At 58.8% G+C, this 57,671-nt stretch carries 41 protein-coding genes, 2 tRNA genes, 1 rRNA gene and 1 pseudogene; 22 read left to right on the forward strand and 23 right to left on the reverse strand.

The window, feature by feature from the left end; genetic code table 11:
• Positions 1–916 precede the first annotated feature (916 nt).
• From LEPTO7104_RS0106545 to LEPTO7104_RS0106565, 5 genes are all read right to left on the reverse strand, one after another.
• Positions 917–992: transfer RNA gene (locus tag LEPTO7104_RS0106545), tRNA-Ala, on the reverse strand.
• Positions 993–998: 6 nt separating this feature from the next.
• Positions 999–1,072, reverse strand: a tRNA-Ile gene (locus LEPTO7104_RS0106550).
• A gap of 177 nt (positions 1,073–1,249) precedes the next feature.
• A 16S ribosomal RNA gene (locus LEPTO7104_RS0106555) occupies positions 1,250–2,737 on the reverse strand.
• Positions 2,738–3,573: 836 nt separating this feature from the next.
• Positions 3,574–4,881, reverse strand: a complete 1,308-nt coding sequence (locus tag LEPTO7104_RS0106560; RefSeq protein WP_017297756.1) for a tetratricopeptide repeat protein — start codon at positions 4,879–4,881, stop codon at positions 3,574–3,576.
• A 143-nt stretch (positions 4,882–5,024) separates the two neighbouring features.
• Positions 5,025–6,182 carry a cysteine desulfurase family protein gene (locus LEPTO7104_RS0106565; RefSeq protein WP_017297757.1) on the reverse strand — a complete coding sequence of 386 codons (1,158 nt, stop codon included), beginning with the start codon at positions 6,180–6,182 and terminating at the stop codon, positions 5,025–5,027.
• Positions 6,183–6,188: 6 nt separating this feature from the next.
• Here LEPTO7104_RS0106565 and LEPTO7104_RS0106570 point away from each other — a divergent pair, with 6 nt between their 5' ends.
• Entirely contained in the window at positions 6,189–6,752 is a 564-nt protein-coding gene (locus tag LEPTO7104_RS0106570) for a hypothetical protein (RefSeq protein ID WP_017297758.1), read from the forward strand.
• A gap of 65 nt (positions 6,753–6,817) precedes the next feature.
• Here the strand turns inward: LEPTO7104_RS0106570 and LEPTO7104_RS0106575 are convergent, their stop codons facing one another.
• The gene (locus tag LEPTO7104_RS0106575) at positions 6,818–8,893 is read right to left on the reverse strand and encodes a diguanylate cyclase domain-containing protein (protein WP_017297759.1); all 2,076 of its coding nucleotides are present in this window, start codon (positions 8,891–8,893) and stop codon (positions 6,818–6,820) included.
• A gap of 594 nt (positions 8,894–9,487) precedes the next feature.
• On the opposite strand from LEPTO7104_RS0106575, the gene LEPTO7104_RS0106585 reads away from it, so the two are divergent.
• The gene (locus LEPTO7104_RS0106585; RefSeq protein WP_017297760.1) at positions 9,488–10,906 is read left to right on the forward strand and encodes an aromatic ring-hydroxylating dioxygenase subunit alpha; all 1,419 of its coding nucleotides are present in this window, start codon (positions 9,488–9,490) and stop codon (positions 10,904–10,906) included.
• Here the strand turns inward: LEPTO7104_RS0106585 and LEPTO7104_RS0106590 are convergent.
• Positions 10,903–11,673, reverse strand: a complete 771-nt coding sequence (locus LEPTO7104_RS0106590) for an LmeA family phospholipid-binding protein (protein WP_017297761.1) — start codon at positions 11,671–11,673, stop codon at positions 10,903–10,905. The two genes, LEPTO7104_RS0106585 and LEPTO7104_RS0106590, sit on opposite strands and share 4 nt — an antisense overlap.
• 506 nt (positions 11,674–12,179) lie before the next feature.
• On the opposite strand from LEPTO7104_RS0106590, the gene LEPTO7104_RS0106595 reads away from it, so the two are divergent.
• The 3 genes from LEPTO7104_RS0106595 (at position 12,180) to LEPTO7104_RS0106605 (ending at position 16,033) form a co-directional block, all read left to right on the forward strand.
• Positions 12,180–13,469, forward strand: coding sequence for a DUF4912 domain-containing protein (locus LEPTO7104_RS0106595; protein WP_026072435.1), 1,290 nt, complete (start codon positions 12,180–12,182; stop codon positions 13,467–13,469).
• Between the two features lie 185 nt (positions 13,470–13,654).
• Positions 13,655–14,386, forward strand: a complete 732-nt coding sequence (locus tag LEPTO7104_RS0106600; RefSeq protein ID WP_026072436.1) for a 2-phosphosulfolactate phosphatase family protein — start codon at positions 13,655–13,657, stop codon at positions 14,384–14,386.
• A gap of 219 nt (positions 14,387–14,605) precedes the next feature.
• Positions 14,606–16,033: a dihydrolipoyl dehydrogenase family protein gene (locus LEPTO7104_RS0106605; RefSeq protein WP_017297764.1), complete on the forward strand. Its 1,428-nt coding sequence runs from the start codon at positions 14,606–14,608 to the stop codon at positions 16,031–16,033.
• Positions 16,034–16,120: 87 nt separating this feature from the next.
• Here LEPTO7104_RS0106605 and LEPTO7104_RS37990 read toward each other — a convergent pair.
• A pseudogene (locus LEPTO7104_RS37990) lies at positions 16,121–16,351 on the reverse strand (IS1 family transposase); the annotation flags it as partial.
• 132 nt (positions 16,352–16,483) lie between these two features.
• Positions 16,484–17,161 (reverse strand): serine hydrolase, encoded by a 678-nt coding sequence (locus LEPTO7104_RS33000; protein ID WP_017297765.1) that lies wholly within the window; start codon positions 17,159–17,161, stop codon positions 16,484–16,486.
• A 469-nt stretch (positions 17,162–17,630) separates the two neighbouring features.
• Here LEPTO7104_RS33000 and LEPTO7104_RS0106620 point away from each other — a divergent pair, with 469 nt between their 5' ends.
• The 3 genes from LEPTO7104_RS0106620 to LEPTO7104_RS0106630 all read left to right on the forward strand — a co-directional run bounded on the left by LEPTO7104_RS0106620 (position 17,631) and on the right by LEPTO7104_RS0106630 (position 20,473).
• Positions 17,631–18,737 carry a metal ABC transporter solute-binding protein, Zn/Mn family gene (locus LEPTO7104_RS0106620; RefSeq protein WP_026072437.1) on the forward strand — a complete coding sequence of 369 codons (1,107 nt, stop codon included), beginning with the start codon at positions 17,631–17,633 and terminating at the stop codon, positions 18,735–18,737.
• 9 nt (positions 18,738–18,746) lie between these two features.
• The gene (locus LEPTO7104_RS0106625) at positions 18,747–19,511 is read left to right on the forward strand and encodes a metal ABC transporter ATP-binding protein (protein ID WP_017297768.1); all 765 of its coding nucleotides are present in this window, start codon (positions 18,747–18,749) and stop codon (positions 19,509–19,511) included.
• Positions 19,512–19,642: 131 nt separating this feature from the next.
• Complete coding sequence (locus tag LEPTO7104_RS0106630; protein ID WP_026072438.1) at positions 19,643–20,473, forward strand: metal ABC transporter permease; 831 nt, start codon at positions 19,643–19,645, stop codon at positions 20,471–20,473.
• A gap of 222 nt (positions 20,474–20,695) precedes the next feature.
• On the opposite strand, the gene LEPTO7104_RS33005 is transcribed toward LEPTO7104_RS0106630, so the two are convergent.
• Positions 20,696–21,586 carry a polysaccharide deacetylase family protein gene (locus LEPTO7104_RS33005; RefSeq protein ID WP_225886936.1) on the reverse strand — a complete coding sequence of 297 codons (891 nt, stop codon included), beginning with the start codon at positions 21,584–21,586 and terminating at the stop codon, positions 20,696–20,698.
• 453 nt (positions 21,587–22,039) lie between these two features.
• Between LEPTO7104_RS33005 and LEPTO7104_RS33010 the strand changes: the two genes are divergently transcribed.
• Entirely contained in the window at positions 22,040–22,780 is a 741-nt protein-coding gene (locus LEPTO7104_RS33010) for a 16S rRNA (uracil(1498)-N(3))-methyltransferase (RefSeq protein WP_017297771.1), read from the forward strand.
• Between the two features lie 114 nt (positions 22,781–22,894).
• Positions 22,895–23,350 (forward strand): Fur family transcriptional regulator, encoded by a 456-nt coding sequence (locus tag LEPTO7104_RS0106645; protein ID WP_017297772.1) that lies wholly within the window; start codon positions 22,895–22,897, stop codon positions 23,348–23,350.
• A 133-nt stretch (positions 23,351–23,483) separates the two neighbouring features.
• On the opposite strand, the gene LEPTO7104_RS0106650 is transcribed toward LEPTO7104_RS0106645, so the two are convergent.
• The 5 genes from LEPTO7104_RS0106650 to LEPTO7104_RS0106670 form a co-directional block, all read right to left on the reverse strand.
• On the reverse strand, positions 23,484–23,939 hold the full coding sequence (locus LEPTO7104_RS0106650; protein ID WP_017297773.1) for a hypothetical protein: 456 nt from the start codon (positions 23,937–23,939) through the stop codon (positions 23,484–23,486).
• Between the two features lie 139 nt (positions 23,940–24,078).
• On the reverse strand, positions 24,079–25,575 hold the full coding sequence (locus tag LEPTO7104_RS0106655) for a cryptochrome/photolyase family protein (protein WP_017297774.1): 1,497 nt from the start codon (positions 25,573–25,575) through the stop codon (positions 24,079–24,081).
• Between the two features lie 80 nt (positions 25,576–25,655).
• Entirely contained in the window at positions 25,656–25,982 is a 327-nt protein-coding gene (locus LEPTO7104_RS0106660; protein ID WP_017297775.1) for a DUF3082 domain-containing protein, read from the reverse strand.
• Between the two features lie 47 nt (positions 25,983–26,029).
• Entirely contained in the window at positions 26,030–27,484 is a 1,455-nt protein-coding gene (locus LEPTO7104_RS0106665; RefSeq protein ID WP_017297776.1) for a protein adenylyltransferase SelO, read from the reverse strand.
• Between the two features lie 197 nt (positions 27,485–27,681).
• Entirely contained in the window at positions 27,682–28,602 is a 921-nt protein-coding gene (locus LEPTO7104_RS0106670) for an SUMF1/EgtB/PvdO family nonheme iron enzyme (protein WP_026072439.1), read from the reverse strand.
• Positions 28,603–28,835: 233 nt separating this feature from the next.
• Here LEPTO7104_RS0106670 and LEPTO7104_RS0106675 point away from each other — a divergent pair, with 233 nt between their 5' ends.
• Positions 28,836–29,726, forward strand: coding sequence for an alpha/beta fold hydrolase (locus LEPTO7104_RS0106675; RefSeq protein ID WP_017297778.1), 891 nt, complete (start codon positions 28,836–28,838; stop codon positions 29,724–29,726).
• A 51-nt stretch (positions 29,727–29,777) separates the two neighbouring features.
• Here the strand turns inward: LEPTO7104_RS0106675 and LEPTO7104_RS0106680 are convergent, their stop codons facing one another.
• From LEPTO7104_RS0106680 to LEPTO7104_RS0106690, 3 genes are all read right to left on the reverse strand, one after another.
• Entirely contained in the window at positions 29,778–30,863 is a 1,086-nt protein-coding gene (locus LEPTO7104_RS0106680) for a serine/threonine-protein kinase (RefSeq protein WP_017297779.1), read from the reverse strand.
• A gap of 325 nt (positions 30,864–31,188) precedes the next feature.
• Positions 31,189–32,913, reverse strand: a complete 1,725-nt coding sequence (locus tag LEPTO7104_RS0106685) for a helicase HerA domain-containing protein (protein ID WP_026072440.1) — start codon at positions 32,911–32,913, stop codon at positions 31,189–31,191.
• A 209-nt stretch (positions 32,914–33,122) separates the two neighbouring features.
• On the reverse strand, positions 33,123–33,665 hold the full coding sequence (locus tag LEPTO7104_RS0106690) for a hypothetical protein (RefSeq protein ID WP_155523543.1): 543 nt from the start codon (positions 33,663–33,665) through the stop codon (positions 33,123–33,125).
• Positions 33,666–33,903: 238 nt separating this feature from the next.
• On the opposite strand from LEPTO7104_RS0106690, the gene LEPTO7104_RS0106700 reads away from it, so the two are divergent.
• From LEPTO7104_RS0106700 to LEPTO7104_RS0106710, 3 genes are all read left to right on the forward strand, one after another.
• Positions 33,904–34,239: a nucleotidyltransferase family protein gene (locus LEPTO7104_RS0106700; protein ID WP_017297783.1), complete on the forward strand. Its 336-nt coding sequence runs from the start codon at positions 33,904–33,906 to the stop codon at positions 34,237–34,239.
• Between the two features lie 89 nt (positions 34,240–34,328).
• On the forward strand, positions 34,329–35,069 hold the full coding sequence (locus LEPTO7104_RS0106705) for a hypothetical protein (RefSeq protein ID WP_017297784.1): 741 nt from the start codon (positions 34,329–34,331) through the stop codon (positions 35,067–35,069).
• Positions 35,059–35,628 carry a hypothetical protein gene (locus tag LEPTO7104_RS0106710; protein ID WP_017297785.1) on the forward strand — a complete coding sequence of 190 codons (570 nt, stop codon included), beginning with the start codon at positions 35,059–35,061 and terminating at the stop codon, positions 35,626–35,628. The genes LEPTO7104_RS0106705 and LEPTO7104_RS0106710 overlap by 11 nt, the downstream gene beginning before the upstream one ends.
• Positions 35,629–35,641: 13 nt before the next feature.
• Here LEPTO7104_RS0106710 and ppc read toward each other — a convergent pair whose 3' ends face one another.
• Both ppc and LEPTO7104_RS0106720 read right to left on the reverse strand, forming a co-directional pair.
• Positions 35,642–38,761, reverse strand: a complete 3,120-nt coding sequence (gene ppc / locus LEPTO7104_RS0106715) for a phosphoenolpyruvate carboxylase (protein WP_026072442.1) — start codon at positions 38,759–38,761, stop codon at positions 35,642–35,644.
• A 242-nt stretch (positions 38,762–39,003) separates the two neighbouring features.
• A complete protein-coding gene (locus LEPTO7104_RS0106720; RefSeq protein WP_071527198.1) occupies positions 39,004–39,237 on the reverse strand; it encodes a hypothetical protein in 234 nt (77 codons plus the stop codon).
• Positions 39,238–39,655: 418 nt separating this feature from the next.
• Here LEPTO7104_RS0106720 and LEPTO7104_RS33015 point away from each other — a divergent pair, with 418 nt between their 5' ends.
• From LEPTO7104_RS33015 to LEPTO7104_RS0106740, 4 genes are all read left to right on the forward strand, one after another.
• The gene (locus tag LEPTO7104_RS33015; RefSeq protein WP_155523545.1) at positions 39,656–42,868 is read left to right on the forward strand and encodes a DUF1574 domain-containing protein; all 3,213 of its coding nucleotides are present in this window, start codon (positions 39,656–39,658) and stop codon (positions 42,866–42,868) included.
• Positions 42,865–44,346 carry an MBOAT family O-acyltransferase gene (locus LEPTO7104_RS0106730; RefSeq protein WP_017297789.1) on the forward strand — a complete coding sequence of 494 codons (1,482 nt, stop codon included), beginning with the start codon at positions 42,865–42,867 and terminating at the stop codon, positions 44,344–44,346. Before LEPTO7104_RS33015 ends, LEPTO7104_RS0106730 begins: the two co-directional genes overlap by 4 nt.
• A 310-nt stretch (positions 44,347–44,656) precedes the next feature.
• Entirely contained in the window at positions 44,657–44,980 is a 324-nt protein-coding gene (locus LEPTO7104_RS0106735) for a nucleotidyltransferase domain-containing protein (RefSeq protein WP_017297790.1), read from the forward strand.
• 65 nt (positions 44,981–45,045) lie between these two features.
• Positions 45,046–45,375 carry a HEPN domain-containing protein gene (locus LEPTO7104_RS0106740; protein ID WP_017297791.1) on the forward strand — a complete coding sequence of 110 codons (330 nt, stop codon included), beginning with the start codon at positions 45,046–45,048 and terminating at the stop codon, positions 45,373–45,375.
• Between the two features lie 174 nt (positions 45,376–45,549).
• Here LEPTO7104_RS0106740 and LEPTO7104_RS33020 read toward each other — a convergent pair whose 3' ends face one another.
• Both LEPTO7104_RS33020 and LEPTO7104_RS0106750 read right to left on the reverse strand, forming a co-directional pair.
• A complete protein-coding gene (locus LEPTO7104_RS33020; protein WP_017297792.1) occupies positions 45,550–48,000 on the reverse strand; it encodes a tetratricopeptide repeat protein in 2,451 nt (816 codons plus the stop codon).
• Between the two features lie 657 nt (positions 48,001–48,657).
• The gene (locus LEPTO7104_RS0106750) at positions 48,658–48,900 is read right to left on the reverse strand and encodes a helix-turn-helix domain-containing protein (protein WP_017297793.1); all 243 of its coding nucleotides are present in this window, start codon (positions 48,898–48,900) and stop codon (positions 48,658–48,660) included.
• A 283-nt stretch (positions 48,901–49,183) separates the two neighbouring features.
• Here LEPTO7104_RS0106750 and LEPTO7104_RS33025 point away from each other — a divergent pair, with 283 nt between their 5' ends.
• A complete protein-coding gene (locus LEPTO7104_RS33025; protein WP_017297794.1) occupies positions 49,184–49,465 on the forward strand; it encodes a hypothetical protein in 282 nt (93 codons plus the stop codon).
• 275 nt (positions 49,466–49,740) lie between these two features.
• On the opposite strand, the gene LEPTO7104_RS0106760 is transcribed toward LEPTO7104_RS33025, so the two are convergent.
• Positions 49,741–51,462, reverse strand: a complete 1,722-nt coding sequence (locus tag LEPTO7104_RS0106760; RefSeq protein ID WP_225886938.1) for an RluA family pseudouridine synthase — start codon at positions 51,460–51,462, stop codon at positions 49,741–49,743.
• 186 nt (positions 51,463–51,648) lie between these two features.
• On the opposite strand from LEPTO7104_RS0106760, the gene treZ reads away from it, so the two are divergent.
• The 3 genes from treZ (at position 51,649) to LEPTO7104_RS0106775 (ending at position 57,622) form a co-directional block, all read left to right on the forward strand.
• The gene (gene treZ / locus LEPTO7104_RS0106765; protein ID WP_017297796.1) at positions 51,649–53,487 is read left to right on the forward strand and encodes a malto-oligosyltrehalose trehalohydrolase; all 1,839 of its coding nucleotides are present in this window, start codon (positions 51,649–51,651) and stop codon (positions 53,485–53,487) included.
• Positions 53,488–53,550: 63 nt separating this feature from the next.
• A complete protein-coding gene (gene treY, locus LEPTO7104_RS0106770; protein ID WP_017297797.1) occupies positions 53,551–56,340 on the forward strand; it encodes a malto-oligosyltrehalose synthase in 2,790 nt (929 codons plus the stop codon).
• Positions 56,341–56,503: 163 nt separating this feature from the next.
• Positions 56,504–57,622, forward strand: a complete 1,119-nt coding sequence (locus LEPTO7104_RS0106775) for a nuclease-related domain-containing protein (protein ID WP_017297798.1) — start codon at positions 56,504–56,506, stop codon at positions 57,620–57,622.
• The last annotated feature ends 49 nt before the right edge of the window (positions 57,623–57,671 follow it).

The following is a 57,671-nucleotide window of genomic DNA, read 5'->3' on the forward strand; positions in this document are numbered from 1 at the left end:
CCCAAGCTTCATCCTGGCCATGGTTAGATCACCCGGGTTCGGGTCTATAAAATCTGACTATCGCCCTATTCAGACTCGCTTTCGCTTTGGCTTCAGCATTTCCGCTTTAACCTGCCAGACCCTATAAGTCGCCGGCTCATTCTTCAACAGGCACGCTATCACACGTTTAATCGTGCTCTAACTGCTTGTAGGCTCACGGTTTCATGTTCTATTTCACTCCCCTCCCGGGGTTCTTTTCACCTTTCCCTCGCGGTACTGGTTCACTATCGGTCACGCAGGAGTATTTAGCCTTACGAGGTGGTCCTCGCGGATTCACACGGGATTTCTCGTGCCCCGTGCTACTCGGGATTCAGCTAGTATCGTTAAGTTTTCGACTACAGGACTTTCACCTTCTCTGGTGCATCATTCCAATGCTTCGTCTAACCGCTCGAGTCCATATCGCTGTCCCACAACCCCAATGGTAAAAACCACTGGTTTAGGCTCTTCCCAGTTCGCTCGCCGCTACTACGGGAATCGAGTTTTCTTTCTCTTCCTCCGGCTACTAAGATGTTTCAGTTCGCCGGGTTCGCTCGCGCCACCCTATGGATTCAGGTGGCCGTATACAGGGTTGCCCCATTCGGAAATCTTCGGATCAATGCTTGCTTCCAGCTCCCCGAAGCGTATCGTCGGTAACCACGTCCTTCTTCGCCTCTGCGTGCCTAGGTATCCACCGTGAGCCCGTTGTAGCTTGACCTCGTTTTATTGGCTTTACCCAACAAAACTCACTCTTCTCTCAACGAACTTAAATGTTCTGTGTGTACTACCTTACACTTCTCTCATATTCAGTTTTCAAGGTTCTTTGCCAGGCTCTCACCCAGCAGACTATGCTTCGGAATACTCCAAAACACACTGTGCTGAATTCAATCCTTCACTTTCGTGGTGGAGGTTAGCGGACTCGAACCGCTGACATCCTGCTTGCAAAGCAGGCGCTCTACCAGCTGAGCTAAACCCCCACGCAGTGGGCCATCCTGGACTCGAACCAGGGACCTCACCCTTATCAGGGGTGCGCTCTAACCACCTGAGCTAATAGCCCGTGTTTAGTCTCTCTATCTCTATCGCTCCCCTAGCTCTCACTAGTCAACCAATACAGATGAGAAATAAACCTCAACCATAATCTAGAAACTCTACTCAAAGCCCTGACCGACCTAGAGTGACCGCTTAATACTCCTAATTCAAGTTGGTTCGGAGTTATCAAGGGTAGGTCTCCCTAAAAGGAGGTGATCCAGCCACACCTTCCGGTACGGCTACCTTGTTACGACTTCACCCCAGTCATCAGCCCTGCCTTCGGCGCCCTCCTCCGCGAACGGTTAGAGTAACGACTTCGGGCGTGGCCAACTCCCATGGTGTGACGGGCGGTGTGTACAAGGCCCGGGAACGTATTCACCGCAGTATGCTGACCTGCGATTACTAGCGATTCCGCCTTCATGCAGGCGAGTTGCAGCCTGCAATCTGAACTGAGCCACAGTTTATGGGATTTGCTTGCACTCGCGCGCTTGCTGCCCTCTGTCTGTAGCATTGTAGGACGTGTGTAGCCCAAGACGTAAGGGGCATGATGACTTGACGTCGTCCCCACCTTCCTCCGAGTTGTCCCCGGCAGTCTCTTTAGAGTGCCCAACTTAATGATGGCAACTAAAAACGAGGGTTGCGCTCGTTGCGGGACTTAACCCAACATCTCACGACACGAGCTGACGACAGCCATGCACCACCTGTGTTCGCGCTCCCGAAGGCACTCTCTCATCTCTGAAAGATTCGCGACATGTCAAGCCTTGGTAAGGTTCTTCGCGTTGCATCGAATTAAACCACATCCTCCACCGCTTGTGCGGGCCCCCGTCAATTCCTTTGAGTTTCACACTTGCGTGCGTACTCCCCAGGCGGGATACTTAACGCGTTAGCTACGGTACTGCACGGGTCGATACGTCCAACACCTAGTATCCATCGTTTACAGCTAGGACTACAGGGGTATCTAATCCCTTTCGCTCCCCTAGCTTTCGTCCCTCAGCGTCAGTTGTGGCCCAGTAGAGCGCCTTCGCCACTGGTGTTCTTCCCGATATCTACGCATTTCACCGCTACACCGGGAATTCCCTCTACCCCTACCACACTCTAGTCTCCCAGTTTCCATTGCCGATCCACAGTTGAGCTGTGGGCTTTGACAACAGACTTAAAAAACCGCCTGCGGACGCTTTACGCCCAATAATTCCGGATAACGCTTGCCTCCTCCGTCTTACCGCGGCTGCTGGCACGGAGTTAGCCGAGGCTTATTCCTCTGGTACCGTCAGATCTTCTTCCCAGAGAAAAGAGGTTTACAACCCTAAGGCCTTCCTCCCTCACGCGGCGTTGCTCCGTCAGGCTTTCGCCCATTGCGGAAAATTCCCCACTGCTGCCTCCCGTAGGAGTCTGGGCCGTGTCTCAGTCCCAGTGTGGCTGATCATCCTCTTAGACCAGCTACTGATCGTCGCCTTGGTGAGCCCTTACCTCACCAACTAGCTAATCAGACGCGAGTTCATCCTCAGGCGAATTACATTTCACCTCTCGGCATATGGGGCATTAGCAGTCGTTTCCAACTGTTGTTCCCCTCCTAAGGGCAGATCCTCACGCGTTACTCACCCGTCCGCCACTAACCCCGAAGGGTCCGTTCGACTTGCATGTGTTAAGCACGCCGCCAGCGTTCATCCTGAGCCAGGATCAAACTCTCCATGTTAGTTATTAACTCCGAAAAGCTAATAATCAATTAGTCACTCCGTGAAAGAGCAACCCGAAAAGCATGTCCCGGATACCTCAGTATCCGTTTCTGTCTTCTTCCTTGACTTAACGAAAACACTCGTGCTATCGTTAAACCAATTTAATCCTTGACAGGAACCTTGGCTTTGTTTCTAGATTATGTAGTTGTCGAGGTTCGCTTCGTCCCTCAGTAAGCAGTTCGTTCGAGCCGCTTCCCTCAGGCGCTTTATCAATATAGCGATATTGCCCTGGTGTGTCAACACCTTTGGTCGAATTTCTGTGAGGTGCTTGAATCTCTTGTGCCGCAAAGAGTTCAGCGGTTTTGAGGGAGAGGAATCTCATTGAGTTAGTGTTTTTAGTTCTATTTTTTCTCTACAGACGCCGTATTTAAGGGCGCAAATAGCGTTTGGTGTAGTGGGGATGGCGTAGCAAAGCCATTTACGGCAGGTATTGGAATTGCTTGATGCCCTAGATGAGTATTGTTGCTCGCTGTACTGGAGGGCTTGAGGAAAACTCTCTGGTAAAGCCAGCAATATTACGGATACGAACCTGTCTCAGCCGTCGAGCTGCTGTTTGCCGATTCATTGGCGGGTTCGGGATCGGATGAAGTGCGGCAGGGCTTTGCTGAATTGGCATTACGGGCAGATGTACGTGCCTCATGTCAGAGGGATACGTCTGGGGTACAGGCCGAACCATTCTCAGCATGGCCATCGCATGGAGGCAAGACCGAGCGAATTGAGAAAACCTAAAGCCGCTGCTCCCAGCTTCAGCCGTTTCTAAAAAAGATGTAAAAGGGAGATGGTGGCAGGGATAGGCTCAGAGCGGGCGCGATCGCTCCGACTTGCGGCTGTCCCAGGAGAGTTCTAGGGCTTTGCGAAAGTCATCCATAGCCAGGGCCGCTCCGTGACCCAGGCGAATATTGGTGTGGCCGCGACCAATGTAGGCCTCGGCCAGGGTAGAGCTGAGGTCGATGGCGCGATTGAAGTCTTCTAACGCCAGCTCCCACTCGTCGAGAAAGTAGAGGGCATAGCCGCGATCGCAGTGGGCCAGGGCATCGCTCTGGTTTAGCTCAAGGGCGCGGTCAAAGTCGGCGATCGCCAGCTGGTAGTCTTCCTGGCGGCTAAACACGCGGCCTCGATTGGCCCAAATGCGGCCGCTTTGAGAATTGAAGCGCAGCGCTAGGGTGTAGTCAGCGATCGCCCCCTCCATATCGCCCACCTGGGCCCGCAGCAGGCCACGGCTATCGTACAGGTCGGCCAGGCGAAAGCGCAGGTTCAGCGGTGTGTCTTCGCTCAGGGTGGCATCCGGACTGTCGAGGGCCAGACCGACCAGGGTTTGGTTATAGGAGCGGTCTTGAAGTTCGGGGTTGAGCTCAAGCACTGTGGTGTAGTCGTCAATTGCCCCCTGGAAGTCGCCTAGCTCGTGGCGCAGCATGCCTCGATTGATATAGGCTTCGACGTAGTCGACCTGGCACTCTAGCGCGCGGTTGATGTCGAGGGTGGCCTGGTAGGTGTTGCGGAGCTGAAAGTAGGCCACAGCCCGATAATTGTAAGCCTCGGCGTGCTGAGGCTGGCCGTGCAGCAGGCGAGTAAAGTCGGCAATGGCAAACTGATAGGCCTCGCGGCGGTGCTCGGCCAGGGCCGCGTGGGCGCCCAGCTTAAGGTAAGCCAACCCCCGCCATAGCAAAATCTTGGCAAATTTGGGCTGCTCGACCAGTACTAGGCTAAAGTCGGCGATCGCCCCGCTGTAGTCTTCCAAATCGAGCTTGATCCGGCCCCGATTGCCGTAGGCCTTGACCGAGGTGGGCTGGAGCTGAATGGCGCGATCGAGATCGCCCAGGGCCTCACCCAGCTTTCCCACTAGGCGATAGACGCTGCCCCGGTTGATGTAGGCGTTAGCAAAGTCGGGGGCCAGGCGCAGGGCCACGGAAAAGTCATCGATCGCGGCCCCGTGACGCTCCAGGTCGCGGTAGGCGCAGCCCCGGTTGTAAAATGCTTTGGCGCAGGTGGTGTCGAGGGCAATAGCCTGGGAAAACTGCGCGATCGCAGCCACAAAGTAGCCCAGTCGGGCCTGCTCAATACCAGCTTTGAGAAAGTCGCTAAGTTGGCGGTCTGGGGTTGTCATAGGCCTGCCGAGGAACTAGATACTAGGTCGGTGTGGACCAAAATTGGGCACTGCTCTAACCGCTGTAGACTCTAGCCGCTGTAAATACCCCTGACCCCAAAGCTTCTATTTATTATGCCTCATGCAGTCAACCGTGGTAATACCTATTCGGCTACCTGGCGCAGGGCCTGCACCGTAGATATCACCCCGGCCACTACCTGGTCAATCTCAGCTGCGGTGGTAAAGCGTCCCAGGCCAAAGCGCAGCGAGGCGTAGGCCAGGGCATCGTCTCGGCCCAGAGCCTTGAGCACGTGGGAAGGGGCGCTGCTGACAGTGCTGCAGGCGGACCCAGACGACAGTGCCACAATTCCCCTTAGCCCCAGCAGCAGCGCCTGACCATCCACGCCGTCGAAGCTGAGGTTGAGATTATTGGGCAGTCGCTGAGTGGCATGGCCGTTGAGGTGCAGGCCACCCAGGGGGCGCAGACCGTTCCACAGACACTGGCGAAGGTCAGTCAGGCGGGCAGATTCTGCCGCCATGGCCGCCTCACCCAGCTCCACCGCCTTAGCAAACCCGACAATTTGCGGGGTATACAGCGTGCCCGATCGCAGCCCTCGCTCGTGACCGCCGCCGTGGAGCTGAGCCGCTAGCGGAACCCGGGGTCGCCGCCGCACGTAGAGCGCCCCGGTGCCCTTAGGACCGTAGACTTTGTGGGCCGTCAACGACAGCAGATCTAGGCGCATGGCCTCCACATCGAGGGGAATTTTGCCGATCGACTGGGCCCCGTCACTGTGGAAGATAATCTTGCGATCGCGGCACCGCATCCCAATTTCAGCTAAAGGTTGCAGCACCCCAATCTCATTGTTGGCCGCCATCACCGACACCAGAATCGTGTCGTCGCGAAAGGCTTTATCGAGGGCATCGAGATTGACTAGGCCGTCAGGCTGCACCGGCAGGTAGGTGACCTGAAACCCCAAGGACTCTAGGTATTTGCAGGGGTCAAGCACGGCACTGTGCTCGGTCTGCACCGTAATGATGTGTCGACCCCGGCTGAAGCAGGCCTCGGCGATACCTTTTATGGCCAAGTTATTGGCTTCGGTAGCACCGCTGGTAAAGACAATTTCCTCGGGGCTGGCGTTGATGGCAGCGGCCAGGGTTTGGCGCGATCGCGCCACCGCCGCCTCAGCCTCCCAACCGTAGGCGTGGGTGAGACTGGCAGGGTTGCCAAACTGCTCGGTAAAAAACGGCAGCATGGCCTCAAGCACCCTGGGGTCGACCGGAGTGGTAGCGTGGCAGTCTAGATAGATCGGGCGGTGTACCATAGCCCTATGAATACTCCCAGTCATCTGATTATCAACCTGGCTCTGCTGCGCCGCCCAGTGGCTCCGCTGATGACCTGGCCGATTCTGATTGGCGCGTTCATTCCCGATGCGGCCATGTTTGTATTCTATGGCTGGGCAAAGGCAAAGGGCCTGCCCGAGCACACCATTTGGAGCGTAGCCTACTACAGCCAGCCCTGGCAGCGTATCTTTGCCGTGGGCAACTCGATACCGCTGGGGCTGTTGGGGGTGGCCCTGGGCTACTCCCTCAAGCGCTACTGGCTGGGGTTTGTCGGAGCCAGTATGGTGCTGCACCACCTGGCCGATCTACCCCTGCACCACGACGATGCCCACCAGCACTTTTGGCCCATCAGCTCAGTGCGGTTCATCAGCCCTATCTCCTACTGGGATGTGCATCACTTCGGTCGGGTGGGAGCCACCCTAGAGCTAGTGCTGGTGCTAGCCGCTACCGCCTACCTGCTGCCCCGGCTCAATACCACCGCCAGCAAAATAATTTTGGCCGCGGCAGTGGTGCTGCTGGGGGTCGGGTACATCCTGCTGGTCGGTCCCTGAGGCTAGCTGCGATCGCGGCTAGGCCCCCAGAGCCAGCAGAGGCAGGCTCATTTCTAGCCGTCGCATCAGCCCCGGCGCTGGAATATCTGGTACCGATCGCGGCCCGCTGCTTTGGCGGCGTAGAGGGCCTGATCGGCCGCGGCTAGAATGCTCTCCGCTGGGCTGTCGGAGGCTGGCATTAGGGTGGCGATACCGAAGCTCAGGGTGATAGTTGTGCCGCTGGGGCTAGCGCCGTGGGACAGCTCTAGGGTTTGCAGGTGGTGGCGCACCATCTGCACGACCCGGATCGCTCCGGCGGTGTCGGTGTCGGGCAGCACCAGGGCAAATTCCTCGCCGCCGTAGCGGGCCGCCAAATCGGCGGGGCGACGAACGCCGTAGCGAATGGCGCCGGCAATACTAATCAGACACTGATCTCCGGCGGCATGGCCGTAGGTGTCGTTGTAGGGTTTAAAGAAATCTACGTCGGCCAGCACCACGCTGAGCGGTTTGTGCTCCCGGGCCAGCCGCTGCCACTCCTGGCCCAGGTACTCATCGAGGTAGCGGCGGTTGGCGAGCTGGGTCAGGCTATCGACCTTAGAGAGGCGATCAAGTTTTCGGTTGGCGGCCCGCAGCTGCCGGTACAGCTCGGCCTGGTGCAGCGCTGTGGTGAGCTGGTCGGCAAAATGCTGGAGCATATTGGCCTCAAAAGCCTGCCAATGGCGGTTTTCACCGCAGGCATGCACCACCAAAAGGCCCCAGACCGGATAGCGATCGCCCCCCCGGGGATGGGCAATCGGGGCAATCATCGCCGACTTGACCACAACACTGTCGAGAAAAGCCGAAATCTCGGCTGACCAAGGCTCTGCAACACTGTTGGTAGAGCGATCATTGACGGTGAAGGGCTGCCCGGTGTGCAGCCTCTCCAGGTATGGGGCAGGCAGCGGCCCCGGTGGAATCATGGCATCGGTAATGGTGGCATAGTTGGGGTGGGTAGCCTGCTGAGCAATACGCCGATCGCCGTTGGCCAACAGCTGAAAAATCACGACTCGGTCGGCATTGAATACCGACTTAATCCCCGCTACAGTGGCGCTCAAGATGGTCTCAAAGTCCAGGCTTTCGCGCATGCGGGCCGTCAGCATGCGCAGCAGTTGTTCTTGCCCCACCCGGCGGCTGAGGGTGGCTTCAGTTGTTCTCAGGTGAGCCTGCAACTTCCGCCGTTCGGTGCAGTCTTCAGCCCAGCCCACCATGTAGCGCGGCTGGGACTGATCGTCTGTGACCACTCGCACCTGAGCCCGAATCCAGCGGACCTCGCCGCTAGGGCGCACAATGCGATACTCTCGCCGAACTGAATTGCCCCCAAACTGTCGCGCGATCGAGGCCTGTACCTGCGGCATATCGTCGGGATGAACCTGGCGCAGCCAGACATTGGGATCGCCGTAGAGATTGGCAAGGGGCTGCTCCCAGATGCGCTCGAAGGCAGCGCTGGCGTATAAAAATTGCCCTGACACTGCATCGCGGACAAACAAGAGCTGATCGACATGGTTGCTGAAAAGCTGGAACAACTGCTCTGCCGCCCCTGAGGGCGGGCGGGCTTGCAGCTGCTGCTGGGCGATTTGTAGCTGCTGCCGTAGCTCCTTTTGGTAGATGGTTTGGCCGACCTGTCGTGCCACATACTTGAGCAAGTCGCGGTTCGATGGATGCCAGTCCCGAGGGCTACAGCAGTGGTGGGCAATGAGCAGCGCCCACAGCTCAGATCCGGCAAATACCGGCATGGCCAGCTTGGCCTGCACCTGGAGGCGGTTGAGCAGATCGGCGTAGCAGGGTTCAAGATCGCTGTGCTGCACGTCGGTGACAATGCCCACATGGCCCTGCCGGTAGCGATCGCCCCAGCCATTTTCAAAGCAGGGATCGTAGATTAGCTCTCCCCGCAGAGACAGCCAGGCGGCATCTACCGACTCAGCCGCAATCACGCCATCGTCGGTGGGCAAAAATTGGTAGACCACTACCCGATCAGTGCCAAGCAGCTGCCGCAGGGTATCTACCACCTGCTGCAAAAAGGTGTCTAGGTCATCGGTCAAAATCGCGGCGTCGTAGACCGTCGCCACCGCCTCTAAGATTTCGGCCTGACTGACAGCGGGTTGGGGCGAAAGATGGCGCGTCATACTTCAGACACAGCGAGAGGTCAACGATGGACACCCGGATGGCGATTACGTCTTCGGCCGTTGGCCCTGGAACCAGACGACTGTGCAGCAGGCCCACAGGCCTAAATTCTGGCGGAATTTTGAATAGAGCCGCCACAATGCCGATCGTCCAGGTTTACCGCCTTGCCCCAGCGCTATTTACCTCAGCTTCACAGCTCAGCTGCGAATGTTTATTTAGCTTGCCCCAGGGGGCCTTAAAAATTAAGGGACTCTACGGCCTCAACCAAGGCTGATTGGGTGATTTTGGTCCAAAATAGCGCTTCAAAATCTAAATGAGCCACCGGGGCAAAAACCCACCTAGTACAAAAACCCACCCAGCACTCTGAGGCGGAAGCTTAGGGACTATTTCTGCCAGCTAGGGAGCAGGGGAGCTAGGGGGCCAAGCCCGCCAAAACGGTGGAGATATTTCAGCCTTCGAGGAATAGCCTATTCCCGCCCTCTGGCCCCCAATTAACCCAATCGAGGCGAGCGGCTGCCATCCTTGCCAATCGGCCTTGGCGATCGCCGCCCCAAAAATATTGCAGAATGTAAAGAGACTACCGCCAGGTATTAGCTATGACCACCGTTGCGATCGCCCCTCAGCCCGCAGGCGCTGCTGCCACTCTCCCAGCGGGCGGCCCCGACCCCACCCGGTTCGACTGGGCCGAGGCCTGGTATCCTGTCGCCTACCTGGAGGATCTCGACCCCACCCAGCCCACCCGCTTCACCCTGCTAGAGCGGGGCATCGTGATCTGGTGGGACCCCAACGGTCAAGCCTGGTGCGTATTCGAAGACAAGTGCCCCCACCGCCTTGCCCCCCTGTCCGAGGGGCGAGTTAACGAAAGTGGTGAGCTGGAGTGCCCTTACCACGGCTGGGCCTTCGCGGGCGATGGTACCTGCACCCACATTCCCCAGCAGCCCCCAATACAAAGCCCTAAGGAGGGCCAGGGCAACCGGTCATCGCGGGCCTGTGCGGTGTCTATGCCCACGGCGATCGCCCAGGGGCTGCTGTTTGTCTACCCCGGCAAGGCCGAAAACGCCCCCCGGGTTGAGGTGCCCATCATCGCTCCGGTGGAGGATGAACCCGACGGCTGGGTCATGCTCAACACCTTTCGCGATCTGCCCTACGACGCCCTCACCCTGCTCGAAAACGTGCTGGATGCCAGCCATATTCCCTACACCCACCACAAGACCGTGGGCAAGCGCGAAAACGCCGCCCCGATGGCAATGGAGGTGATCGAATCGAGCCGACAGGGCTTTCGCGGGCTGTGGCCCGAAGGCCCCCGCAAAGGCAAGCTAGGCGCCCAGCACACCACCTTCATCGCTCCGGGGCTGATGTACCACGACCTCACCTCCCAGCAGTTTGGCCGCACCATGACCGTGGTCTATGCCACCCCCATCCGCAAGGGGGAATGCCGCCTGTTTGCGCGATTCCCCTTCAAGTTCGCCTCTAAGCTGCCCGCCACCGTGATTGGCTTTACCCCCCGCTGGTTTAGCCACATCGGCAACAATGCGGTGCTGGAGGATGACCAAATTTTTCTGCACATTCAAGAGCGGGAGCTCGAAAAAACGGGGCGCTCCTATGCCCAGGCCTGCTATCTGCCGACCCAGGCCGATCGCTACGTGCTGGCCTTTCGCAACTGGGTCAGCGACTTTGAGGCCGACCCTTTCCCTGGGCAGAGCCTTCCCCCCGCCTGGACAAAGGAGGCGCTGCTCGATCGCTACCACTCCCACACCCAGCACTGCCACAGCTGCCGCACCGCCCTGGCTCGGATCAAAACCCTGCGCTGGGGTTTGCTGGGGGTGAGCGCAGTGGGGTGGTCGCTGGTACCGATCGCGATCGCAACCGGCAGCCTCAGCGGGCTGGCGGCCATTTTTCTGGCCACCTTGCCGTTGGCAACCGCCGCCGTCTGGGCCGGGCTTGGCATTTTAGAGCGTAGATTTTATCAGGGCCGAGCGGTGCCGCCCCGCAACCTGCCGGAGCGAAAAGCCTAATCGGCTGGAATCACCCGCACCATGCCTACCAGCTCAATGCCCTCGGGGGTGACCGCTAGCTGGCGAATATCCACCTCAGGCCCCAGGTCAAAGTCGATGTCGTCCAGCACGGTGGACGACGGCGGGTTACCCGAGGCGGGTAGCACCGTGGCTACGGGCTGGCGTAGGCACAGCCAGCGGCCCTCTCGCATGGCCAGGCCCATGGTGAGCTCCAGACTGTCTCCGCCGGGGGAGTCACTTGGCCACCGCAGCGTGAGGCGATCGCTAGCTAGCGCAATGTCTATCTTGGGTGAGGTTTCGCCGCCGTCAAGCCAGCGATCGAAGGGAACCTGCTGATTGGTCGCTGCCCCCGTCAGCAGCTGCTTCAGCACGTCGCGCAACCCCTGGCCCAGCAGAGGCGACCCCAGCGATGCCCGCAGATCGTCCGCCAGCACCGTCACCTGCCCGTTTACGGGAAAGGGTTGCAGCAGCCGCAAGGCCTTACCCCGCAGCACCTGGGGCAGATTGACGCGAATATCCGCAGCGCTCACCGCCACCTGGCTAACATGCAGCCCCTGGTACACCGCCTGGTGCGCCGCTACCGTCACCTGCGGCAGGTAGCCCGCTAAAATTTGCCGATCTTTGCCGTCGACGGCAAACTCCAGCCCCTCGATGTGATCGAGCTGGGTATGCAGCCACAGGCGAATAGCCGGGGGCAGCAATCGGCTGATGATGCGGCTGCCCTTGGCGGCATCGGAGTTGCGGGGAGCAGCTGGATCCGGGGTCATAGGCGGACTGCGGTAGAGAGACGCGGATGCGAACGACTGGGCCAGAACCGAGTCCTGGCGATCGCATCCCCAAACTCTAGCAGGGGATGTCGCCCCAGGTTGCGATCGGAGCCCTGGGCGATGCGATCGCGCCATTAAATCGCAGATCGCCGACCCGAATATTAAAAAGTCGTGACGTAATAATACTTACGGGGATCATATTGTCATGATTTTATGACAATATGATCCCCAAACCCTTGCTTTCTCGCTAGAGAAGCCAGAAAAGCCTTGCCAGGGGCTTGATCCCGGCGGTTGTTTTTGGCATGCTACGGAGCAACGGTTGATCCCCGTCCGAACCTGAGGCCCGGTGGCAAGGCACTGAGATTGAGCAGTGCCGCTAGCGCTGAGAGTTTGGGATCGGTGTGCCGTGACTGGGTTTGCGAGCGGCCGTGGTCCGCTGTTTGCCCTGTCTCGATCTGCTGCAGTTCATCGCCTGTCGTTCTGGTCTTTATTAAGGAGAGTGCTCTATGTCATCCCCCCGCCCACCCCTTGAAGAAATGACCCTGCGGCAGCTCCGCAAGGTGGCCAGCGAGTACGAGGTATCGCGCTACAGCCGCATGCGCAAAACCGAGCTGATCGAGGCGATTCAGTCGATCGACGCCCAGCGAAAGGCGGGCGCAGCGGCCGTGCCGACCCCTGTGCCCGCCATGGTGGGCGTTAGCGCCGCACCATCTCCCCGCGCCAGTGAACCGATTCCCCTGCCCATTGAGGCCCTGTCCACGGTTGATGAAGGTCTCGCCGATCTGCCCAACGGCTACGGCGAAAGCCGCATTATGCTGATGCCCCGCGACCCCCAGTGGGCCTACGCCTACTGGGACATTCCCCACACCCACAAAGACGAGCTGCGGCGGCAGGGTGGGTCGCGGCTGGCCCTGCGTTTTTACGACGTCACCGACATCGACTTCATGGCCCAGGCTCCCCACAGCCTGCAGCAGTACGAGTGCGATGAAATGGCGCGGGAGTGGTACCTGCCGATTCCGGTCAGCGATCGCGACTACGTGGCCGAAATCGGCTACCTCTGCAACGACGGACGCTGGCTGGTGCTGGCGCGATCGCTGCCGGTGCACATTCCCCCGGTGTACCCCTCCGACTGGGTCGAAGACCACTTCCTGACCGTCGACTGGCAGGCCGATCTGCGCGGCAAGACTCTGATCACCCTCAAGCACCCCAGCCAGCGGGCCGCCGAAAGCGCCAACGCCATCCACGACGAAATCTATGCCATGACCCAATCTACCGAGGCCCAGCGGGTGGCGGGCTCGCTGTTTGGCTCCATGCAGCACGTACCGGGTTCTATGGCCCCCGAAAAGGCCGTCAGCTCCTACGTGTTCCCCTCGGGGGCAGGGCTGTGGGCCGTTCCCGGTGCCGTGGCTGGCGTTCCCACCATGTCAGGCATCGGGGCCTTTGGCGAACTCACCATGTCAGGGGCCGGACTCACCATGTCGGGGGCGGGCTTCTCGGCTTCGGCTCCGCCCATTCGCCCCCGCAAGTTCTGGCTGGTGGCCGATGCCCAGCTGATTGTCTACGGGGCCACCGAGCCCGACGCCACCGTCACCATCGGCGGCCAGCCGATCAAGCTCAACTCCGATGGCACCTTCCGATTCCAGATGTCCTTCCAGGACGGCAACATCGACTATCCAATTATGGCGGTAGCGGCCGATGGCGAGCAAACTCGCGCCATCCACATGACCTTCGATCGCGCTACCCCCTCGCGCCGCACCAACACCAAAGACGAAGCGGTGCTGGAGTGGCTGCCCTAGGCTGCCCGATTGCTTAACGGCAGAATCACAGATAAGGAGTGCTTTAGGGCGCTCCTTTTTTTTCCAAAATGGGGCAATTCCCCGCATAGAATGAGATGTTGGCCACCCAGATGTGGTGGCTCAAGTTTGGCGGCCTGGGTTTAGCCCTAAGTCCTTTGTACAAGTCCTAAAGAAGCTCCTAAACCGTGAAGTTATTCCTCTTCCACACCCCTGAAGAAGTCCCTGACCAAGGCACTCCAGACTGCGCGATCGCCATTGATGTGCTGCGGGCCACCTCTACCATGGCGGCGGCCCTGGCGGTGGGAGCGGAGGCCATCCAGGTTTTTAGCGACATTGACGATCTGCTCACCATCAGCGAGCACTGGCCCGCCGACAGACGCCTGCGGGCGGGGGAGCGGGGCGGCGGCAAAGTGGACGGCTGCGACCTGGGCAACTCGCCGCTCGATCATTCGGCTGAGCGGTCAGCGGGCAAGCGGCTGTTTATGAGCACCACCAACGGCACCCGCTGCCTCAAGCGCATCGAGCACGCCCCGACGGTGATTACCGCTGCCCTCACTACCCGCCAGGCCGTGGTCGACTTTTTGCTCAGCCAAAATCCCGAAACGGTTTGGATTGTGGGCTCAGGCTGGGAGGGCACCTACTCCCTAGAAGACACCGTCTGTGCTGGAGCCATCATCCACGGCATCATTGCTGCCACCGGGCAAACCTTTAAAGAGCTGGCCGGCAACGACGCCGCGATCGCCGCCGTCAGCCTCTACCTACAGTGGCAGGGGCAGCTGCTCGACCTGATGCACTACGCCAGCCACGGCCAGCGCCTGATGCGGCTCAACAACGAGGCCGATCTGACGTACTGCGCCCAACTCGACGTGCTCGATATCGTGCCCCGCCAGCACGAGCTGGGGGTGCTGGGTCTATAGCCGCCACGGATTCATTCCTCAGTTCAGCAACGCCCCCAGATCATCGAGATCATCCAGTCTCAGTCATTCCTCAGGATTTTTGCCTATTCTCTACAGAATGTTGGTCAGATAACCTGTCAAGATCAGCCCCAGGCGGAGCGGTTTGAGCATATCTGGTCATCGACTATAGCGGAACGTGCGATCGACAGCCGACGAATACCCCAGGGCAAGGAGACTACCATGACCGTTGACTACGATTTGGTCATTATTGGCGGCGGTTCCGCCGGGCTGGTCGCCGCCAGTGCCGGAGCCCAGCTTCAGGCCAAAGTGGCTCTGGTCGAAAAGGAAGATCGCCTGGGCGGCGACTGCCTCCACTACGGCTGCGTGCCCAGCAAATCGCTGATTCACGCCTCGCGGGTGGCCCACGAGGTCGCTCGCGGCCCCGAGTTTGGCCTTCACACCCGGCTCGAAAAGATTGACTTTCAGGCCGCCCTCGGCCACGTGCACCGGGTGATCGATACCATTCAGGTGCACGACTCCACCGAGCGGTTTGAGTCGTTGGGGGTCGAGGTGATTTACGGTCAAGGCGAATTCATCGACTCTCAGACCTTTAAGGTCAATGGACGTGTCCTTAAGGCCCGCAGCTATATTATTGCCACCGGATCGCGCCCGGATCGCATCCCCATCGAAGGTCTCGAGGCGGCGGGATACATCACCAACCTAACGGTGTTTTCGCTAAACTACCAGCCAAAATCGCTAGCGGTGATTGGTTCTGGCCCGATTGGCTGTGAACTGGGCCAGGCCTTTGCCCGGCTGGGCACCGAGGTGACGATTATCGGCAGCAGCGACCATATTCTGCCTAGGGAAGAACCCGAGGCTGCCGCTGTAGTGCAAGCGCAAATGGAAAAAGATGGCGTCCGCATTCTCAACGACACCCGAGCCCAGCGGGTAGAGGTAATTGACGGCAAGAAACATGTGCACACACCCAGCGGCACCATAGTCGTCGATGACATTCTGCTGGCGGCAGGACGAGTACCCAACGTCGAGGCCCTGAACCTGGAGGCTGCTGGGGTGGCGGTGGGCAAAGAAGGCATTACCGTAAATGAGAAGCTGCAAACCACCAATTCCCATATCTACGCCGCTGGAGACGTGATCGGCGGCTACCAGTTTACCCACGTCGCCGGGTACGAAGGGGCGGTAGCTATGCAAAACGCCCTCATCTTCCCGACCAAATCTGCCGACTACAGCGTCATTCCCTGGGCTACCTTTACCGATCCTGAGCTGGCGCGGGTGGGCTTAACTGAGGCGCAGGCTCGTAAGCGCTACGACGATATTTATATCCTTAAGCAAGAGTTTGCCGGGGTCGATCGCGCCCTGGCCGAGGCCGCTGGCCAGGGGTTTGCCAAAATTATTACCCGCAGCAGCGGAGAAATTTTAGGTGCTCATCTGGTTGGCCCCCACGCGGGCGAGCTGATTCACGAAATTGTGCTGGCCATGAGCAACAACCTCAAGGTCGATGCCCTGAAGAATATGATTCATATTTACCCCACCCTGGCGGAGGTCAACAGCAAAGCGGCGCTCCAGCTCACCAAGCAAAAATACGCCAAAAATCAACGCCTCCAGGGGTTGCTGTCGAATGTATTTGGAGTCCTGCGATCGTGGGGCTAACTTAAGCTTGCTTTCGAGCAAGGAGATACCCCTACGTAGGGCACAGGGGCTACGCCCTTGAGAAGAATCAAAATCGGCGTTGCTGAATTAAGGTATGAACCAGATAGGGACTGGAACATCCTCGAACTTGAGGTAGTGAAGTAAACACTGGACGGAGTGAGCCAGCATTTCTACGGACTTGGTATCGCAAAGCGTTTTGCGATGCAGGCGAGCCAGGTAGTGTGGCGATCGCGTGTTTTCCCCTTCCACCCGAGTCATGTATGTCTTGCCCACAATCTAATCGCCCTCCGGAATGAAGCAGAGATACACCGACCAGCCATGGCACTGATCTACTGGCAGGACATAGATGGCTGAAAGTCTTGACTGGTAGGCACTTTCTGTCCACCAGACTTAGGGGAAAGCCGATGCAGGTGCAGAGTCCATGGATTCGTTGGTTGATAGGATGCTGGGCTAATCCAGCAAATAGGTATAGGTTGTCCTTGAGACTTCCTGAATAAAATTACGACCTCGAACGTCATTGTAGGGACAAGTGACGAAAATACCGGCCAGATATTGTTTGCCAGTAGGCATGATGATCAGCCCAGCATCGCCAATCAAAAAACCGATATCCCCCGTTTTATCGGCAATATTGGCTCCAGGCCCCAGCCCGGCAGGCAGCAGGGAGCGAATGGTGGTGTGGCGCAACAGGTTCAGCACCTGGTCTTGACTCTGGGAAGACAGCAGGTTTTCCTCGACTACCTGGGCCAGGAGCGATACCATGTCTTCAGCGCTGGTGGTGTTGGTACCGCGCAGGTCTGCCAGCAAATTATGCATGACCGTATGCTGCAGTCCCCAACTGCGGAACCGAGCATTTAAGCAATCTATGCCGCCTAAATGGTCAATGATCAGGTTGGTAGCCGTGTTGTCGCTGATCGTGATCATTCGCTTCAGGACTTCCTTGGCCGAATAATGACTGCCGATCGGCTCGTACTGCATGGCGCCTGAACCACCCGTAAGCAGGTCTCTCCGCAGCACTAACGTGTCGTTCAAGCTCACCTTTCCGGCATCGAGATCCTGGTAGAAGGCGATTAAAATTGTCAGCTTGATAGTGCTGGCGGCAGGGAACACCTGATTACCGCCAAGATACATGTGTAAAGACTTACAGCCCTACAGCCCAGCTTGGGATAGCGGGTACCTTAGCTAACAGCGTGGTCAACCTGGCGGATGAAGTCGACTGAGAATTGCCTCGACCGTCTATGGAACCTTCGGTTGGGCACCTTTACTTCTATATTTATTCTCTATCAAAAAATAATAAAACGCCCTTATCTCTCATAGAGTCATCGACTACCTAATAGCTGTCGCTAGCTCGATCACCTGTCCTTTATGCAACGGAGTCCATCACTTCTGGGCTGAGAGGTCATCGGCTGGCTGATGCACGGCATCTAGCTCTGCTTGCTGATAGCGCAGCCAGGCGGTGTGAATGGGTTGCACTTTCTTGAGATGGCAAGCCACTTTTCACAGCAAGTGCTATACAATAACTGAATGATAATCATTCTCATGATATCCTGTGGAAATGGCGTAACGCTCAATTTCGCTTGGCGGTACGAGGATGGGGAAAATGAATGACTCGAAAATGGGGCTCCGGCAAAAAGGTGAGCTTGTGCATTGGTTATCTGGGGTAATTGTGTCTGCGATCGCCGTTAGTTTAGGCAGTTGTGCAACCAATGCACCTTCGACTAGCTCGGATTCACAGACTCAACCGTCTTCAGCAGCAGCAACGGGTGAGTTGCAGGTGATAACGACCATTCTGCCCATCACTGAGTTTACAAAAGCGGTAGCGGGCGATCGCGCCGAAGTTACGCAGCTTTTACCTAACAACGTTGGACCCCACGATTATCAGGCTCGACCGGAGGATGCCCAGCGGTTAGCTAACGCTGATGTTCTGGTGGAAAATGGCCTGGACCTGGAGGAGTTTTTAGACGACCTAGTTACTAATGCTGGTAGTACAGATCTGAAGATTATTGACTCCAGTGAAGGAATTGCAACTATCTCGAATGAAGACGTTGAAGGTGATGACCATGCTCATGCCGAAGGGGAAGAACACGCTGAAGAAGGGGATCACCATCATGGAGAATTTAATCCCCATATCTGGCTTGATCCCGAACGGGCCGTTCAGCAGGTGGAAAACATTCGAGACGGGCTGATTGCGGCTGATCCAGAGGGTGAGGCTGAATACAAAGCGAATGCAGCCGCTTACATTGCTAAACTGCAGCAGCTCGATCAAGAATTTAGTCAGCAACTTCAACCGTTTGCGGGGAAAACCTTTGTCACCTACCACGACTTTGCGCCTTATTTTGCTCAGCGCTACAACCTCAACGCGGAGTTTCTAGTCGGAATCCCTGAAGAAAATGCGTCCCCCGATGATGTTCAACGGGTGATTAATGCCGCAAAATCTTCAGATCTCAAGACCCTGCTAACAGAACCCCAAGCTGCCGGGAATCCATTCTCTGCATTGGCAAAGGATCTGAATGTGCAGGTGAGTGATTTCGACCCAATGGAGACGGCTGGGGAAGATGGGTTACAACCTGACTATTACTTCACGGTGATGCGCCAGAACCTGACGAATTTGACCACCGCTTTGGGAGGGCAGTCTACTCAATCGTTTTTACCGGCTTTACGGCCCAGCGTCGCTGTCGTGCCCCAAACCGTTGGGGTTGGGTTCTAGGAGGGTTGCTTGAAAGAAATCGTGTTATCGGTGGAGAAACTCACGGTTTATCGAGAAACCTACGCGGCGGTGCAAGATGTCTCATTTGAGTTAGAGGCAGGCACGGATATGGCGATCGTCGGTTCTAATGGGGCGGGTAAATCAACTCTGGTGCAAGCAATTCTAGGAATTCTGCCCCGTCAGGCAGGTGAGGTTTTGATCTTGGGGCGACCTCTGACTCGTCGCGGCCATCTGCCGTCCTCCATCCGTCAGCAGATTGCCTACTTGCCGCAAAACTTTCTGTTCGATCGCCGTATCCCCATCACCGTCAACGAGTTAGTCGCCCTCGGCTGGGATGATCTGGGGCCAAAGCTGCCCTGGGCTAACCAAAAGCAGCGTCGCCTGGCCGTTCGTCAAGCCCTAGAGCGAGTCGATGCTCTGCACCTGGGCACCCAACCCATCAGCCGCCTCTCGGGCGGTGAAACCAAACGCGCTCTGCTTGCCTACTGCCTGGTGCGCCCCCGCCGCCTGCTGATTCTCGACGAAGCCCCTGCTGGGTTAGACGTGCGCGGTGAGTCGGAGTTTTACCAACTGCTCTACCAGCTCAAGCAAGAGCAGGGCTGGGCCATTCTGCAGATTTCCCACGACCTTGACATGGTGCGAAAGCATTGCGATCGCGTCCTCTGCCTCAACCGATTTCTTCGCTGCCAAGGTGCCCCAGATTATGCGCTATCGCCTGATAACTTAGCCGCTGTGTATGGGTCGGATTTTGTGCGATATCGACATCAGCACTAGCGGGGCAGGTGTCGGGTGTCAGGAAGAAGCCTAATACCCGATACCCAAAACCCGATAACCCGATACTCCACCCCTGCCCCTCCCAGGAGGGGATCCCAAAATCCAAAACCCGAAACCCAAAACCCCTCCCCATGTCCGACCTCACCCGTGTCATCGAACTCTTCCAACTTCCCTTCATGCAGCGAGCGCTGTTGGGTGGTGTCCTCACCGGCCTGATGGGTGGCCTAATGGGAAGCTTCACCATCTTGCGGCAGCTGTCGTTTTTTAGCGATGCCCTGGGGCATTCGGCGCTGCTGGGCATCAGCATAGGCCTGCTGCTGGGGATAAACCCATCCTTGGTGCTGTTGCCGTTTGCGGTGCTGTTTGCTCTAGGCATTACCTATTTGCTAGAGCGCACGCGGCTGTGGACCGATGCGCTGCTGAATATTGTCTACTCATCGTCCCTGGCAATCGGGGTGATTGTATTGTCCTTTGTAGGGCAGTACAAGGGGGGCATTAACAACATTTTGTTTGGCGATATTTTGGCGGTGCGACAAAGCGATCTGGTGGTGAGCGCGCTGCTGGTGGTGGTGTGCATAGGGTTTGTGGGGCTGACGCTGCGATCGCAGATATTGCTCACCCTGCATGAACCACTGGCGATCGCCAGTGGCATTGCGGCCTCGGCCCATCGCACCGCCTTTATTGTGCTGCTGGCCCTGGTAGTAGGGGTGTCGATTAAAGCGATCGGGGTACTGCTGATTAGCGCTTTTGTGGTAATTCCGGCCTGTGCAGCTCGAATGCTCAGCCGTACTTTTACAGGATATGTGATGCTATCGGCAGGGCTGGGGGCGCTGGGGGCCGTGCTGGGCATGGTGTTGTCAGCTCTGTTAAACCTGCCGTCGGGGCCGGCCATTGTGACCATGCAGCTTGCGATTTTTCTGGTTGCCATGGTTTTGCCGAGGACGAAATTGTCGGCGGTTTAAGAGAGGGGTATACGGTGCACGGTGCAAGGTTTGCGGTGCACGGTCCAAACCGCCAACCGCCAACCGCAAACCGCCAACCGCAAACCGCAATCCACAAACCGTAAACCACACCCCCTATCCCCCCTATGACTTCCCCATCCCCAGCCATCCCCAGATGTATGCCATCCACTACCTGAATGTGCCATCGGGTTCCTGCATTGTCTTATACCAAATCCTGTTTGGTTACCCCCGATTCGCGATTGCACCCACAATTTCTTCAAACCGCGATTGCCCAAACCGCATAATTGAAAGCAAATCATCAGACTTGTTCGCAACACACTCTACTTGAGCATCAAGACTCATGCTCAAAGCCGCCAGGTAGCCTGCTTCCGTCACTTTTTGCTTGACCGACTCAATAAAATCCCCTTCTGGATAGGTGAAATATTGAATGGGTACGCCCAAATTCTGCTCTAAGACTCTTTTTGACTCTTGCAATTCGTAAGTGACTTTTTCAGGGCTGAGGGTATCCAGCCGCAAGTGATTCACCGTATGAGATGCAACGGTAATCAACCCACTTTGCACCATTTCTTGCAGTTGTTCCCAGGTCGCTTTCGGCTTGCCTGCCTGGCTGCCCACATAATGGGTATGCACCGACCACACAGCAGGATAGTTGTATTGCTTCAGCAGGGGAAACGCATACTCATACTCACCCAAATAATTATCATCAAAGGTGAGCAGAATCGGTTTTGGCGGTAACGTCGCACCCGTCCGCAAATGTTGCACAAGTTGCTCTAACGTGATGGGTGTCAATCCCTTTTCCTGAATGGTTTGGAAGTGTTTGGCTAAATGATCCGGCGTAATGTCCCAGTCCACATCCTTCACAGGCTTGACATCGTGATACATGATGATAGGAATATCAAGATTTCGAGCCTTGGCGCTAATTTCTGGAAACGGAGCGGCTGGCAACTCAGGCTGGGGAGATACTGCCGTTGGGGAAGGACTCGCCGCGATCGCGGGGGAAGGCAGGTTACTCAATTCGGGAGCCGGACGGGTTATCCGCAGCATCAGTGCGGTGCCGATCGCCAGCACAACACCAAGCAATGCCAGTACGACCCAAAGAACACCCTTACGCATACGGTACATTCCACCTCTAATCCCAGCTAGACAAGCAAATTATAGGGGTTACGCTTCCCGGCGTTGCTGAATAGCAGTATGAATTTGTGGACTCCTAGGTGAGTTCTCAATGCGTCTGGCCCTTGCTTCATACCCCGAATCAGCAACGTCTCAAAATCCTCGGGTATTTTCGTCTCCAGAATTGTCCTAAGCTACGGGGTCTAAATGACCTCAGGGCTAGGGATAGCGCCGTTGTCTGGGCAAATACCGAAGGAAATTGGAAAAAGCTTCACAAACAGCTTATTGGTCCTTTACGTAAATTCTCCTATGGTAGTCATGAGCCGCAAGGTTCTTATAGGGTACGTACTATACTGAAACATCTAAAAACCAGGGCCTCCAGCTTTCGAGCTGGGGGCCTTAGTTATTGGGGTTCACGGTATAAGGGGAAGGCGTTGACTTAGGGAGTGGGGGGCCGTGCAGCGGTTAGTGATTGAGCCAAATCAGGTAGTGGCGAATCAGCTTCGCCTCAGCAGCACGCAGCAGCACTACCTATACCGGGTGCTGCGCCTGGGGACGGGGCAGCAGGTTGTCGTCCTCGACGGGCTTGGGAAGCAGTGGATTGCCACGCTGACGGCGGGGTCTGATGTGGCGGCGATCGCCGCCATTGCCGTCTCGCCCCCACCGGCCCAGGCCCCGATTACCCTGGCGATCGCGCTGCCCAAGGGCAATGGCTTTGACGACGTGGTGCGTCAGGCCACGGAGCTGGGGGTGAGCGCGCTGCAGCCGCTGATTAGCGATCGCACCCTGCACCAGCCCAACCCCAAAAAGCTGGAGCGCTGGCAGCGGATTGCCCTAGAGGCCACCGAGCAGTCAGAACGCCTGCTGCTGCCCCAGATCTGGCCTCCCTTGCCTTTGAGGGACTACCTGGCGCAAGCCACCGAAGGCCGCCGCTGGATCTGCGTGGCGCGGGGCGATGCACCCCACCTGCTGGCGCTGGCGCTAACCAGCGATCCACTGATCCCGGTGGCGATTGCCATTGGCCCAGAGGGCGGGTGGACTGCGGCTGAAGTGGAGGGCGCGATCGCGGCAGGTTTTCAGCCCGCTTCCCTTGGTCCCTACATTCTTAGAGCCATCACCGCACCCTTAGCAGCGCTTACATTGGTAGCCTCCGCTCGTGCTCTGAAGGAAGCTCCAGAGAAATCTAAAGCAGTCTAAAGCAGTCTTCGGAGTCATTCTCAATAAGGAAAAATTATTGCAAATGTCCTAAAAAGTTCGCTACTATTCTCATTAAGGACGAGTTATTGAAATCTAGCGGGAGAAAATCAGGCTATGGCTGCTTACACTCCATCAGCCCTCAAAGCCGAGCTTAACGAGCGCGGCTGGCGCATGACTCCCCAGCGCGAGACCATGCTCAAAACCTTTCAAAACCTGCCCGAAAGCACTCACCTGAGCGCGGAAGATCTCTGCGATCTGCTCAGTAAAGAAGGCGAGCCCATCAGCCTCTCAACCATTTACCGCAACCTGAAGCTAATGGCGCGGATGGGTATTTTGCGCGAGCTAGAGCTGGCCGAGGGCCAGAAGCGCTACGAAATTAACCAGCCCGCTCCCCACCACCACCACCACCTGATCTGCGTGCGGTGCAACAAAACCATCGAGTTCAAAAACGACTCGGTGCTCAAGGTGGGGGCCAAAACCGCCGATCGCTCGGGTTACCATATTCTCGACTGCCAGCTGCTAATTCACGGCATTTGCCCCAGCTGCCAGCGATCGATCGTGCCGATTTAATCTAGATCTACGCCAAAAACCGACCAACCATTCCCTCCTGGGAGGGGTAGGGGTGGGTTCAGGTTTTAACTAGACCCACCCCGCCCTCCGGGCACCCCTCCAGGGAGGGGACGGCGCTAGCTTAAGCAAATCTCTACAGGACTTCGTGGGTGTACTTGTGCTGCTTAACGTTGTCGGTTTTTGAAATTTTGCGCTGGCTGTTGAGCACCCGCTTTTTCTCGGTGGTGTAGTTTAGCTCGCGGTGGATAGTGCCTACGGGCACCAGGCTTACCGCCTCGGGCCGAGACTGGTAGGTGCGAGCAGCGGCTAAAACACGCTCTTCGTAATCGGCGCAGGGCTGGGCTGGGGCTTCTGAAAGCTCACCCAAATTCATGGCCAGGGCCTCGGCCATGGTGGTGCCGCAGATGGCGCTGTAGGAGGTGGGCACGCCCTGAAGCACCGATTGCAAATAGGCCGACGGAATCGGCTCTAGAATTTGCAGCTCAACCACCTCGCCCTCCTGGCGCAGGTAGCAGGTGGCGCGTCCGATCACCACGTAGCTATCGGCGGGCAGGGTATTAGCGGCAGGTTGGGATGCAGTTTGAACCATGGGGCTTTACCAGAAGTTTCGACAAGAAGGCCATTGCCGAACGGCAGAAAACACGTCCACCACTCGGATCTGCATTTTAGCCCTGGGGCAAAGGCGGCTGCGATCGCGTCCCAGAACTGTCACAAAACACAACTTGCCGCTACGGATGGGCCTGGTGCCAATCCTTCGCCTGCTGCTGTATCGCCTCCAGTTCCTCGTCGTCCATCCGGTCCAGGTTTTTCAAAATAAAGCTCATCCGGCCCTGAGTTTGAAGCTGGTCGCGGTGGCGATGGAGAAAGTCCCAGTAAAAGAAGTTAAACGGGCAGGCGTCTTCCCCGGTGCGCGCCCTGTGGTTGTAGCGGCAGCCTTTGCAGTAGTCGCTCATTTTGTTCACGTAGTTGGCCGACGAGGCGTAGGGCTTAGAGGCCAGCCGCCCGCCGTCGGCAAACAGGCCCATACCAATTACGTTGGTCTGCATCACCCAGTCGTAGGCGTCGATAAACACCGCGTGAAACCAGTCTTTCACCGCCTGGGGCGAGAACCCGGCAATCAGCGAAAAGTTGCTGAGAATCATCAGCCGCTGGATGTGGTGGGCGTAGCCGGTGCGCTGAATTTGATCAATCACCTGGTGCAGGCAGTTCATCTCGACTTCGCCAGTCCAGAAAAATTCGGGTAGGGGCAGCTGGTGATTGAACCAGTTGCGATCGCCGTAGTCAGCCTCAAAGTAGCTGTACAGACCGCGCATATATTCCCGCCAGCCCATCACCTGGCGAATGAAGCCCTCCACACTGTTGAGCGGTAAATCCTGCTCTGCAAAGGCGACCTCTGCTCGCTCCACCACCTCCAGGGGATGCAGCAATCCCAGGTTCAGGTAGGGCGACAGCAGCGCGTGCCACATCGTGTCTTCCCCCGTAACCATGGCATCTTGATAGGGGCCAAAGGTCTGGAGGCGCTCTTCAATGAACCTGTCCAGTACCTGTAGGGCTTGCTGCCGGGTCACCGCCCATGGAAAGGGAGCCACGTTGCCAAAGGTGGGAATGTCTAACTTTTCAACCTTATCGATCACGGCTTGCGTAGTCGCGTCAGGCTCAAACCAGCAGGGAGCCGGGGTATCCAGCTGACCCTTCGGCGGCTTGCGGTTGTCTTTATCGAAATTCCACTGGCCACCGACGGGCTGGTCACCCTCCAGCAGCACCTCAAAGCGCTTGCGCCCTTCGCGGTAAAAACTCTCCATCAGCAGGCTTTTGCGCTGCTTGGCCCAGGCATTAAAGTCGGCGGTGCTCCAGAGAAAGAGGTTGTTGTCGAGAATGGTGAGCTGGCAGGGCAGGTCCAGCCCCTCAAGCCAGGCAGAAAAGGGATGATCGACCGGGTCCATTACCCGCAGTTCGGTGATCTGCTCAGCTTTAATCCAATCGCGCAGGGCGGTTTCGGTGTCGGCGGCGATCGCGTAGGTAACAGCCCACCCGGCCTCCTTCAACTCGTCGGCAAAGTGGCGCATGGCCGACCACACCAGCACCAGCTTTTGCCTGTGGTAGGGCCGCTCCTGGGCAAACGCCTGGGATTCTATGAAGAGAACGGGCGCATCTTTCTCGCAACTGACCAGGGCCGACTGCTTTTGCCAAAGCTGATCGCCCAGCACCCAAACCCCGATGGTCATCGCCCTGTATCCTCAAAACGGCCAGATTCATTGTTACGCAGGGCCAGGCGGAGTGCCAGGTGAGGCAGATAGAGAATGGATCAATCTTGCAGGGTGGAGGGTCGCCCGGTCAGGCGCTGAAACAGAAGCTGAAGGCCCAGCAGGAATATTCCCAGGGCGGCCAGCCCAAAGACTCCCGCCGCCAGGGCGGCCATGCCGACTACCAGGGTGCGCACAGCCGCCGAGATATTGGCCGTTGCTTGATTGTCTGTGACGATTGGGTGGGCCGCAAAGTTAGCGGCAATGGAGAGCATCAGGCGGTAGGCGAGCAGGGCCATGGTGCCCGCTACGAAAGAGCCGCTAAAGCACTGCAAGACTTTTGAGGTCGGAGGAGGGGCTAAGGAACTGGGGGTCGGGTCGTCGGCCATGGGGTTTAGTTAGAAAAACGGTTGTCTCTCAGTTTACCTAGGGTCGGTCATGCCTCACTCCCCCAGAAGGGATGCTGAATTTTGTTTAGCAAATCGTGGAAGGGCTGCCAGTCGTCTTCTGCGGCGATCGGTTCCCAAATGGCCTCAATTTCAGGGCGGAGCAGCACGGTTTGAGGATTGTTTTTTTGAAGGACGGAGGCGATTGTTTCGATAGGCTCTGGCGATACGCTCTGCAAACAGCGGTGGTAGGTCTGCCGCCAGGCTTCGAGCGGGGGCACCGCTGCCGGGTCTGAGGCTCGCAGGGTAGCGCTGAAAATTTGTCCCACATCGCTGCCCCAAGCGGGGGAAAACTGCTGGGTGAGCGACAAAAAGAAGTCGTGGTAGCCCACTTCCACAGCGTTGAGCAGGTCAAGGGTTTGGCTAATTAAGGCAGTGGCAAGCTCAGGTTCCAGATTGTTGAACCCCAGCTTTTGCAGCATGCGCTGCTGGTAGTAAGCTTCGTAGCGGTCTTTGAAGGGAGCCAGGACGGCTTCAAGGTCGGCGTCGGGCATCACCAGCTTGAGGGGCTTTTGCAGCGCTTTCAGGTTCATCTGGCAGATGATCGGCTGGTTGCCGTAGCTGTAGCGCCCGCCGTAGTCGAAGTAGGCGGCGGTAAAGCGGGGATCGTAGCGATCGATAAAGGCGTAGGGGCCGTAGTCAAAGCTTTCCCCGGTGATCGACATGTTGTCGGTGTTGAGCACCGCATGGCAAAAACCCACAGACATCCACTGGGCGGCGAGGCGGGCAACGCGATCGCACAGTTCCCCATAAAAATGCAGATACCGCTCCTGGGCGTCGGTAAACAACCGCGCCTCGGGGTAGTAAAGATCGATCACATGCTCCAGCAGCTTAGCAATCAAATCGGGGCGGTTGAGGTATTCCAGTCGCTCAAAGGTGCCAAAGCGAATGTGCGACTGGCTAAAGCGCACCAGCACCGACGATCGCGTTGGGGAAGGTTCATCGCCGCGCCACAGCGCTTCCCCGGTTTCCACCAGGCTGAAGGCGCGGGAAGTATTGACCCCCAGGGCATGGAGCGCCTCGGAAGCCAGCACCTCGCGCACGCCGCCCTTGAGGGTGAGCATGCCGTCGCCGCCGCGCGAGTAGGGCGTGGTGCCAGAGCCTTTGGTGCCAAAGTCGTAGAGGTTGCCGTTGGTGCCGCGCACCTGGCCGTAGAGAAAGCCGCGCCCGTCGCCCAAAAAGGGGTTGTACTCGCCAAACTGGTAGCCATGGTAGCGCAGGGCCAAAAAGGGCTCACGGCCCTGAAACTTGCCAAAGGCCTCGATAAAGTGGTCGTCGCTGACGGTAGCTGGGTCGAGGCCGAGCTGCCGCACCAGCTCATTGTTGCGAAAGCGCAGGATGTGCTGCTTAAACTCGGCGGCGGCGACGATGTCGTAGTAGTCATCCCCCAGAGACTCCAGGGCGGGTAGATAGTCGAGGGCAAGCAGCGGGTTGGCGGCAGTCATAGATAACGCGATGGGCGAGGGAACTTTAGCAACAAGAGTATTACTTAAGTATCGCAAATCTGACGCCCAGCGATCGCCCCAGCACCAAGGCGGGGTCAGTCAGCGTTGACAATGCCTTTCGGTTTCGGCTTGTTACTCGCAATGGCCCTACTCTGCTGCGGTGGCTCACAACAATTTCCTTTTCTGACGTCTTCCCCTCAAAGAGGCCATGGGGAAGAGCAAAGCAGCCGAAAACCGATGTCGTGGAGCCTGATATTCCGCGCACTCTTGCTGCGGTTAGCCGAGCGGCAGAACCACGGGCCGACATACCAAGAACCGCCCCGCCGCAGCCTTAAATTACTCTCGCCAGCTCCGAACCCTGTACTCCCATCGGTCGAGGCTCCGTCGTAGGTGTTGTGCCAATGGTCCAGACACCACTCCCACACATTGCCGTGCATGTCGTACAGGCCAAGCCCGTTGGCCACAAAGCCGCCAACCTCAGTGGTCTGTTGTCGGTATTCTCCTTTTGGCCCTTGGCCGTAGGCACCGGGGTAGGTTTTGCCTCTATTCTCCCAGTCGGTGCCGTCATAATTGGCCAAATCGGTGGTAATCGTCGCGCCACAGTGAAAGGGCGTTGTCGTCCCGGCGCGGCAGGCATATTCCCATTCCGCTTCGCTGGGTAAGCGGTACTGGCGACCCGTGTGCTTTACAAGGCGCTGGCAAAACTCTACAGCATCGTCCCAACTCACTTGCTCAACCGGGCGGTTGTCTCCTTTGCAGCTGGCCGGGTCGGCATCGAGGTTCTGCTCTACCTCGGGCAGAGCTGCCACCAGCTTCCACTGCGCCTGGGTAATCGGATACTTACCCATCCAAAAAGACTGAACCTTGACCTGTCGCTGAGGCCCTTCAACATTGACGCCTTTGAGGACATCGTCAAAATCGCCATACCAATTCCGGCCTTCTTCATTGGCTGGGGAGCCCATCGTAAAGGTGCCACCGGGAATTTTCACCAGGTCTAGGGTAATGCCGCTGCCCAGATCTTCTCGACGGGACTCGGCATGGCGCTGCTCCCGCTGGCTGATCTGCCCCTGGGCATTGACCGTCACCACCTCGAACTCATGCGTGGGCCATTGAGGCACTGCGCCCCCCTTCACCAGTCGTTAGTTTCACTGCGCCTGAGCGATCGCGCCTGAACTACAGTGTAGTTGAGGTATAGCCATAGTCACGTTGGTTAGGACACCCAGAAAACCTATGAACGTTCAAACGTTTGGACGCTCATAGGAGACCTGTCTTAACCAGACTGGCCACAGCTATAACTCTCGCCTTTAAAGCAATAGTCTCAATGTCTATCCCGCCAACTCTCCTTAGCACCTTGCCCTCAACGCTGAGCCAGGCGGGGTATCAGCGGTTTTGGCACTGGCGGGGCTGGCGCATTCGCTACTGGTTTCACCCCGGGCCAGGCGATGCGAATGTCCCCCCGATGCTGCTACTGCACGGGTTTGGGGCCAACCTCAACCAGTGGCGGCACAATCTGCCTGCCCTCAGCCAGGTGGCTCCGGTCTACGCCATCGACCTGCTGGGCTTTGGCGATTCTGAAAAGGCGGCGACCCTGTACGGGGCTGAGCTGTGGGCGGCCCAGGTGGCAGAGTTCATTCAGGGGGTGATTGGCCAGCCTGTGGCGTTGGTGGGCCATTCCCTGGGGGCGCTGGTGGCCCTGACGGTGACCCACAATCACGCCGACTGGGTGAAGCAGCTGGCCTTAGTTACCCTGCCGCTGGAGGCCAACCGCGAAGATTTGGTGGCTGGCTGGCTGGCAGCCCTGTCGCTGCGGATAGAGAGTCTGGTGGCGAACCCGCTGCTGCTGCGATCGCTGTTCTCCCTCATCCGCCGCCCCGGCGTTCTCCGGCAGGTGCTGACGAGCATCTACACCGTGCCCGATCGCGTCGATGAGGAGTTGGTCAACCTGTTTGCGCTGCCTCCCCGCGATCGCGGCGCGGCGCGGGCCCTGTGCTACCTGGTGCGATCGCGCACTCAATCTAGCTTTAGTCCCTCTGTCAAAGACCTGGTGGCAGAGCTGACGGTGCCAACCCTGCTGCTGTGGGGCGATCGAGACCGGGTGGTGCCCGTCGCCCAGGCCCAGGGGCTGGCCGCCCTCAGCCCCCTGCTAACCACCGACATTCTGCCCGGTGTCGGCCACTGTCTCTACGACGAAGTGGAGGCGGACTTTAATCGGCGCATGCTGGATTGGCTCAGCAAATATTAGGGGCTGTCATCCATTAGCTGCTGATGGCCCAGGCATCCACGGTTACAGCCCCTAGGGCAGCGACACCGGCCCCGCCGAACGACCCTGCTGCCCCCGGCTAAACGATCGCTTCGTGCGCCACTTGCGAATGGCCTGGGCTTCGCGCTGAATGGGGGTCAAATAGGCGTCTGCGGCCAGTTCTGCCTGCTCTCCATCAGGGGCATAGGGGGGGCGATCGCGGGTGTTCATGCAGCCCGCCAGGGCCTCCAGGTGGGGCTCTAGCTCCAGGGCGCGCTCTAGCTGATCGACCGTGGTGTAGCGGTCCTGGGCGTCGGGCATGATCATTTTGTCGAGCACCATGGTCAGGTGAGGGCTGACGGTAACGGCGTGGTGCCAGCGAATGACGCCCGTGTGGGGGTCTTGGTCAAATTCGATGGGAGTGCGGGCCGTCAGCAGATACAGGCAGGTGATCCCCAGGGCGTAGATGTCGCTGGCGTAGCAGGGGCGCAGGGCCAACTGCTCGGGGGGCGCAAAGCCAGGGGTACCGACAAACTGGGTGGCCTGCCCCTGGGCCGTAGCCTGGCCTTCGACATCGGAGAGAAACTCGCGCACGGCGCCAAAGTCGATCAGCACCAGACGGCGATCGCGCTCGCTGCGGATGATGTTGGGGGGTTTGATGTCGCGGTGCACGATTCGGTTGCGGTGAATGAAGCGCACCACCGGGATAATTTCGCGCAGAAAGTATTTGACCTGGGCCTCGGTCAAGCGCCCCTGGCGCCGCACCTCCTGGGCCAGCGTTTCGCCGTGGATGTAGTCTTGCACCAGGTAAAACTCGCCGCCCGTGGTGAAGTAGTCGAGCAGCTGGGGAATCTGCCAGTGGCTGCCCAGGCTGGCCAGGGCGCGGGCCTCCCGGCGAAAGCGCACCTTGGCCCGCTCCAGGGAAAGCTCGCTGCCAGCCTTGGGGCAGAGCTGCTTGATCACGCAGTAGGGCTCGCCGGGCAGGGTGGCGTTTTGGGCCAGGTAGGTGACGCCAAAGCCCCCCTGACCCAGTTTTTTGAGCACGCGATAGCGATCGCGAAACAGCCGATGCGACTGGTAGTAGTGGCGAATTTCAGAGTTGGCCGCGCGGTCTAGGGGTTGCCCCGGTGAATTAGCCATAGTGTCTGTCTGTCCTGGCCTCAAAAGAGGGGAAGATGCCTGTTTCCCAGTTTAATCATTAGCCTATCGGGCGACAGCCCGACTGCGGTTAACTGCGGTTAAAAGCCTACAGGAACTCAAGAATGCGACAAACTAGCAAAGCTGCCCGCAATACAGCATCTATCCCACTACCCTAGCAATTATCTAAACAATACTTAGAAACTTAAGGTTAGAGCAGCGAGAGGGCTACACACTTAGCAACGATTAGCCATCAGGGTATCACGTCAGGCGGTCAGTGGGTTAGATCGCCCCTGGGTCACAACCCCCCCCCCTGCGGCAAAAGCTCCTAAAAGCCAAGATCGGCCCGCGCCATCTCCGAGGCCCTAAACACCACCTCATCGGGCAGCTCTTCCCAGGCGGTGGCCCCCACCTGGGCATAGAAGGTGCTGTCGTAGGGGCGGGTGCGCACCACCACGGGCATCGGTACCGCATGGCCCAGCACCAGGGCCTGCTGCTTCGAGTCGAGCTTGGCCAGCACCGATCGCAGGCTTTGCCCCCCGGACACGCCGGTAAAAATGGCGTCGATGTCTTTTTCGTCGTTGAGCAGGGCGGTAATGCGGGTGCCAATCTGCGACATCACCTCGTTGTCGATGCCCGAGGGCCGCTGATCGACCACCAGCAGGGTGACGAAGTACTTGCGCATCTCCCGGGCGATGGTGCCAAAGATGGTCTGCCGGGCGGTGGCCGGGTCGAGAAAGCGGTGGGCCTCCTCGATGGTAATCATCAGCTGGCGGGGCCTGTCCACCACGTTTTTGGTCTGGAGGTAGCGATCGGCCTTTTTGACGTAGCTGGCGTGGATGCGGCGAGCGATCACGTTGGTGGCCAGCATGTAGGCCAGCATGTTCGACTGAGAGCCAAACTCCACCACCACGTGCTTGCCTTCGTCAATGGCGGCGAGAATCTGCTGAATGTAGTTGGTGCCGCTGGCCGCCTTCATATATTTAATGTCGGCCAGCCGAGTCAGCTTGCGCTGCAGCGCCATAATCGACGACTTGCTGCCCATCTTGGTCTCGCAGAACTCCTGAATCTCCTCGTTGGTCATGGTCAGCAGGCGGTTGATCCAGGCCTTGCCAAACTCGTTGCGCAGAATGATCGCGTTCTCCAGGCTGGCCTCTGAGAGATTCAGCTCGCCCCGCACCAGGTTGAGATCTTCCACATCGATCTGATCAAAGCTGATGTAGAGCTCCTGGGCATCGCGCACCCCTCGCCGCTGGGTGGCCTCGGGGTCGAGAGTAAACATCTGCACCTGGCCCGGAAACAGCTGCCTGAGGCCCTTCACGGTGCTGAACTGCTTGCCCTCGCTGACCGCCTCCCAGCCGTACTCGGAGTGCATGTCGAAGATCAAATTCACCGCCGCCCCCCGCTGAATTATGCCCGCCAGCAGCAGCCGGGTGAGAAAGGATTTGCCCGTGCCCGACTTGCCAAAGATGCCGTTGCTGCGCTCCACAAAGCGGTCCAGATCGAGGCACACCGGAACCTCCATGTCGATGGGCTGACCGATCGCAAAATTGCGCCGATGGGGGTCGTCCTCCCAGCCAAAGATGATTCGAAAGTCGCGATCGCTGGCATCGTACACCTGGCTAAAGTGGGCCGGAATCGTCTTCACCGGCAGCAGCTCTACCTCGGCACTGCTCTGCACCTCCAGCGAAGCGTAACCCTCCCCCTTCTTTTTGCTCTTTTTCTGGCTCCCCTGCCCCCCTGCCCCCTCGCTCTCCTGCTGCGTAAACATCAGCATCGGCGTCAAATTAATCGTGCCGTAGGTGCCCGTCCCCGCCAGCACCTCCTGCAAAAACAGGTTTGACGGCTCCGGCGGGTGGGCCAGAATGCGCTGGCTGCCGGTGCCCAGAGTAACGTCGGTGAGCATGCAGAAGAACTGCGATCGCCGCCCCTGCACCACCAAAAACTTGCCCACCCGCATATCTTCTACTGAGATATCGGGATGCAGGCGCACCTCTAGCCCCTGGCTCAGCGAGCCCTGGATGACCGAACCCAGCGGCTGACTCATCCCCATTGGACAATCCTCGTATGCGTTGTGCAGCGCCGGACTGGCGCTGGGCCAGCCGCCTCGACTCAGCCAAGTTTAATACATTTGTCCTGGTTCGCAAACGTGGGGGCAAAAAAAGAGCCCTGCGATACCTAGGTGTAGACAGCGCAGGACAAATTCGCTCAAGCAAAAGGGTTGGGGAGGCAGGCCAGCCGGGTCGGGCTGCACCTCAAGGGCTAAAACTGGATGCCGACGCCGCCCTGCACCGAGATCGCCATGTTGCCCCCCTGCTGATAGCCGTCAAAGGCAAAAATGGCGTTGCCAAAGGCCACCAAGTTGCTGTTGGGGAATAAATAGTCAATCCCCGGCTGCAGCACAAAGGAGGTTTTGTCGCCCACAACGGACGGAGTATTGCTTCCACCGCCGGTAAAGGATGCGCCCGCCCCCACGTACACGTCGGTGTTCCAGCTCAGGGGAACGTCGTAGGAAACCGTTGGCACAAAGGCAAACTGGCCGCCAAAGATAAAGGCCTGGGCCCGCACCGAAACGGGGTACCGCAGCAGCCGATAGCGTCCGGCAATCACCCCCTGCAAATTGCTGCCCTGCCCGGTGGCAGCATCGTTGGTGACGCCGACCCCAGCACCCACACCCACGTAGCTGCCGTAGGCCACCTGGGCTTCGGCAGCCTGGGGAGCGATCGCTGCACCCGTAACGATGGCTGCTGTCGCTAGCAGGGCGGCCCCTGCCGTATGCCCCATCCAACGCCCTAAGCTTTTCATGGAGTTACTCCTCAAACCTTCAAACTTGTTATGTTGGCCGTGTGTGCTGGGCCTATCTATATCCACCTGAACCTGTCGCCGTGGGGCGATTTCAGCCACCATTGCCCTTAGCCTGCCGATAAGCTTACTGCATGGTTCAGATTTCGACACACCAATTTTTCCCAGTCGGTAAGATTGTTGGGGAGAACTCTGCGGTTGAGGTGGGGCTGGATGGGAGGGGCGATCGCAACGCAAAACAGTGAGCTACGGATTGTCGGATCAGCAGCTTGAGGAAATCATTCAGTTCATCGCAGCCTACCCCGAGGTAGAAGAGGCAATTTTGTTTGGCTCGCGCGCAATCGGCACCCACAAACCCGCCTCCGATATGGATATTGCCATCAAGGGCGACGGGGTGAACTCAGCCCTGGCGGCCCGACTCAAATTTGACATCGAAGAAGACACCTACCTGCCCTACTTCTTTGACATCGTGGCCTACGGCACCATCACCCGCGCAGCGCTGAAGCAGCACATCGACGAAAAGGGCATCTCTATCTACCGCAGCGGCTTGTCGGACCATCAAGTCTATATAGCTTAAGTAAAGGCAACCACGGCAAGCCTCAGACTCGATGGCAAACGGGTATTCTGAGTCTAAATTAGCTGACAACTAACGCCGCGATCGCCGTGATGAACGATTCTAAAGCTCTCTTCGACTACTGGCACAGTAAAGTACACCTCAAAAATCTGAGCATTGTCTCTTCCCCTTTTCATATTGAGACCTACCGCTTACGCCACGATTGCACCAACTACGATTCTCTCCGTGCCAGTCGCGAAGTAGTGCAGCTAGACGAGCTAGAACGCAGTCGGGTCGTTGCCGTCATTAAGTATCAGTGCACAGCCCAGGTACTTCAACGGCGGGCAGGTTTTCTCAATAGCCACATTGCAGAGCTTCAGAATGAAGTCCAGGGTCTTGCCCAGGAAAATACCAGGCTGCAAAAAATAATCCGGGCACTGCAAGAAATTATCTTTGGCAAAGACCAGGATATTCAGAAGCTACAAAATCGAATTTCTATTTTAGAAACCGAAAATGAGACCTTTAGGGCCGAGGCCGAGCGAGCTAAAGCCTACAGCGACCTGCTCCAAGAGTTTGAAACCCTCAAGCAAGAATTTGAGAAAGTCGCTAAGCGCAAGCAGGAACTTGCCAAAAATAACCAACGCCTTGGCGGTCGCGTCGCCCATACCAACCGCTTTCGGAACGAACGCGATGCAGCACGGGCGGCGGCTGAAGAGCTGCGCCAAAAGCTGGCCCAGGTTACAGACTATAACCAGCAACTCCGCAGCGAAAACGAGGCGCTAAAGTCAGAACTATCTCAGCTCCGCAAGCAAACCAAACTAGGCATTGTAGAAATTCGCCGCAATGGGAATTAACGACTTAAAAGCTAGAGCCTATGAGTTAGCCGGTGTAACCAATACCCGGCGGCTTAAAGCTAAATACGCGGCGATTGCTCAACTCAACCTTCGCCTCAAAGCCTCTTGGCAAGAGGCAATTGCCGTTCTAGAAACGAACCTACCCAGCGATAACACCCCAGCAAAAGCCATTGCCAATCTAAAGGCCGAGGTTTACACGCTGGCTCAGGTCGCCACAACTCAGCAGCTCAAAACCAAATATGAACCACTAAGGGCGCTGAACTTCAGCTTCAAAACGTCCTGGGAAAAAGCTCTTACCCTATTAACTACGAACCAGCAAGATTTTCAAGCCTGGCTGGTCAACCCGCCCGAACAATACAAAGCCTTATTTGCCGAAATTGAGGCTGTTTCAGATAGCTTTAACTCCAAGCTAGAGAGGGCTAAGCAGTTGGGGCAAGAAGCCCGGGCAATGGCTATTAGCCTTGAACAGCTAGCTGAGGAAGCCCAAGAGGATACAGGGCAACTGCGGCAAGAGGCCGAAATAGCCTACCAGATCGCTCAGCAGGCCAATCTCAACTAGCCAAACTCCAAAATCAGCCCGTATTTCGCATTCCCGCAGCGATGCCGTTGATGGTGAGCAGTGCGCCGCGCAGCAGCTCGCCCTGGCTGTAGCGCGATCGAATTACTCCTGTTGCCGCCTGGTCTTTGTACTGGCGCAGGCGCTTGAGCAGCGCCACCTGCAAAAAGCCCAGGGGCACAATGGTGCCGTTGCGCAGGTAGACCGATCGCTGCAAATCGGGGTCACCGTCGAGCAGGCGATCGCAGTCGGTAATCCGCAGCACCATGTCGCGGGTCAGATAAAACTCCTGGGAAATGGCGTCAAACAGCTTCAGAAAGCGCTCTTTGTCGTCGGGGTGGGTCAGCTCGCGCACGTAGTGCTCGGCAATTTGCAGGTCCACCTTGGCCAGGGTCATCTCGACCTTGGAGATCACCATCTTGAAGAAGGGCCACTTGCTGTAGAAGTAGCGCAGCACCTTGAGATGCTCCTCTGGCGCTTCATCCACAAATTCTTGTAGGGCGGTGCCAACGCCGTACCAGGAGGGCAGCAGAAACCGCGCCTGGGTCCAGCTAAACACCCAGGGAATTGCCCGCAGGCTGCCCAGGTCTTTTTTGCCGCCCCGCCGCGACGGACGCGAGCTGATCTGGAGCTGGCTGATCTCCTGAATGGGGGTGACCTGGTGGAAGAAGTTGACCAGGTCGGGCTGCTCGTAGATTAGCTGGCGGTAGTGGGTGCGGGAGCGGGTGGCCAGCTCCTCCATGGTCTCGTTCCAGGGCTGGATGTCGTCGACGCTGTTGCTCAGCAGGCTGGCCTGCATGACCGCCGTGGTTACGGTTTCGAGGTTGTAGAGGGCCAGGTCGGAGAGGTTGTACTTGGAGGCCAGCACTTCGCCCTGCTCGGTAATTTTGATGCGGCCTTTAATGCTGCGCCCCGGCTGGGCCAAAATCGCCTCGTAGGCCGGGCCGCCGCCGCGCCCCACCGAGCCGCCGCGACCGTGGAAGATGCGCAGCGACACCCCAAAGCGATCGGCGGTGGTTTGCAGCGACTGCTGGGCCTTATGAATTTCCCAGTTGCTGCTGAGAAAACCCGAGTCTTTGTTGCTGTCGGAGTAGCCCAGCATCACCTCTTGCAGGGGCACCGGTCGGGGCTGAGCCACCGCGCCGGGGCCGTCGCCAGCGGGCTGAGCCGCCTGGCCCTGAAGCATATTCAGGTAGAGGGGGATTTCAAACAGGGCCTGCATTACAGCCGGAGCGCGCTGGAGGTCTTCGACGGTTTCAAACAGGGGCACAGGCTGAAGGCTGCTCAGCTCGGTGGTAGGGTCGTAGAGGCCCGCCTCCTTGGCCAGCAGCAGCACTTCCAGCAGATCGCTGACGGTGTGGCTCATGCTGATCACGTAGCTGCCACAGATGTCGGGGCCAAACTCCAGGTGCAGCTGGCGCACCATGTGCAGGGTGGCAATGGTCTCGCGGGTCTTGTCGGAGAAGGGCAGATCGCGGGGGGTGAGGGGGCGTCGGGTTTGCAGCTCGCTGACCAGCCAGGCCACCTTGTCGGCCTCGGGCAGATCGCTGTAGGGCTGGGGCAAAATGCGCAGGTACTGGGTGATGTCGTCGAGGGCGTCGGAGTGGCGGGTGCTCTCCTGGCGCAGGTCGAGCTGGGCCAGGTTGAAGCCAAAAATTTCCACCTGGCAAACCAGGGTGCTGAGGTCCTGGCAGTTGAGCCCGGTGGCCTCGAGGTTGCGCTGAATCAGCCGCAGCTCGGCCAAAAACTCATGGCCGTAGCGGTAGATGGGGGCACCGCTGGGGTCGTTGGAGTGGTCGGCAAAGGGGTCGCTGTGGTAGAGCCGCTGACTGCGTTCGTGGGTGTTGATCAGCCGCTGCTTGATGTAGGCCAGCTTGAGACGATAGGGCTCCTGGCGGTAGCGAATGGCCAGATCGTCGTAGATTTCGGGCATTTTGACCTGATCCTGCTCCAGCGACTCCAGCAGCTCGGGCAGCACCTCGCTCCAGTGCAGCGACAGGCTGAGCAGCTCCACCAGGCGATCGACGGAGGCAATGTATTTGGTGAGCACCAGGTTGCGCTGGTAGCAGGCGGTTTTCCAGGTCACTTCGGGGGTGACGGAGGGGTTGCCGTCGCGATCGGCCCCCACCCAGGAGCCAAACCGGCAGAACCGATGGCGGGGCGGGTCTAACTCGGGGAAGGTGGTGGCGATCGCGCGATCGAAGCGCTGATACAGCTGGGGCAGCGCGTCAAACAGCACCACCTGGAAGTAGTGCAGGGTGTAGTCCACCTCATCGAGCACCGAGGGCTTAAACTGGTGCAGCTCGTCGGTGCGCCACCACAGGCGAATCTCCTCGGTGAGCTGCTCCTTGAGTTCCTCCATTTCCCAGGAGGAGGCCAGACCCAGCCCCTGGGCGCTCTCTTCGGCCTGGTCCATCTGGCGCAGAATGCTGGCGATGCGGCGCTGCTTGTCGCGGATGGTGTGGCGCACGATCTCGGTGGGGTGGGCGGTAAACACCAGCCGCACGTCGAGCTGATCGATCAGGTTTTGAATGACCTGGGGCGGCACATTGAGCCGCTTGAGGGTGGGAAACAGCCAGTGGAAGGTACCGGCCTCCTTGCGCCCGCCGGGGGCATCGGCCACGGTGCGGCTGAGCAGATCGCTCTGAAACAGGTTGCTGCCCGCCTCTGCATCGCCGCCGTTGGTCGCCCCAAAAAACGACTGGCCAACCCGCTGGGCCAGCTCTGAGGTTTCGTAGGCGGCCCGATACTGCTGCTGCTGCCCCCGCTGCTCGTAGTGCTGCTCGACGATGTTGATCAGCTGGAAGTACAGGGCAAAGGCCCGCGAAGCCCGAATGGCGTCTTCGAGATCGAGGGCCTCGACCACATCGACCACGGCCTTGACGCGGGCCTCGGCGGCGGTGGGGGCCTGCCCCTCGGGCGAACACATGCGCCGCAGCTGCTGCAGCAGCTTGAGCAGCTCGGGGCCGCAGGCGTGCTCCAGCACACTTTCCCAGAGGTCTTCCACCACCCGCAGCCGGTGACGCAGCAGCAAATCCTGCCGCGAGGGCTGATCGTCCATCGAGGCCGGGGGGCTAGGCAGGGTGGCTTCAGCTGCGGGCCGGGTATCCCCGGAGGAGTGGAGCATTGAACTCATGGGTATAACAGCAGAGAGAACGGGGATATCGCAAAGATTCTATAGGATTACCCTAGTCTGAAGAAGTTTATCTAGATGAACAAAATGAAAACGTTACAGCGCTACAGGGTCCAAACTAGGGCGCTACAGGGGCGTTGAGGGGTTGCTAAATTGTTTCTAAATCCTATTTTTGAGAGGGATTTTTGGCAGAGAGAATAGACCGCCTGCAGAGGGAATAGGTCGCGCCAAGATCGCGCCAAGATTCAGCTCTCCGCTGCGGTGCCGGAAGAGTTGGGCGCCATGGGCGGCATGTTTAGCGTGGGAAGTCGTTCTCCAGCAAACAGCTGCTCGCTGGCCAGGCCCGCCTGGGTGAGACCGTCAGCCAGGGCGCGGGTGGCCAAAATACCGAGTAGAACCGGAGGCACCAGCAGGCCCACCAACACTTCGGTGGGGAACCTGGCAGCCGAGGCCGGAGCAGGGGGGTTAGACAATGGCATAGGGCGGCGGAGATGAAGGAACCGAGACTGGGGCCATTCTCAGCGCAACAATGCGCAAAAAATATATCCTTTATTAGGCGGTGGAATGATCGCCTCCAGCTGACCGCTGAGATTACGGCCTCAGGCCAGCATTGGCGCACTATCATTGACGCCATTGTAACGACGCAATGGAACGCCGTTAATCACTAACATAGTAGACAAGTGGCCTCAGCGCGACCAGGCAGAGCCGGGGTTTTAGGAGGAATTTTTAGGCAATCGATGGGGCGAGTTAGCCAAGTTTTTGAAATTGTCCCCCAATAAGTCGGCTGATTGGCGCTGAAGTTGGTATAAATTAAACCGACTGTGCCGCAGCCAGAGCGCAATCTACCCTTCGGGAGCATGGCCTTAGCTTAGCCGTTACCCTGACCCTCCTATGCCTGTGCCCTTATCACACCCAACCCTTAGCACCAATTCGCCAGCGGCCAGTGTTCTTGGCTGGCTCAAGCAGGCTATGGGGTTGCCCGAGGCCGAGCTGCACATCAAGCTCAGGGGCAATATTCTCCACGTGCTGTGCGAGACGGCGGCGGCGCTAGACCAGTCGGCGGTGCTGCTGAAGCTGGTGCGATCGCTGCTCGAAGGCGGCGACGGGCTGGTGCGCCAGCACTATCCCCAGGTGTATCAGCTCTACGTCTACAGCCGCATTACCGGCAACCCCACCCCCGACTGGACGGCTCCCATCTACCTCAACCGGCTGGAGCGCCACCTGGCCCAGCTGGTGCTAGAAAACCAGGACGAAGCCGACCTGAAGGCGACCCAATCGCTGCTGGAGCAGTACACCCAGGGGCAGCCGGAGCTGGCCCTGGGCGAGGGCGGCAGCGGCGCGATCGTGCTCTCAAACCTGAGTCTGGCCCGCAAGGGCGACCCCGAGGCGATCGCCTGGTACCTGAGCGAAACCCTCAGCAGCCTGGATGTGGGCGTGTGGGTGAGCATCAAGGCGATTCCGGGCACCGCCCACCTGCACCGCATGGCAATTCCGGTCGGAATCGCTTCGCGCATGGCCCTGGGCGACAGTGCCCCCGTCGGTGCCTCAGAGACCGACGCCAGCGACGATTCGGGCAGTGACACCACCATTTCTCGCCTGTGGATTCTCTGTGAGGCCACCTACAGCCCCGACCCCTCACTGATTGCCCGGCCCACCGCCGAGCGGCTGCGGCAGCTCCAGCTGACCCAGTTCAAAGACGCGGTGCTGCTGCTCCAGGTGCGGGGCGAAACTCGACCCGACTGGAGCCTGCGCATCGACCTCACCCCGCCGGAGGAAATGCTGCGGGAGTGGGGCCGCTGGGGCGACACCGCCGCGATCGCGCGGCTGCTGTCGGCGGCCCTGGCCAGCTGGCACCTGGGGGTCACCGCCGAGCTGACCAACGGCACCCTGCACCTGATCTGCTCGCCCCAGAGCGGCGACCACGACACCCAGCAGGCCGAGGGGCTGGCGGCTCAAGCGGCCGTGACGGAGGCCCTGGCCACCCCCCTGCGCGATCTGGCCCCCCAGGGCATTCACCGGGCCGTGATCTACGGTCAGGCGGGGGCCGATGCGACCCCCGCCTGGGTCCACTACCTCGATTTGCCCGCCGCCGAGCACAGCGCCCTGGCCGACACCCCCGAGTATCTAGGCCAGACCGGCGACCTGCCTGCGATCGCGTTTTTGCTCACCCGGTTGCTCAACCCCAGCCTCGACGATCGCCTCGCTACCGGCGGGCAGCGGGTGCAGCTGCTCCAGCGCGACGGTCTGCTGCACGTGATGGTTGACGGCCCGGTGGCTCCCCGCCGCCGCCTGGTGGCCCCGCCCATTACCCGCTACCTGAACGACCTCAGCCCCATGGGCATTGAGGGGGTGCGCATCTACGGCAGGCGATCGGGGCAGTCGCAGCCCGCCTGGAGCTACGGCCAGGACTTTTTGGTGCGCCGCCGCCTGGTGCCCGAATCTACCCCCGAGTTCACCGCCTCCGACACCTACGTCAACGAGCTGCTGGTGCGCCCCGACGGCCCGGTGACCGCCGCCGAGGTCGCCGCCGACCCCGACGAGGAGGACATGGCCCTGGGCCAGTGGGTGCAAGACCTGCTGAGCCAGGGGCGTCGCCTGCTGCTGCGATCGCAGCTGCTGACCAGCGTTTCCCCCGAGCCGCCCAGCGACAGCACCGACAACCTGGCCAACCTGGGCCGCGCCGACGGGCTCAAAATTGCTGTGGTGTGGGGGGCCGTAGGAGTGCTGGTGGCGCTCCAGATCGACTGGCTGCTGGGCCAGGTGATTAGCCCCCCTGCCCAGCAGGCCAGGGCCGAAGCCGTGGCTTCCGAAACGTCGCCCACCGCCAATGCCGCCGCCGACCCCCTGGCCGACGACCTGGCCCAGCTCGACTGGCCCAGCGGACAGTCAGACAGCACCTGGTCCAGCGGCGGCTTCACCGACGAAACCCCCGGCGACCAGGCCAGCCCCAGTCAGCCCATGGTGGCCGTCGATGACCTGGTCGATCAGGCGACCTTTTCCACCTTCAACAGCCAGCAGATGAACGAAAAGCTGGCCCTCTACTACCAGCACCTGAAGCAGTCTGGCCCCCCCGATGTGATTATCGTGGGCAGCTCCCGCGCCCTGCGGGGGGTGGACCCGGTGGCCCTGCGCAAAGAGCTGGCCTCGATCGGCTACGACAACATCAGCGTGTTCAACTTCGGCATCAACGGGGCCACCGCCCAGGTGGTCGACCTGCTGATTCGCCAGGTGCTGACCCCCGACCAGCTGCCCCGGCTCATCATCTGGGCCGACGGCGCGCGCGCCTTCAACAGCGGTCGGGTGGATGCCACCTACAACGCCATTGTGGCCTCCCCCGGCTACCGAGAGGTGGTCAACCGGCGATCGCAGGCGGCTGAGACCGCCGCCACCCCCGCATCGGCTTCCGACTCAGCCGCCGGGACAACCTCGGCGGCCAGTGGAGACACCACCGCCGCCACCGCCACCGGGTCGCTGCCCAGCAGCTACGCCGCCATGGATGAGTGGCTGAGCGGCCAGCTGGCCAGCGTGTCGGCGGTGTACGGCGATCGCGATCGGCTCAAGAGCTGGTTTCAGCAGCGGCTGGTTACGGCCACCCCCAGCCCGAGCAACCCCAGCCACGAAGCTCTCGACGCCGCCATGCCCGAGGGCAGCACCATCGACTACGACGGCTTTTTGGCCCTCTCGGTGCAGTTTAACCCCGCCACCTACTACCAAGACTTTGCCCGGGTTTCGGGCCGCTACGACGGCGACTACGAAGATTTCCGCCTGGAGGGGCAGCAGTCCGAGGCCTTTGCCAACCTGCTCAGCTTCACCCAGGCCCAGGGCATTCCCCTAGTTTTTATCAACACCCCCCTCACCGACGAATACCTCGACGACTACCGCCGCGACGCCGAGACCAAGTTCTTGCAGCACATGCTCACCCTCTCCACCGCCCAGACCGGCTTTCTCTTCCGCGACTTTGCCCAGCTTTGGCCCAAGCGCTACGACTATTTCTCCGACCCCAGCCACCTGAACCGCTACGGAGCCTACCAGGTCTCTAGCGAATTGGGACAAGACCCGCTGATTTCCTGGCCGCGCCCCGCCGCCCCCGTCGCCCCCCCCAGCCCATGACCCTGCCCTCCCTGGTCTATGCCCTCTTTTTGTTCAGCGTTGTCGGCGTTTTTTGGGCGCTAGAATCGCTGCAAGCGCGGCTGTGGCTGCTGATCGCCAGCAGCCTGATCTTCTACGCCTCGCTACAGGTGCAGTACCTGCTGCTGATGGTAGCGGTGCTGATGGTGACATTCTTTATCGGCAATGCGATCGCCACTCCCCTCGACTGGCGCATTCCCAACCCCCGCTGGCAGCTGGCCGAGCGGGGCTGGAACCAGCGCCGCACCCAGCTGCTGTGGCTGGGCATCGGTCTGAATGTGGCCCTGCTGGTGGGCTTTAAGTACGCCGAAGGGCTGCTGCGGTGGCTGGGCATCGAGCTAAATGCCGCCCCCGACAGCATCCTGACCCGCATCGTCATGCCCCTGGGCCTGAGCTTTTTTGTCTTCGAGTGCATCGCCTACCTGGTGGATGTGTACCGGGGGTCTCCGGCGGCGCTCAACTTCTCTGACTTTGCCGCCTACAAGCTGTACTTTCCCAAGCTCATCTCCGGCCCCATCACTCGCTTTCACCCGTTTATTGACCAGGTGGAGCAGCAAAAGCCGCCGGGCATCAACACCGCCGTAGAGGGGCTGTGGCTGATTGCCTACGGGGCGATCAAAAAATTGCTGATTGCCGACCACATCGCCATTTTGGTCAACCTCAGCTTCGACAACCTGGAGCGGGCGGGCAGCGCCGACATTTGGCTGGCCACCTTTGCCTACGGGTTGCAGCTCTACCTCGACTTTAGCGCCTACGTGAATATCGCCCGGGGCAGCGCCCTGCTGATGGGCATCACCCTGCCGCAAAACTTTGACGCCCCCTACTTCACTACCAGCCTGGCCGACTTTTGGCGGCGCTGGCACATCACCCTGGGCGACTGGCTGCGCAACTACCTGTACTTCCCTTTGGGGGGGTCGCGGCGGGGGCTGGTGCGCACCTGCCTCAACCTGATGATTGTGATGGTGATTGCGGGCATCTGGCACGGCAACAACTGGGGCTTTTTGGTCTGGGGCGGCCTGCACGGGGCGGGACTGGTGGTGCACCGCCTCACCGTAGCACTGGGGAAAATGCTGCCCCGGCTGAAGGCCTTTTGGGCCACCCTGCCGGGTACGGGGCTGGGCTGGCTGCTCACCCAGGGGCTGGTGTTTTTTAGCTGGCTGTTCTTTCGGCTGCCCGAGCCAAAGCAGTTTACCCTGGCCCTGCAACGCCTGTGGGGCACCCCCGCCGATGCGCAGTTTGGCCAGCTGGTCTACCTAGAATCGCTGGGGTTTAGCTTTAGCCAGCTGCTGCTGCTGCTGTGGGGCGTAGTAGGGCTAATGGGCCTGTCGTACCTGGTTAAGCGGGGGCTAAAGCTAGAGCTGAGCTGGCCGGTAAAGCTGCTGCTGGTGCCCTTGTTTAGCCTGCTGGCCTGGCTGCTGGCCCCGGCGGAGACGCTGCCGTATATTTATTTCGACTTCTAGACTTCGAGTAGGTGGGCGGTGCGGTGCGGCTAGCTGGGAGAGGGCTATGGGTGGCGGGGATGGTGGGGCCGCGACAGCACCCTACGGGTGGATGGGATGCGGCGGCGGAGAAAGAAACCCGGTTTCTGGGGTTGAGGTGCTCGATTTTCTTTAATTTCTTCAAGCCAAGCAGACGGAGGATGCCGCCGATATCCAAGCGGCCCGTGCATCGTTGGCAACCGTTGCCACAGAAGGAACGGTGACGTGGGAAACGATCAAGGCTGATGTTGGGTTATGAGCGATCGCCTGGAGCTATTTGGATGAAATACCCATGAAGACTGATGTTCAGGCTGCTTTAGACACGATCGCGGCGCGGCTTGTGCAACAGTTTCAGCCGCTTAAAATTATTTTATTTGGCTCACAAGCCACGGGCAGGGCGACGCTAGAGAGCGATATTGATTTGCTGGTGGTGATGCCCCAAGTGGCTAGCAAGCGCCAAGCCGCCGTGGCGATGCGTCGGTGTTTGGCCGATTTGCCGATGGGTAAAGATATTATCGTCGCCACGCCAGAGGAGATTGCTCGTCGGGGTTATATCGTTGGCACGGTATTGCATCAGGCTATCACCGAGGGCAAGGTGCTCTATGAGCAAGCCTGAGCATCACCTTGAGGCCGCTAGATGGCTACGCTACGCCGCAGAAGATTTTGAAGGCTGCTGAGGTCATGTTAAGTCAGCTAGCTGGGGAACCCAGGCACGTTTGTTTTCTATCGCAGCAGGCCGCCGAGAAGAGTTTGAAGGCGGTGCTGATCTTTGAGCAAATCAAGTTTCCCTTTCGGCATGATCTGGATGAGTTGCGAAACCTGGTGCCAGAGAACTGGGCGCTCAGCGGCTGCCCCATTGATTTGGCGGAACTGACGGAGTGGGCAGTGGAGGCCCGTTACCCCACCGATGAGGATGACCCGATCTGGGAGGATGCCCAGCGGGCGATGGAGCAGGCGAAGGCTTTGTACGATGTGGCCCGCAGTGATTTGCAAACACGCGGACTGGGCTAAGGAATGGGTGGGCGGTGCGGTGCGGCCAGCCAGGAGTAGGCTATGGGTGGCGGGAGATGGTGAGGCCGCGACAGCACCCTACGGGTGGATGGGATGTTGCGATGGGAGAGAAACCGGGTTTCTGGGGTGAGGCGGAGGTATGGGGCGACAGGCAAAGAAACCCGGTTTCTGGCGTTACGATGTCATCCAACTTCTCAAAATTTCCAGGCCCTGTTGGGCAGACTGTGTGTCGGGGTGCCCTGGCCCCAGCAGCCTTACCCGAAGCTCTAGCGCCTGCACTAGAAGTGGCTCAGCCTGGTGGTATAACCCCTGATTTGCATACAACACCGCAAGATTGTTCAGGCTGGTGGCGACAGAGGGATGGGCCTCGCCGAGCAGCTGTTTCATCAGCGCCAGCGCCTCTTGGTAGAGCGGTTCCGCCTCGCTGTAGCGCCCCTGCGATCGATATAATCCCGCGAGATTGTTCAACCCAGTGGCAACATACGGATGATCATCTCCAAGTTGTTCTCTATGTATTTGAAGTGCCTGCTTCCTTAATGGTTCTGCTTTCTCATACTGACCTGTTGCTTCATAAATTCCTGCTAAATTGCCATAGCTTATTGCCACATCGGGATGGGCCTCGCCGAGCAGCTGTTTCCTCAGCGCCAGCGCCTCTTGCAAGAGCGGTTCCGCCTCGCTGTAGCGCCCCTGCAATTCGTATAATGCCGCGAGATTGTTCAGGCTGGTGGCGACAGCGGGATGGGCCTCGCCGAGCAGCTGTTTCTTCAGCGCCAGCGCCTCTTGGTAGAGCGGTTCGGCCTCGCTGTAGCGCCCCTGCAATTCGTATAATGCCGCGAGATTGTTCAGGCTGGTGGCGACAGCGGGATGGGCCTCGCCGAGACGATCGCGCCCGTTTTGCAAGGCCAGTTCAAACCACGACCCGGCCTCGCGAAAGGCTCCCTGGCTGTAATAAAACATCCCAACTCCGTTAGCAGGGTTGATGCCATTCTCACCAGGCAAAAACTGCTGCCAGGTCGTTGCGGCTTCTTCAATGTGGGGAATCAGCGGTGTGAGCCGTAAGATTTCATCCTGAGTTTGGGTTTGACCAATTTGGTTAGCAGCCTGGGCAATGGCAGTGCAAAAGGCGTGTTGCAGCGGTGCAGTGCTGTCTAGGTTGGCAAATCGCACCCGTAAGAATTCTTGAATCAGCGGATGCATCTGATAGGTTTCTGCACCAACACGCTGTAGTAAACTGTTTTGCAGCAGCTTATTGCGCTGCTGCCGTAGGGCGGGCGTTGGCACATCAGATAAACAGGCCTGCACCCACTCCCAGGCAATAGGTGTTACGGCAAACAGACACAGCAGAGTGGCGAGGGTTTGGCTAGCTTCGTCTAGCCGTCGCAGACTGAGTTCAAAGGCTTCGGCTACCCCTAGATTAGCGGTCCTATTAGCCGCAGACTCGTCTTTTAGCAGGGCATAGGCATAGGTACGCATTTCATCTAGCTCGGCCTGCACCTCTAAAATGCTTAAGTCTTCATCTAGCTCCAGGTAGCGGCCTACCAGTTCCAGCGCTAGGGGCAAATATCCTAGCCGAGCACATAGGGCGGTAGCATCGACCAATTGAGCATCAATGCGGTTTGACCCAACAATAGAGCGCAACAAATCAAGAGCTGCGTCTCGGTTGAGCACATCAATCTCAAGGCTGTCTATGCCCGAGAAGCGCTGTCGCGTAGTGAGCAATACTCGAAATTGCTCTGTCTGAGGTGGCAAGTAGGGCTGGATAGTGGCAAAGTCGGCCACATCGTCGTAAACGACCAACATTGCGGATGGCGCTAGGGGCCATTGTGCCCACACGTAGGCCACCTGGTCAGCCAACTCACCCTCGGGGGTTGACATCTCAACGGTTTTTGCAAACCGGACAATCTGGCTGGCAACATCTTGATCTCTGGCTTGCAGCCAGCAGATGCCGCCAGGGTAGGTGCCCTGGTCGCGGTGGTACAAGGCATATTGCAGAGCCAGCTCGGTTTTGCCAATGCCCCCCATGCCACGCAGGGCAGTAATGGCCACGCGATCCGACTGATGGAGTTGGGTGTGCAGGTTGGCGAGATCAGTTTCGCGGCCCACAAACTCTACCGCGCCGCTGCGGGGCAGGTTGTGGGGCACGGCCACCAGGGCGCGAGTCGCCGGAACCAACTCTCCCAGCCGCTCGATCAGGCGATCCATATCGTCCTGAAATTCGAGGGCCGAGCGGATCGGCAGGTTTTGGCGGTAGGCCAGGGGTTTCAGACTGTCGGGCAAGTCCTCGGCGGCGGGGTGGGGGGCATTGTTCACCAGCAGCGGCAGGATGGGAATGTCACGGCCCAGGGCCGTTTCGATTTCGCGCCGCACCCAGTCGTCGGGCTGGTGCAGGCGGCGGTTGCCCTCAGCATCCACTGCGTTCAGCCATCCGGGGCCAATCACCACCACCAGCACCCGGCAGGCGTTCAGGGCTTGGTGAATGTCGTCTCGGTAGTCGTTGCCCCCACGGATGGACAGGGCATCGCGAAACACTTCCCCCGCCCCAAAGCGCTGCTCCAAATGGTCGTAGATGCGCCCGGTAATGTCGGCGCTGTCGCTGATGCGGTAGGAGATAAAAATGCTGGGCATCGGTGGCAGGGCTAGCGGCAGCGGCGGTGACGGAGCGGTTTGGTCAATCTTAACCTCAGTCTTCAGCCCCAGAGGGCGAGATTCCGAGCGGTTTGCTCCAGGTTTCGAGAAATCTGCTCGGCGTGCCGAGTAATTTTCTCGAAACGCCGAGTAATTTTCTCGAAACGCCGAGTAATTTTCTCGAAACGTCGAATAATTTTCTCGGAGCGCCGAGCAATCTACTCCAAATGCCGAGTAATTTTCTCGGAACGCCGAGCACTTTTCTCGAAGCACCGAGTTATTTACCCCAAATGCCGAGCACTTTTCTCGAAGCGCCAAGTTATTTACCTCAAACGCCGAGTTTTTTGGCCAAAACGTCCTAAAAGCAGCCCGTAGATTGGGTACCGCCAGCCCTGTCAAGGCGTCCCAAAGATAAAGGTTTTAGTCCATCAAACCCTCCGAAAGCTTGATTAGGCGTAGGGTGCGTTCCCGGCCCTAGGCCAACTCGGCGAGGGTGCGGTGCGCTTTGCCCTGGCCGTAACGCACCGCTTACGTCAAGCGAGATGCTCGATACAGTGAGTGGTGCATTGCGGCCCAAAGGCAGAATCTGTGAGGCTTTGCGCGGATTTGTGGGCCGGGAATGCACCCTACGCGTGGAGTAAGCTGCGATCGCCCCGTTCAACCCGATGCAAAGCTATCGGGCAAGTCCTTTAATGCCTTACCGTGCTCTAGCAATAGCGCATCCAGAGCCTTCATTTGAGCAATGGTGAACGATGGCACGCTATCGCCAGTCTCCCAACGGCTAATGGTGCGGGCTGAGGTGCCGATTCTGCGGGCAAAGTCTTCTTGAGACATGCCCATCTCTTCCCGCAATTTCTTCAGTGGCGATTCTTCCATGTCAGCCGTAAGTTGCCTTGCCATCCGTGAGAGAAACAAGACACATTGTCTAGACAGGTTGACAAATAGACTAACTGTCTAGACAATGTGTCTAGTTGGCGATTAGCAGAGAAGCCTAAATTCCCCATTGACGGAGGTTTGCGGGGTTCCTGCTGTCGTGCCCTATTCTACCGTTACCGATCATGTTCTTTCGCCATCTGCGATCGCGGGGGCCAGTTTTTGCTGCCCGTGCACCCGTAGCTACAGACGTTGCATTGGGCGCAAGCATTGCGCCCCGACGAAATAACCCTCGTTAAGGAAGCTTGAAATGCTGCAAACTCAATCGTTTTGCTCGCCCCCGGCAGTCGAGGCGGCCCAGGCTCTGCTGCTCAAAAACCCGATCGCGGTGGTGCGCCACCGTCGCCTGCGACACTATCTGGTTGGCTCCCCCGACGACACCCAGCACGCCATCGATCGCCTGCACCTGCTGGGCTACCTGGAGCGGGTGAACTGGAGCCACGCGATCGACATCCCCGAAAGCGGCCTGATCATTCGCCCCGATGCGGGCGATGTGTTGCGCTACAGCCAGCGCGATCGGGCGCTGGGGTGACGGAGTTGTTGGGTGGTGCTTGGGTAAGAGCATCGGCTGTTGTAGCGCAAAATGGGGGTCAAAGCCAGATCTGTCGCTGGGGCCATTTTGCTGGCCCCAGACCCCCGTCAACAAGGACGTTCCGTCGTCCTTGACCTCACGGAAAGGATTGGCTGATCATCGGTTTAAACCTATGCTTTGCCAGTCGACTGGTTGGAGACAAGTGTACCTGGCATCTAGAAGTAGGGTGGGCAGTGCCTACCACTGTAGAAGCTGCTCTCTAAAGGCATTCTCAGCTAAAACGGTACGGCGGAGTTTATGAGAATTGCGGCCTGGCTGTGGGGATGGGTAAATTGCAGCGATTGGGCGTGGAGGTGCAGGCGCTGCCCCGGTTCGCTGTGGCCGTAGAGGCGATCGCCTGCGATCGGCGCATTCAGTCCCTGGGGATGGGCGGCGTGGACGCGGAGCTGGTGGGTGCGCCCGGTGAGCGGGTAGAAGGCGATGCGGGTGAAGTCGCCCTCGCGGTGCAGCACCTCAAACCTGGTTTGGCTGGGTTTGCCCTGCGGCCAGTTCACCTGCTGGCGGGGTCGCTGGGTCGGGTCGCCCCACAGCGGCAGGTCGATGATTCCCGATGATTTGGCAACCTGGCCCACCACGATCGCCTGGTAGGTTTTGGCCACCTGGCGCTGGGCAAACTGCTGGCTGAGCTGGCGGTGGGTGTCGGCATCGAGGGCCAGCAGCAGCAGCCCAGAGGTGTCCTGGTCGAGGCGGTGGACGGGTTGCAGAAAGGCCCCCTCGGGCAGCGTCAGGCGCAGGCGGGAGAGGGCGCTGTCGGCGCGATCGCGGTAGCGCCCCGGCACCGACAGCAGCCCCGCCGGTTTCTCCACCGCAATCAGCCAGGGGTCCTGGTATAGAACGGTAATCTCAAGCCCTTGGCATGGGTGCAGGGGCGCAGCAGGGTGCGCCCCTGCGGGGATGGTTGCCGTTTGCAACACCTGGGCCGACAGCCCAGAGAGCAGAAAGCCCATGATTGGCTGGCAGCGATCAGCGCAGGCACCGTAAAATTCGCCCGCCCGTCTATCGCCCTGGGCTGGTCCCCACCAGAACTCGGCCATGGCCAGGGGTTCCAGACCGTACTGGGCGGCGGTGTGCAGCAGCTTGGGGGCGCAGCAGTCGCCCGTGCCCGTGGGCAGGTTTCCTCCCCGCGCCAGGGCCTGGATGGGGAGCGATTCTCCGGCAAAGTTGGTCAGGGTATAGGCGGCGTGCATGTCGGCCTGGAGCTGGCGCGAGAGGTCGCGGCGCTGCTGCCTGAGGGCGGTGATTTCGGCATCGGCGCTCTGGAGGGCGGCCTCTAGGGGGGCGAGGCGATCGCGCCACTGCCGCTTGAACCGCCGCCGCTCGGCCTTGTCGCCCCGGCTCTGCTGTCTCAGGGCGGCGAGGGCTTCTGCAAGAGGTTCGCCTGTTAGCGTGTCGGTCAGGGTTTGGCGCTGAAGGTCGCGGGCTTGTTTGCGATCGCGGTGCCGCTGGTTCAGAATGTGGCGATCTGCCTGCTGCTGCTGCTGCCAGCGGGCATAGGTGTCCTGTTCTGGCAAGCGCTCCAGCACCAGCAGGCGGTCTTTGATGGTCCGCAGCTGGTCGAGGGTGCGGGCCTCTTGCAGCGCCACCTGCGGTCGCCCCGGTAGCGGCGGCACCCAGCCGGCTGACGGCCCCTGCCACAGCCCCGAAAATGCCCTCAGCACCGCCAGCTTGCCCGTCGGGGTCTGCACCAGCAGCACGCCAAACATTTTGCCCTCGGCCAGAGTCTCCCCGGCGAGCTGGGCCATGAGCCCCTGGGCCACGGCCCTGGCCAGGGCGCTGCGGGGCAGCGTGTAGGCCGCCCCCGTGCGAGGGCAGTAGCCCCAGTAGTGGTAGTCGGCCCCGGCGGCGGGCCGCTGGGCGGCGGCGATCGGCGCTCCGTCGAGCCAGGCGGTGGGGGCATGGAGCAGCGAGTCGAGCACGGTCAAAATACGGCAAAACAAGGCAGGGGTTCTGAGGTAATTTAGCCTTTTTTAAGGGTGCTCACCATGGGGCTGGAGTCGACTTCAGCGCAGCGGCGGATCTATCTAAAAGGAGATTGGAAATTAGCTCGGCCCTGCTAGAGTTATCGAGCGTGATGCTTGAGTCTAAGCGTCGAGATTTATTGTGCTGGCTAACGACTATTTCCTATGATTACAGACCCTAAAATTGGGGCCATTCTCCAGGCCGATGGTCGGTGTCGATTTACACTTTGGGGTCCCGAGATAGACTCCGTTGAGCTGCGGCTGCAATCGCCTAAAAAAGCAGCGCTGCCGATGCAGAAAAGTAAAGATGGCTACTGGTCAGCTACGGTCGAAAACGTAACTGAAGGCACGCAGTATTTATACAGTATCAATCAGTCAGAAGATCTCTGGCCCGATCCGGCGTCTTTCTATCAGCCTGAGGGGGTACATGGCCCCTCGGCGGTGGTCAATCTACACAGCTATGAGTGGGGCGATCGGGCCTGGAAAAATATTCCCTGGACCGACTACGTTATCTACGAACTGCACATCGGCACCTTTACCCCCGAGGGCACCTTTGAGGCCGCGATCGCCCAGCTGGCCGATCTCAAAGCCCTGGGCATAACCGCGATTGAAATTTTGCCGGTGGGGCAGTTTCCGGGCGAGCGCAACTGGGGCTACGACGGCGTGTTTCCCTACGCCACCCAAAACTCCTACGGCGGCCTGGAGGGGCTACAGCGCCTAGTCGACGCCTGCCACCAGCAGGGTCTGGCAGTAATTTTAGATGTGGTCTACAACCACTTTGGGCCGGAGGGCAACTACACCGGCAGTTTTGGCCCCTACACCACCGACAACTACAACACCCCCTGGGGCAACGCCATCAACTTTGACGATGCCTGGTGCGACGGCGTGCGTCAGTACTGCATCGAAAATGCCCTCTACTGGCTGCGCGACTTTCACATCGACGGGCTGCGGCTCGACGCCATTCACGCCATTTACGACTTCAGCGCCAAGCATGTGCTGGCGGAGATGCAGGAGGCGGTAGACGCGCTGGCAGGCCAATTGGGCAAGCCCCTCTACCTCGTCGCCGAAAGCGACCTCAACGACAGCCGCATCATTCGCCCCGCCGAGCAGGGCGGCTATGGCCTGACTGCCCAGTGGAGCGACGACTTTCACCACGCCCTGCACACCCTGATCACGGGGGAGCGCTACGGCTACTACGAAGATTTTGGCAGCAGCGAGGCGCTGGCGACGGCCATCCGCGATCGCTTTGTCTACAGCGGCAAATATTCGCCCTTTCGGCGGCGGCGGCACGGCAACTCGGCCACCGATCTGCCCTCGCAACAGTTTGTTGTGTGCGCCCAAAACCACGACCAAATTGGCAATGCCAAGGGCAGCGATCGCCTCTCCAAAATTGTGCCCTTTGAAGCCCTCAAGCTGACCGCCGCCGTTTTGATCACCTCCCCCTACATTCCCCTGCTGTTTATGGGCGAAGAATATGGCGAAGAAGCGCCCTTTAACTACTTTATTGACCACGGCGACTCTGGCCTAGTCGAAGCGGTCTATGAGGGCCGCAAGCGCGAATTTAGAGCCGCCCACGGATTTGGCGAACCCGCCCCCGCCCACGAGATTGCCACCTTTGAGGCGGCTAAGCTGAACTGGGCACTGCGCCAGGAAGGGCAGCACAAAACCCTGCTGAGCTTCTACCGGCGGCTGCTAGAACTGCGGCGGCAGCTCAAACTCGGCGCGCCCTCTTACTCTAAAGATATAGAAATGACCAGCGATGAAGAAAAACAGGTGATTGTCTATCAGCGGGCGATGGCCGAGGGGGCGCTGCTGTGTCTGATGAACTTTAAACAGGCTAAGGCCAATATCGACATCGAAACCCCTGCCCATCCCTGGGTATTAAAGCTAGATTCTGCCGCCGCCGAGTGGGATGGCCCAGGCTCTTCTCTAACTAAAAAAATCACTGAGGCGCAGTCCTTAGAGCTTGCCCCCCTCAGCTTTTCCCTGTACTGGATTGCGTAGTTGCGCTGGTCAACGTCAGCCCAATGTCTGGTTACTTAAACTCCTCTTTTTTTGGAACTCGCCATGCGTATTCCCGCTGCCACCTATCGCCTTCAGTTCAATCCAGAGTTTGGGTTTGCTGCGGCCCAGGGCATTGTCGACTATCTCAAAAACTTAGGAATTTCAGACCTGTACGCATCGCCCATTTTTAAGGCGCGCAAGGGCAGTACCCACGGCTACGATGTGGTTGACCCCACCCAACTCAACCCCGAACTCGGCGGCCCAGAAGCGTTTCAGCCGCTAATTGAAACCGTGCACAACCACGGCATGGGCTGGCTCCAGGACATTGTGCCCAACCACATGGCCTACGACGGTCAAAATCGCTACCTCATGAATGTCATGGAGTACGGCCCCGACTCGGAGTATTTCAACTTTTTTGACATTGAGTGGGAAGGCCCCGAGGAGATGGGCGATAAGGTACTGGCGCCCATGCTGGGGGATTTTTACGATCGCTGCCTGGAGCGGGGCGAAATTCAGCTCAGCTACGACGAGTCGGGGCTAAGCGTCAACTACTTCGGCCTCAAATTTCCGGTGCGCATTGAGTCCTACGGGCGATTTTTGAGCTACCAGTCGGGGCGGCTGGCGCAGTATTTAGACCGCAGCGATCGCACCTTTGTCAAAATTTCTGGCATTCTTTACCTGGTCAAAAATGCCATTGTCGACCTCAAGGGGCGGGCCTATTGTGAACAGGCCCAGTTTGCCAAAGGGCTGCTGTGGGACGTGTACCAGGACAGCGACGAGGTGCGCGAATTTATCGATCAAAATCTGATTATCTTCAACGGCACCCCCGACGAACCCAAGAGTTTTGATCTGCTAGATGAGCTGCTGTCCGAGCAGTTTTATCGGCTCTCCTACTGGAAGGTGGGGGCAGAGGAGCTAAACTATCGCCGGTTTTTCACCGTCAACGAGCTAATTTGCCTCAAGGTCGACAACGAGCGGGTGTTTCACCAAACCCACGATCTGATTATTCAGATGGTGAAAGGTGGCCAGTTTAGCGGAGTTAGAATCGACCACATCGACGGCCTGTACGACCCCACCCGCTATTTAGATCGGCTGCGCAATCAGCTGGGCGACACCTACATTGTGGTCGAAAAAATTCTCGAAGCAGAGGAAACGCTGCCTGCAGCATGGCCAATTCAGGGCACCTCTGGCTACGAGACGCTGGTTCAGCTAAACGGCATTTTTTGCCAGCAGGACAATCAGGATCAGTTCACCCGCATCTACCAGCAGCTGACCGGTGAAACTACCCCCTACGCCGAACTGGTCAACGCTAAAAAACGCCTGATTGCCGACACCAACCTGGTGGGCGACATCAACAATCTGGCCCGCTTTTTAAAGCGGGTCTGCCAGCAGTATCGCTACGGTCGAGACCTCACCCTGTACGGCCTGCGTACCGCCATTGAGGAAGTCTTAATTGCCTTTCCCATCTACTGTACCTACGCCAACAAAGCGGGCATTTCCCAGCGCGATTTGGCCTACGTAAAAGAGGCGATCGAAGTCGCCCGCAGGCACATTCCCCAGCTGGTCAACGAGCTAAATTTAATCGAAAAATTTCTCTCCCTGAACTATGAAGGCTCTCTTCCCAACGAAGAAAAAGCCCAGTGGCTCCACTTTGTGATGCGCCTGCAGCAGTTTACCGGCCCGCTGATGGCCAAGGGCTTGGAAGACACGCTGTTCTACAGCTACAACCGCTTTATCAGCCTGAACGAGGTGGGTGGGTCGCCGGGGCAGTTTGGCCTTTCCGTCAGGCAGTTTCACCAGCGGCAGCAGCAGCGCCAGCAGCAGTGGCCCCACGCCATCAGCGCCACCTCCACCCACGACACCAAGCGCAGCGAAGACGTGCGGGCGCGCCTCAACGTGCTGTCTGAACTGCCCTCCGAGTGGGAGTCCGCCGTGAATACCTGGCGCAGCCTCAACGGCAGCCACAAAACCGTAGTGCATGACCAGGTGGTGCCCGACGCCAACGACGAGTATTTTCTCTACCAAACCCTGGTGGGGACGTTTCCCTTCAACGACGATGAGCTGCCCGGCTTTGGCGATCGCATCGCCGACTACGTGGTCAAAGCCGTTCGCGAGGCCAAGGTGCACACCGCCTGGCTGCGCCCCGACGCCGACTACGAGGACGGGTTTGTGGCCTTTACCCGCGCCATTCTAGACCCTGGTGAAAACAATGCGTTTCTCAAGGCGTTTCGTCCGTTTCAGCAGCGCATTGCCGACTACGGCATCTACAACTCCCTGGCCCAGGTGGTGCTCAAGCTGATGCTGCCGGGGGTGCCCGACCTCTACCAGGGCCAAGAACTGTGGGACTTTAGCCTGGTGGACCCCGACAACCGCCGCCCCGTCGACTACAACCTGCGCCGCCACTGGCTGCACGAACTCCAGCAGTGGGCCGAGGGCGATCGCGCTGGCCTGCTGCAAAACCTGCTGGAGTACCGCCGCGACGGACGCATTAAGCTGTGGGTGACCCACTGCGGCCTGACGGCGCGGCGGGCCTACCCCGACCTGTTTGAGCAGGGCGACTACCAGCCGCTGTTTGCGCGGGGAGAAGCCGAGGAGAGCGTTGTGGCCTTTGCGCGGCAGTGGAAAAACCAGTGGGTGGTGGCGATCGCCCCCCGCTTTCTGACCAGCCGCATTGAGGCTGGCGACTACCCGATTGGCAAAGCCTGGGCAGATACCACCCTGACGCTGCCTGGCCATGGGCAAAGCTGGACGAATTGGATCACGGGAGAAGCCGCGATCGCTGAAGACGACATCCCCCTATCAACCCTGCTGGCGACTTTTCCAGTGGCTATTTTAATCGGCGAAGCTGGCTAGAGGGCAGCTGCCGACGGCCCATCCCTCCGCAGTCGGCAGCTAAATCTTGGCGGTGGTAGGGCAGCTAAGCCCGACTACGGTTAGCTGCGTTCTTGCCAGCGCCGGGACTGGGGCCTAAAAACTGGGAACTGTAGGAAGGCTCAACTCCCAACATTTACGAGTCATGATTGTTAAAGAGCTGGATGCCCTTCCCCCCAACGCCAGTAAGCAGATGCAGGCGGGGCGCAAAGCCGAAGAACAGATGGCATTTTACCTCCGTCGCGCGTTTGGAGACGACCCCACAATCAAGGTGCTAAACGGCCTGCGGGTAGAGCGGCAGGGAGAGATTGCCCAAATTGATCACCTGCTGATCAGCAACCACGGCTTCGTTCTGATCGAGAGCAAAAGCGTCACCACAAAAATCCGCGTCAATACCGAGGGAGAGTGGTCGCGCCAGGTGGCGCCTGATTGGAAAGGTATGCCGTCACCCCTGCTGCAAGTCGATCGCCAGGCTGAGTTGCTCAGGGCTTTGCTGAATGACCACGTTGATGACTTCTACCGCAAATTGTTAGCGTTTCAATTTACATTTACCTCGGTGCCCTTTGATGGACTGGTGGCCATCTCCGACACTGGCGTCATTCAGCGCCCCTCTGGCTTCGCCACCAAGCAAGTCCTCAAAGCCGATCAGATCACGCGTCGAATTCAGGAGATGAACGCGGCATACCGCCGGGCGAGTAGTTTATTCTCTCTCAACTTAAAAGATGCTGGGGCTGAATGGAGCGACAAAACCATGACAAAGCTGGTGGAGTTTTTGCTGCAACGGCATACCCCTCAGCCCCAGCCAATCAGTTCCCCTATCTCTGCAAAAATTCTGCCCAGCAGCAGGGAAACTCGCCATCCTCCCCAGCCAAAGAGAGCAACGTCTCCCGTAGCCAAGCCGCAGTCCTATCCAACCCCCTCACCCCGGCCCCAGACCGTACCCGTGGCCACCAGAGGTGCCACTGCTGCGATCAAACCCCAGCCCAGCCCAATTCCCTCGCCTCGGCCTCAACCAGCCGCAGCTCAAACTGCTCCAACGGTCTCTGGGGCCACCTGTCGCGGCTGCGGCGGCAGCCGCTTAGCCATTACCTACGGCAAGTACGGCTACTACTTTAAATGTGCTGACTGCGGCGGCAATACACCGATTAAAGTAACCTGTGCCAACGGTGAAAAAGCCAAAATCTCTAAGCAGGGGCGGGAGTTTTATGTGGTGTGCTCTGATATGTCAGAGCCGCAGCTCTTTTACGTCAACCCTGAAAACTAAACGCCGAACAAGCCTAAGATGGCGTTTGAAAAGTGATCTGCTGTAGCTT

Origin of the sequence: Nodosilinea nodulosa PCC 7104 (assembly GCF_000309385.1) — a bacterium.
In the GTDB taxonomy this organism is placed as follows: Bacteria; Cyanobacteriota; Cyanobacteriia; order Phormidesmidales; family Phormidesmidaceae; genus Nodosilinea; species Nodosilinea nodulosa.

Bases quoted from the DNA above. Each gene is read 5' to 3' on its own strand.
- LEPTO7104_RS0106560 (WP_017297756.1), bottom strand. From the start codon at position 4,881: ATGACAACCCCAGACCGCCAACTTAGCGACTTTCTCAAAGCTGGTATT.
- LEPTO7104_RS0106565 (WP_017297757.1), bottom strand. From the start codon at position 6,182: ATGGTACACCGCCCGATCTATCTAGACTGCCACGCTACCACTCCGGTC.
- LEPTO7104_RS0106570 (WP_017297758.1), top strand. From the start codon at position 6,189: ATGAATACTCCCAGTCATCTGATTATCAACCTGGCTCTGCTGCGCCGC.
- LEPTO7104_RS0106575 (WP_017297759.1), bottom strand. From the start codon at position 8,893: ATGACGCGCCATCTTTCGCCCCAACCCGCTGTCAGTCAGGCCGAAATC.
- LEPTO7104_RS0106585 (WP_017297760.1), top strand. From the start codon at position 9,488: ATGACCACCGTTGCGATCGCCCCTCAGCCCGCAGGCGCTGCTGCCACT.
- LEPTO7104_RS0106590 (WP_017297761.1), bottom strand. From the start codon at position 11,673: ATGACCCCGGATCCAGCTGCTCCCCGCAACTCCGATGCCGCCAAGGGC.
- LEPTO7104_RS0106595 (WP_026072435.1), top strand. From the start codon at position 12,180: ATGTCATCCCCCCGCCCACCCCTTGAAGAAATGACCCTGCGGCAGCTC.
- LEPTO7104_RS0106605 (WP_017297764.1), top strand. From the start codon at position 14,606: ATGACCGTTGACTACGATTTGGTCATTATTGGCGGCGGTTCCGCCGGG.
- LEPTO7104_RS33000 (WP_017297765.1), bottom strand. From the start codon at position 17,161: ATGTATCTTGGCGGTAATCAGGTGTTCCCTGCCGCCAGCACTATCAAG.
- LEPTO7104_RS0106620 (WP_026072437.1), top strand. From the start codon at position 17,631: ATGAATGACTCGAAAATGGGGCTCCGGCAAAAAGGTGAGCTTGTGCAT.
- LEPTO7104_RS0106630 (WP_026072438.1), top strand. From the start codon at position 19,643: ATGTCCGACCTCACCCGTGTCATCGAACTCTTCCAACTTCCCTTCATG.
- LEPTO7104_RS33005 (WP_225886936.1), bottom strand. From the start codon at position 21,586: ATGCGTAAGGGTGTTCTTTGGGTCGTACTGGCATTGCTTGGTGTTGTG.
- LEPTO7104_RS0106645 (WP_017297772.1), top strand. From the start codon at position 22,895: ATGGCTGCTTACACTCCATCAGCCCTCAAAGCCGAGCTTAACGAGCGC.
- LEPTO7104_RS0106650 (WP_017297773.1), bottom strand. From the start codon at position 23,939: ATGGTTCAAACTGCATCCCAACCTGCCGCTAATACCCTGCCCGCCGAT.
- LEPTO7104_RS0106655 (WP_017297774.1), bottom strand. From the start codon at position 25,575: ATGACCATCGGGGTTTGGGTGCTGGGCGATCAGCTTTGGCAAAAGCAG.
- LEPTO7104_RS0106660 (WP_017297775.1), bottom strand. From the start codon at position 25,982: ATGGCCGACGACCCGACCCCCAGTTCCTTAGCCCCTCCTCCGACCTCA.
- LEPTO7104_RS0106665 (WP_017297776.1), bottom strand. From the start codon at position 27,484: ATGACTGCCGCCAACCCGCTGCTTGCCCTCGACTATCTACCCGCCCTG.
- LEPTO7104_RS0106680 (WP_017297779.1), bottom strand. From the start codon at position 30,863: ATGGCTAATTCACCGGGGCAACCCCTAGACCGCGCGGCCAACTCTGAA.
- LEPTO7104_RS0106685 (WP_026072440.1), bottom strand. From the start codon at position 32,913: ATGGGGATGAGTCAGCCGCTGGGTTCGGTCATCCAGGGCTCGCTGAGC.
- LEPTO7104_RS0106690 (WP_155523543.1), bottom strand. From the start codon at position 33,665: ATGAAAAGCTTAGGGCGTTGGATGGGGCATACGGCAGGGGCCGCCCTG.
- LEPTO7104_RS0106705 (WP_017297784.1), top strand. From the start codon at position 34,329: ATGAACGATTCTAAAGCTCTCTTCGACTACTGGCACAGTAAAGTACAC.
- LEPTO7104_RS0106710 (WP_017297785.1), top strand. From the start codon at position 35,059: ATGGGAATTAACGACTTAAAAGCTAGAGCCTATGAGTTAGCCGGTGTA.
- ppc (WP_026072442.1), bottom strand. From the start codon at position 38,761: ATGAGTTCAATGCTCCACTCCTCCGGGGATACCCGGCCCGCAGCTGAA.
- LEPTO7104_RS0106720 (WP_071527198.1), bottom strand. From the start codon at position 39,237: ATGCCATTGTCTAACCCCCCTGCTCCGGCCTCGGCTGCCAGGTTCCCC.
- LEPTO7104_RS0106730 (WP_017297789.1), top strand. From the start codon at position 42,865: ATGACCCTGCCCTCCCTGGTCTATGCCCTCTTTTTGTTCAGCGTTGTC.
- LEPTO7104_RS0106735 (WP_017297790.1), top strand. From the start codon at position 44,657: ATGAAGACTGATGTTCAGGCTGCTTTAGACACGATCGCGGCGCGGCTT.
- LEPTO7104_RS0106740 (WP_017297791.1), top strand. From the start codon at position 45,046: ATGTTAAGTCAGCTAGCTGGGGAACCCAGGCACGTTTGTTTTCTATCG.
- LEPTO7104_RS33020 (WP_017297792.1), bottom strand. From the start codon at position 48,000: ATGCCCAGCATTTTTATCTCCTACCGCATCAGCGACAGCGCCGACATT.
- LEPTO7104_RS0106750 (WP_017297793.1), bottom strand. From the start codon at position 48,900: ATGGCAAGGCAACTTACGGCTGACATGGAAGAATCGCCACTGAAGAAA.
- LEPTO7104_RS33025 (WP_017297794.1), top strand. From the start codon at position 49,184: ATGCTGCAAACTCAATCGTTTTGCTCGCCCCCGGCAGTCGAGGCGGCC.
- treZ (WP_017297796.1), top strand. From the start codon at position 51,649: ATGATTACAGACCCTAAAATTGGGGCCATTCTCCAGGCCGATGGTCGG.
- treY (WP_017297797.1), top strand. From the start codon at position 53,551: ATGCGTATTCCCGCTGCCACCTATCGCCTTCAGTTCAATCCAGAGTTT.
- LEPTO7104_RS0106775 (WP_017297798.1), top strand. From the start codon at position 56,504: ATGATTGTTAAAGAGCTGGATGCCCTTCCCCCCAACGCCAGTAAGCAG.